This window comes from Streptomyces sp. BE303 (assembly GCF_036290945.1).
Taxonomy (GTDB): Bacteria; Actinomycetota; Actinomycetes; order Streptomycetales; family Streptomycetaceae; genus Kitasatospora.
In genome coordinates, this window is sequence record NZ_JAQYWZ010000880.1 from 1 (window position 1) to 57,671 (window position 57,671).

Here is a 57,671-nt window from a genome sequence, read left to right on the forward strand (position 1 = left end):
ACATTCCGAACCCGGAAGCTAAGCCTCACAGCGCCGATGGTACTGCAGGGGGGACCCTGTGGGAGAGTAGGACGCCGCCGAACAATCATTGTGGAGAACCCCCGTCCGGGATACGGACGGGGGTTCTTTGCGTTTCCGGGGAATTCCGGGGACTTCCGGGCCGGCGTAACCGGACCGCTCCTCCGGGCCTCCGGCCCGGGGCCCCCGGACGGCTCCGGGACCGTCAAAAAGCCGCTAAAACTGCCCGCGCAGGGACTCGATCAGCGGAAATCCGCAGCTCGCGCCGTAGTCTCGAAGGTGAGGGGAACAGGTGTCCGGGGTGGTCCCCGGGCCGGGCCGGATCAAGAATGGTGCACATGGGACGCGGCAGGCTACGGATCTACCTCGGGGCGGCGCCCGGGGTCGGCAAGACGTACGCCATGCTCGCCGAGGCGCATCGGCGGTCCGAGCGTGGGACGGACGTCGTGGTGGCGTTCGTCGAGGACCACGGGCGGCAGCACACGGCACGGCAGGCCGTCGGCCTCGAGGTGGTGCCCCGGCGGGACCTCGCGCACCGCGGGGCCGCGTTCACGGAGATGGACCTGGACGCGGTCCTGGCACGCCGGCCGCAGGTGGCGCTGGTGGACGAGCTCGCGCACACCAACGTGCCGGGCTGCCGCAACGCGAAGCGCTGGCAGGACGTCGAGGAACTGCTCGCGGCCGGCATCGACGTCGTCTCGACCGTCAACATCCAGCACCTGGAATCGCTCGGCGACGTCGTCGAGGGCATCACCGGGGTGCGGCAGCGCGAGACCCTGCCGGACGAGGTGGTCCGCCGGGCCGACCAGATCGAGCTGGTCGACATGTCGCCGCAGGCCCTGCGCCGCCGCCTCGCACACGGCAACGTGTACGCGCCGGAGAAGATCGACGCCTCGCTGGCCAACTACTTCCGGCCCGGCAATCTGACCGCGCTGCGCGAGCTGGCGCTGTTGTGGACGGCCGACCGGGTGGACGAGTACCTCCAGAAGTACCGGGCCGAGCAGGGCATCGAGGGCACCTGGCAGGCCCGCGAGCGAATCGTGGTCGGCCTGACCGGCGGACCGGAGGGGGCGACCCTGATCCGCCGGGCGGCCCGGATCGCCGCCCGCGGTTCGGGCGGGGAGCTGCTGGCCGTCCACCTCTCCCGCTCGGACGGCCTGGCCGGCTCGGGCTCGGGGTCGTCTCAGGCGCTGATCGAACAGCGGGCACTGGTGGAGAGCCTCGGCGGCTCGTACCACGCGGTGCTCGGCGACGACCCCGCCGCCGGGCTGCTCGACTTCGCACGCGGGGTGAACGCCACCCAGATCGTGCTCGGCACCAGCCGCCGGCCGGCCTGGCAGTACCTCTACGGTCCGGGCGTGGGGACCACGGTGACCCGCGCCGCGGGGGACATCGACGTCCACATCGTCACGCACGAGCAGGCCGCGAAGGGCCGCGGGCGGATCCCGATCCGCAGGGTCACGGACCTGGGCAGGACCCGCGCGGTCGCGGGCTGGCTGATCGGTGTGGCCGGGCCGCCGCTGCTGGCGCTGGTGCTGACGAACGTCGAGGGTCCGGGCCTCTCCACCGACATGCTGCTCTTCCTGTCGCTGACGGTCTGCGCGGCGCTGGTGGGCGGGTTGTACCCGGCGATCGCCTCGGCGCTGGTCGGCTCCTCGGCGCTCAACTACTACTTCGCACCGCCGATCCACACCTTCACCATCTCCGAGCCGCAGAACATCATGGCGGTGGCGATATTCACCGCCGTCGGCATCGCGGTGGCCTCGGTGGTCGACCTGGCGGCCCGGCGCACCCATCAGGCGGCCCGCAGCCAGACCGAGGCACAGACGCTCGGGGCACTGGCCGGCACGGTCCTGCGCGGCGCGCCGAGCGGGGACGGGGTGCTGACCGCGTTGCTGGAGCAGGTCCGGGAGACCTTCCAGCAGGAGTCGGCGGCGTTCCTGGAACGGGTGGACCCGGTCGGACCGTGGCAGCCTCTGGCGACGGCCGGCCCCCACCCGCCGGAGCGGCCGGAGTCCGCCGACGTGGACGTGCCGGTCGGCGACACGCTGGCGCTGGCCCTGTGCGGCCGGGTCCTGCCTGCCGAGGACCGGCGACTGCTCGGCGCGTTCGCCGCCCAGGCCGCCGTGGTCCTGGAGCGTCGCCGACTGGCCGGCGAGGCCGCCGCCGCCCGTCGTGAGGCCGAGGGGAACCGGATCCGGACCGCACTGCTGGCCGCCGTCTCGCACGACCTCCGTACGCCGCTCGCCGGCATCAAGGCCTCGGTCAGCTCCCTCCGCTCGGCGGACGTCGAGTGGGACGAGGAGGACGAGGCCGAGCTGCTGGCCGGTATCGAGGCCGGGGCCGACCGGCTCGACCATCTGATCAACAACCTGCTCGACATGAGCCGGCTGCAGACCGGAACGGTCACCCCGCTGATCCAGGACACCGACCTGGACGAGGTGGTGCCGTTCGCGCTCGGCGGCGTGCCGCCGGGGGCCGTCCGACTGGACGTCCCGGAGACCCTGCCGATGATCCGGGCCGACGGGGGGCTGCTGGAGCGCTCGCTCGCCAACCTGATCGAGAACGCCGTCAAGTACAGCCCGGCCGGGACGAAGGTGCTGGTCAAGGCCGATGCGCTGCACCCTGCAGGCGGCCGGGGCCGGGTCGAGCTGCGGATCGTCGACCGGGGACCGGGGGTGCCGGAGGACGCCAAGGAGCGGATCTTCGCACCGTTCCAGCGGTACGGGGACGCGCCGCGCGGCGCCGGAGTGGGCCTCGGGCTGGCCGTGGCGCGGGGCTTCGTCGAGGCGATGGACGGCACCGTGACCGCCGAGGACACCCCGGGGGGCGGACTGACCATGGTCGTCACGCTGCCCGCCGTCGACCGCCTGTCCGAACCGTCCGTGCCGTCCGAACTCGCCGAACCGCCCGTGCCGCCCCGGCCCTCCGCGTCGGACGAGCCGCCCGGGTCGGACGGACCGGCCGAGCCGGCCGTCAACCCGGCCCCCGCGTGATCACTCCTGCCACACATGACCACTTCCGATCCGACTGCCCCGAAAGGCGGAGCCCGCATGACCCGGGTCCTCGTCGTGGACGACGAACCGCAGATCGTCCGCGCGCTGGTGATCAACCTCAAGGCCCGCAAGTACGAGGTCGACGCGGCACATGACGGCGCGAGCGCCCTGGAACTGGCCGCCGCCCGTCACCCCGACGTCGTCGTCCTCGACCTCGGCCTGCCCGACATGGACGGCGTCGAGGTGATCAGGGGGCTGCGGGGCTGGACCCGTGTGCCGATCATCGTGCTCTCCGCCCGGCACGCCTCCGACGAGAAGGTCGAGGCCCTGGACGCGGGCGCCGACGACTACGTCACCAAGCCCTTCGGCATGGACGAGCTCCTCGCCCGGATGCGCGCGGCCGTCCGCCGGGCCGAGCCGGTCGCCGGGGAGGACGACTCCCTGGTGGTCACCGACAGCTTCACCGTCGACCTCGCGGCGAAGAAGGTGAACCGGGACGGCGCAGACGTCCGCCTCACCCCGACCGAGTGGCATCTGCTGGAGGTGCTGGTCCGCCATGCCGGCCGGCTGGTCAGCCAGACCCAGCTGCTCCAGGAGGTCTGGGGACCCGCCTACCGCACCGAGACCAACTACCTGCGGGTCTACCTCGCCCAGCTGCGGCGGAAGCTGGAGCGTGATCCCTCGCACCCGCGCCACTTCATCACCGAGCCGGGCATGGGCTACCGCTTCGAGAGCTGACCGGTGAGGTCGTGGCCCGAGCCCGGTCCCGAGCCGGGTCCGGACCGGGAGCCGGGGCCCGGCGGGCCCTCCCGGCCGTCAGGGCAGCCCCCGGGCAGGCCCGGGCGGGCCCCGGGCCGGCTCCGGCGGCTTGCGCGACCTGCCGCCGAGGGCACGGAAACCGGTACCCTTCCGGCATGAGTGGTGACAACAGCAGCGGCCAGCCACAGGGGCGCTTCCGCCGCATGCTCAGTCGGCTGACCTCCTCCGCGGAGGAGCTGGAGGCCGAGGAGTTGCGCCAGGAGAGCGCCGCGGAGTCGGGCTGCACTCCGATCGCCAGCTGCGGGGACCGCCAACTGGTCACCGTGGCCGGCACCCTGCGTACCGTGACGCTCCGCCCGCGGGCCGGTGTGCCCGCCCTGGAGGCGGAGCTCTTCGACGGCACCGAGGCACTGGACGTGGTCTGGCTCGGGCGCCGCTCCATCACGGGTATCGAACCCGGTCGCCGGCTCGTCGCCAGCGGTCGGATCAGTCACGCGCGCGGGCGCCGGGTGCTCTTCAACCCCCGCTACGAGCTGCGTCCGGTCGGACACGGGAGCGAATGAGCGTGAGCAACCAGCCCGGCGGCGAGCCCGCCGCCCAGCTCGGCCTGGCCAAGATCGCGCCGGACGGCGACGACGAGGCGGCCCGCCAGGCGGCGGCCTCCCGGGAGGCCGCCGACACCGTGATGAAGGCGTTCGGCGGGGTCCGGGGCATGGTCGACATGACCCTGCCCGGCCTGGTCTTCATCATCACGTACAACATCACCCACAAGGTCCCGTCGGCCGCCTGGGCCGCGCTCGCCCTGAGCGGGCTCTTCGTGGTGGTCCGGCTGGCCAAGCGGGAGACCGTCCAGCACGCCTTCAGCGGGGTGTTCGGGGTCGCCATCGGCGCCTGGATCTCGATGAAGACCGGCAAGGCGGAGAACTTCTACCTGCCCGGCCTGCTCTGGAACGTCGGCTACTGCGTGGGCCTGGCGATCTCGGCGCTGGTCCGCTGGCCGCTGATCGGCCTGATGCTGGGCCCCGTCACCGGCGAGATGTTCACCTGGCGCAAGGAGAACCCGGGCCGGCTGGCCGCCTACGTCAAGGCCACCTGGGCGTGGGTGGTGATCATGGGCATCAAGCCGTTGATCCTCTTCCCGCTGTACTTCACGCACAACGTCAACCTGCTGGGCTGGCTCAAGGTCGCCCTGGGCATCCCGCCCCTGCTGCTGGCGATGTACGTGACCTGGCAGATCCTGCTGAAGGCGCCGCCGCCCATCAAGGCGCAACTGGACGACGAGGAGCCGGCCGCGCCGGCTGACCCGGTCGCCCGGGCGCACGACGCCCGGCCGCACGAGCCGTCGTCGCCGGGGCAGTAGCGCGCGGCGGCTGCCAGGACACCGCACGAACGTCGAGGGACCCGTACTCACCGAGTACGGGTCCCTCGACGTTCGTGCGCGGGTGCTACTGGGCGCCGGAGGAGGCGGAGAGCAGGTTCTCCAGCTCCTCCTCCCGCTCCTGGGCCGCGACGAAGAGCAGCTCGTCGCCGCCCTCCAGGGTGTCGTCCTTGCGCGGCACCAGGACCCGGCCCTCGCGGATGATCGTCACCAGCGCGGTGTCCGGCGGCCACGGCACGTCGCCGACGCGGGTGCCGACCAGCTCGGTGTCGGCGGCGAGGGTCAGCTCGACGAGGTTGGCGTTGCCCTGGCTGAAGCGCATCAGCCGGACCAGGTCGCCGACGCTCACGGCCTCCTCGACCAGGGCGGACATCAGGCGCGGGGTGGAGACGGCGACGTCCACGCCCCAGGACTCGTTGAAGAGCCATTCGTTCTTGGGGTTGTTCACCCGGGCGACCACCCGGGGCACCCCGTACTCGGTCTTCGCGAGCAGCGACACGACCAGGTTGACCTTGTCGTCACCGGTCGCGGCGATCACCACGTGGCAGCGCTGCAGGGCGGCCTCGTCCAGGGAGGTGATCTCGCAGGCGTCGGCCAGCAGCCACTCCGCCATGGGCACCCGCTCCACGGAGATGGAGTTCGGGTTCTTGTCGATCAGCAGGACCTCGTGGCCGTTCTCCAGCAGCTCGCCCGCGATCGAGCGGCCGACGGCACCGGCTCCGGCAATGGCGACTCGCATCAGTGACCCTCCTTCTCCGGGCCCTGCGCGAACGCGGCCTCGACCGCGGTCAGGTCGGCCCGGCGCAGCATCACGTGCACCAGGTCGCCTTCCTGCACCACCATGTGGGGCGCGGGCAGGATGCCCTCGCCGAGCCGGGTGACGAACGACACCCGGGTGCCGGAGGCCTCTTCGAGTTCGCTCATCCGGTGGCCGACCCAGTCCGGGGCGTAGGCGACCTCGGCGAGCTGGACGGCGCCGCTCGGGTCCTGCCAGAGCGGCTCGGCGCCGCTCGGCAGCAGCCGGCGCAGCATCTGGTCGGCCGTCCAGCGGACGGTGGCGACGGTCGGGATGCCCAGGCGCTGGTAGACCTCGGCGCGCCGCGGGTCGTAGATGCGGGCCGCGACGTTCTCCACGCCGAAGTTCTCCCGGGCGACCCGGGCCGCGATGATGTTGGAGTTGTCACCGCTGGAGACGGCGGCGAAGGCGCCCGCCTCCTCGATGCCGGCTTCCCGCAGGGTGTCCTGGTCGAAGCCGACGCCGGTGACCCGGCGACCGTTGAACCCGGCGCCCAGGCGGCGGAACGCCGTCGGGTCCTGGTCCACCACGGCCACCGAGTGGCCCTGTTTCTCCAACGCTCGGGCGAGCGCGGAGCCCACCCGGCCGCAGCCCATGATGACGATGTGCACCGGCGCTACCTCACCCGTCCCGTTTGGGCCTTGACCTGCGCAAACACCGCTGTTCTCCGTTTCCCCGCCCCGGTCTCCGGGGTGGGCGTCCTCGTGTGGCTCGGTACGACAACCTGAGTGTTGCCCGCCTGCTCGTATCCGACACGCTAGCCGGTCCACCGAACACAGTCGCGACGAAGGGGGGGATGTCCGTCTGACCCGACGGCCGACTACCCCTACGATTCCTTAACGTGCCTATGCCGACTGACCTACCGAAACGCATCCTGATCGGGCGTGCGCTGCGCAGCGACAAGCTCGGGGAGACGCTGCTCCCCAAGCGCATCGCGCTGCCCGTCTTCGCCTCGGACGCGCTCTCCTCGGTCGCGTACGCGCCCGAGGAGATCCTGCTGACCCTGTCCCTGGCGGGTGTCTCGGCCATCCACTTCTCGTGGCAGATCGGCGTCGTCGTCGCCATCGTGATGCTCGCCGTGGTGGCCTCGTACCGGCAGAACGTGCACGCGTACCCGAGCGGTGGCGGTGACTACGAGGTCGCCACCGTGAACCACGGCCCGAACTCGGGCCTGGTGGTCGCGAGCGCGCTGATGGTCGACTACATCCTGACGGTGGCGGTCTCCACCACCTCGGGTGTCGCCAACGTGGTCTCGGCGGTGCCCGCGCTGCGCGGCCACGAGCTGACCCTGTCCGTCGTCCTGGTGATCGTGCTGATGGGCATGAACCTGCGCGGGGTGCGGGAGTCCGGCTCGGCCTTCGCCGTCCCGACGTACGCCTTCATGGTGGGCGTCCTCGGCATGGTGGTGTACGGCGTGGTCCGGCACTTCGGCCTGGGGCAGGACATCCCCGCCGAGAGCGCCGGCTTCCAGCTGGAGGCGACCCCCGGGAACGAGTCGCTGGCCGGTTTCGCGATGGTGTTCCTGCTGCTCAAGGCGTTCTCCTCGGGCTGTGCCGCGCTCACCGGTGTCGAGGCGATCTCCAACGGCGTGCCGGCGTTCCGCAAGCCGAAGAGCAAGAACGCCGCGACCACCCTGCTGATGATGGCGAGCATCGCCGTGGTGATGTTCATGGGCATCATCTGGCTGGCCCGGCTCACCGGCGTCCAGATGGCCGAGGAGCCCGAGCACCAGCTGGGCGGCGCCCCCGCCGACTACCACCAGAAGACCGCGCTGGCCCAGATCAGCGAGGCCGTCTTCTCGAACTTCACGCCCGGCTTCTACTTCGTCGCGGCCGTCACCGGCCTGATCCTGGTGCTGGCCGCCAACACCGCGTTCAACGGCTTCCCGGTGCTCGGCTCGATCCTCGCCCAGGACCGGTACCTGCCGCGCCAGCTGCACACCCGCGGTGACCGGCTGGCCTTCTCCAACGGCATCATCCTGCTGGCGCTGGCCGCGATCCTGTTCATCATCGCCTTCGACGCGGACCCGACCCGGCTGATCCAGCTGTACATCGTCGGCGTCTTCGTCTCCTTCAACATGAGCCAGTCCGGCATGATCCGGCACTGGACCAGGCTGCTGCGCACCGAGACCGACCCGGCCAAGCGGCGGCACATGCAGCGCAGCCGGGCGATCAACAGCTTCGGTCTGGTGATGACCATGGCGGTGCTGATCGTCGTGCTCGCGACCAAGATCAGCCACGCCTGGATCGCGATCGCCGCGATGGTCGTCCTGTTCGTGGTGATGAAGGCGATCCGCCGGCACTACGACCGGGTCTCCGCGGAGCTGGTCGCGGCCGAGGAACCGGACGACGTGGTGCTGCCCACCCGGGTGCACGCCATCGTCCTGGTCTCCAAGCTGCACAAGCCGGCGCTGCGGGCCCTGGCCTACGCGCGGCTGGCCCGCGCGCACACGCTGGAGGCGGTGACCGTCAACGTCGACCCGGCGGACACCGCGGCGCTGCGCGCCGAGTGGGACGAGCGGGGCATCGAGGTGCCGCTCAAGGTGCTGGACTCGCCGTTCCGGGAGATCACCGGCCCGGTGCTGGACTACGTGAAGAACCTTCGCCGCAGCAGCCCGCGCGACGTGGTGTCGGTCTACATCCCCGAGTACGTGGTCGGCCACTGGTACGAGCACCTGCTGCACAACCAGAGCGCGCTGCGGCTCAAGGGGCGGCTGCTGTTCAAGCCGGGAGTGATGGTGACCTCGGTACCGTGGCAGTTGGAGTCGTCCGAACGGCGCAAGCCGCAGAAGGCCTGGTCGGCGCCGGGTGCCGTCCGTCGTGGTGAGCCCCGGGCGCCGAAGGCCGTAAAGTCGGAGGTCTCCGCAAAGCCCGAAGGCACGACCGCCGCCCCCGCTGACAGCAGCAAGGACTCCTCCCAGTGACCCGCAATACCCCGCCCCGTTCGTCCGGCTCGTCCGGTGGTTCCCGTTCCGGTGCCTCCGGCAAGGGCTCCCGCAAGGGTGGCGCCGGCAAGCCCGGCCAGGTCGCCCGGCCGCGCTGGGGCAAGCCGTTCCGGCCTGCGGCCACCGACCGCGAGGGCTTCACCGCGCAGACGGCGCCGCTCGCGCCGGAGGAGCGTGCCCCGGAGCGTCCGGAGCAGTCCGAGCGCCCGCAGCGTTCCGAGCGCTCCGACCGGCCGCAGCGGTCCGACCGCCGGGAGGCGCGTGCGGATCAGCCGAAGGACGGTGCCCGCCCGCGCAAGCAGGCGGTGCGACCGCCGCGCGCGCTGCGGTCCACGACCCGCGCCCCGCGGGCCGAGGCTGCGCCCCGGGGCCCCGGCGGCGACCCGCTCGTCGGCGAGCGCTACGAGGTCGAGGTCGGCCCGGTGGCGCACGGCGGCGGGCACTGCGTGGCCCGGCACGAGGGCCGGGTGCTGTTCGTCCGGCACACGCTGCCGGGTGAGAGGGTGATCGTCCAGGTCACCGACGGGACCACCAAGTCCCGGTTCCTGCGCGCCGACGCGGTCGAGGTGCTGGAGCCCGCCAAGGAGCGCATCGCCCCGCCGTGTCCCTTCTCCGGGCCCGGCAAGTGCGGCGGCTGCGACTGGCAGCACGTGTCCCCCGGCGGGCAGCGCAAGCTCAAGGTGCAGGTGCTCACCGAGCAGCTGGCCAAGCTCGCCGGCCTGACCCCGGTCGAGGCCGGCTGGGACGGCAGCGTCGAACCGGTCGGCGGGAAGCTGCCGCCCGGCGAGGTGCCCGCCTGGCGGACCCGGGTGCAGTACGCCGTGGACCCGGCCACCGGCAAGGTCGGGCTGCGCAAGCACCGCTCGCACGACATCCAGCCGGTCGACCGCTGCCTGATCGCCGCCGCGGGCGTCACCGAGCTGGGCATCGAGGCCCGGGACTGGCCGGGCATCGTCTCGGTCGAGGCGATCGCCGCGTCCGGCTCCTCCGACCGCCAGGTGGTCCTCACCCCGGCGCCGGGCGCCCAGCTGCCGCTGGTCGAGCTGGACCAGCCGGTCTCGATCACCCGGATCGACGAGCAGGGCGACCCCCACCGCGTGCACGGCCGCAACTTCGTCCGCGAGCGCGCGGCCGGGCGGACCTGGCGGGTCAGCGACGGCGGCTTCTGGCAGATCCACCCGGAGGCCCCGGAGACCCTGGTCGACGCGGTGCTGGACGGCCTGGACCCGCAGTGGGGCGAGAACGCGCTCGACCTGTACTGCGGCGTGGGCCTGTTCGCGGGCGCGCTGGCCGACCGGGTCGGCGAGGAGGGCGCGGTGCTCGGCATCGAGTCCTCCAAGCAGGCGGTGGCCGACGCCAGGCACAACCTGGCGGCGCTGGAGAACGTCCGGATCGAGTGCGACCGGGTGGAGAAGCTCCTGCCGCGCACCGGCATCACCGCCACCGACCTGATCGTGCTCGACCCGCCGCGCGCGGGTGCCGGGCGGGAGACCGTCGCGCACCTGGCCGGGCTCGGCGCCCGCCGGATCGCGTACGTGGCCTGCGACCCGGCGGCGCTCGCCCGGGACCTGGCGTTCTTCCGGGAGGGCGGCTACCGGCCGGTCTCGCTGCGGGCCTTCGACCTGTTCCCGATGACGCACCACTTCGAGTGCGTGGCGATCCTGGAGCCGGTCGGCGGCGAGTAGCGGTCCGCCGGTGCCGGGCGGGGACGGACAGCCGCCCCGCGGGGCCGGTCGGACGGAGCGGATGTGACGGAGGCGGTACCCGGGTTCCCGGGTACCGCCTCCGTCGTCGGTCGGGGAGCCCGTGCTGTCGGGCGCGCGGCGGGGTCAGCGCAGGTTCTGCTCCTCTTCGTCGACACCGTGCGGGAGCGTGATGCCGTGCTGGGCGGCGAGCCGGATCAGCCCGGCGATCCGGCCTTCGTACGCCTGGACGCCGTCGGCGTCCCCTTCGGCGCGGGCGGCCGCGAGTTCCTTGCGGGCCTGGGTGAGCTGCTCGCGCAGCTCCTGGTCGAACATGGCTGTCATTGCCGGCCTCCACACCGGTCGGTGCCGCTCCAGGGAATGCTCAGGGCACTTCAGGTTCTCCGAAGGTGAAGAACTCTTCAAGTCTCACTCTCCGTGGGCGCCCGCGCGTCGCCGCCCGCGTGCGGGGTGCGTGCGCGCGCCCTTGTTGTGCTAGCACTTCGGCGCTAGCTTGGGATTCATGGGTAAGAAACAGCTGAACGTCCGGGTGGACGCCACCACCGCGGAGATGGCCCGGGAACGGGCGGAGCAGCAGGGGATCAGCATGAACCAGTACATCGAACGCCTCGTCCAGCAGGACATGGGCGAGGCCGGGCGGGTGTTCGTCGACGCGGCCGCGCAGTTCATGAAGGAGTACGAGACGGCCTTCCTGGCCGAGTTCGGCGGGGCCGACCTCCAGGACGTGCGTCGTTGAACCTGGAGGTCGACCTCTCGTGGCTGCTCATGACCGCCGAGCAGTACACACCCGGTGACCCGCAGGTCACCGACTACGGATCGCTGCTCGCGGCGGTCTCCCGGCATCAGGCCGAGATCTTCGACATCGCCGTCTACCCCGAGCCGCAGGACCGGGCGGCCGCCCTGATGCACCAACTGATCCGGGTGCCGTCCCTGGAGAAGACCAACGAACTGTTCGCCACCGCCGTCGCCTACGCCTACCTGGTGGCCAGCGGCTGCACGGTGGCGACCACCGCCCGCGAGGTGCGCAGCCTCGCCCGGGCCATCCGCGAGGGGCGGCTGGGCGTCTCCGGGGTGGCGGACCGGCTGGCCGCGTGGGTGGTGGACGAGGCCGAGGGCGAGGGTGTCAGCGGTGAGGAGGACGAGGACTCGGACTGAGGATCACGCGGGGGAGGGCCCGGCTGTGTCGGAGGCGGCTTCGGCGGCTCCGGTGGCTTCGGCGGCGGGTGCGCCGGGCTCGGCGGGCTCGGCGATCAGCGCGGTGGCGAAGGGGCGGAAGCCCGCCCGGCGGTAGATCCGGGCGACGTTCTCGTCGGCGGCGGACAGGAACACCGTCCGCACCCCGTTGGCCCGCGCGTGCGCGACCAGCGCCGCGGTGACCGCGAGACCGAGGCCGCGCCGGCGTGCCGTCGGAAGGGTTCCGACGCCGGCCACCTCGGTGACCGGGCCCACCGGGTTGTGCTGGCCCGCGCAGAGCGCCGCCCCGTCCTGCACGGCGGCGGCGACCACGGTGCGCCCCGAGGAGATCTGCCCGGCGGTCCGCTCCACCGTGCCGTTGGACGCCAACTCCATGGCCAGCGCGGTCAGTTCCTCCGGCCCGGCGTTCCCCACGCCGGTACCCGGCTCGCCGAACGCCAGATGCGGGACGGCCACCGCAGCCGCCAGCGCCGGGTCGCCGGCGGCCAGCACCCGGACGGTCACGCCGTCGGCCGGTCCGCCGTCCGAATTCGGCTCGTCCTCCGGGCCGAGGACCAGCAGCGGGTGCTCGTGCACCACCAGCCCCGCCTCCTCGACCGCCGCGCGCAGCAGCGGATCGTGCTCGGCCACCCACTCGAAGGCCTCCGGCAGCCCCAGCTCGCGCTGACGGTCGAGCACCCGGCGGACGTCCCCGGCGGTGGCGGCCGGGCCGTCGTGGCCCAGCGCGGGACGGGCGTAGTACGGCCAGCCCTCGCCCTCGCGGACGAAGAGGCTGAGCGGTCCGAAGTCCTCGACGCGGGCGGCGGCGCGCGGGACCGCGTCGTAGTAGCGCTCGATCTCGTCGAGGAGGGCGCCGGGGGCGTGGGCGGCGTGGGTGGCGGGGGCATGATCGGCAGAAGTCACGCCGTGCATCCAAGCAGGACCGCCGGGTTCCCGCCACGGTATTTGCCGGGGCGGCGAAGCTCCCGCCGGCGGCCGGTGCGCATGCGGACGGGCCGGGGGCGGCAAGGTCCGGGGGCAGCCGGGTGCGGCCCTGCCCGGGCATTTCGGCGCGATTGTTGCCGAACGCTTACAGGCCGGGCGATCTTGCGTACGGGCCGCGTGGCATCCTGGGGCCTTTACAGCTCTGCCGGACGGGAACGGCGGACGTCCGCGCTGGGTGAAGCGAGGGGGATGGACAGGCTCATGAAGCTCTGCTTTCTGGTGGAGGAGCACTACCGGTACGACGGCATGCCGCTCGACGTCGTGCGCCAACTCACCGCGTGGGGGCACCGGGTGGACGTGCTGCGCCCCGGTGACTCGTTGATGGCCGTCTCCGAGGCGGTCCGGGCCGGCAGCCACGACGCCTGGGTGCTCAAGACCGTCTCCGGCGGCCCCGGCCTCACCCTGCTGGAGGCGGCCGCCGCCGTCGGCCTCACGACCGTCAACGACGCCCGCTCCATCCGCGGCGTCCGGGACAAGGCGCTCGCCTCGGTGATCGCCCGCACCCGGGGGCTGCCCGTCCCCGTCACCTACGCCGCCGCCCGCTGGGAGCGGCTCGCCGAGATCCCGGCCGCCGAGTACCCGTTGGTCGTCAAGCCGGCCGACGGCAGCTCCGGGCGGGCGGTGCGGCTCGTCCGGGACCCCGGACACCTCGTCGAACTCGGCCCCCTGCTGGCCGGCGAGGGCCTGCTGATCGCGCAGCCGTACGTTCCCAACTCCGGCACGGACCTCAAGGTCTACTGCGTCGACGGCGAGCTGTACGCCACCGAGCGGCGCTCCCCGCTCAACCCCGACCAGGGGGTGCGGGAGCGGCAGGTGCCGCTCGCCCCCGAGGTCGCGCGGATCGCGGGGCAGGTCGGGGAGGTGTTCGGGCTCGACCTCTACGGCGTCGACGTGCTGCTCGGGCCGGACGGGCCGGTGGTCGTCGACGTCAATGACTTCCCCAGCTTCCGGCAGGTGCCCGACGCGGTCGCGCGGGTCGCGCGGGCGGTGCTGCGGCTCGCCCGGACCGGCACGGCGGTCACCGCCCCGGCCGCGCTGGGAGCGGCGGGCCTGGGCGTGCCCGGCCTCGCGGCGGCGGATCTGGCGACCATGCGCCTGGGCGTGTCGGGCGTGGGGGCGCCCGGCCCGGGCGGCGGGCCGCCGGCGGCCGAGCCCGGGGTGCCGGTCGGGAACGGGCCGGAACCGGTCCGGCTGCCCGCGCAGGGCGGCGGGGCCGTGGGGGCGGGCGTCGGCGCCGGGGGAGCCGGCGGCGCGATATGAGGATCGGCCTGCTCGCCTCGAACCCGGACCACCCCGTGCTCGCCGCCACCGCGGCGCTGCTGACCGCCCGGGGCCACCTGGTCGAGGACCTCGACCCGACCACCGGCCCCGGCGAGCCGTCCGAGCGGATCGGCCCCGGCGAACTCGCCGACGTCTACCTGCTCAAGGCCCACACGCCGCGGGCCCTGGCGCTCGCCCGGCACCTGGAGGAGCGCGGCGCACCCGTCGTCAACTCGGCTGCGGCCACCGAGCTCTGCCAGGACCGCACCGCCATGGCCGACCTCGCGGTCCGGGCCGGGCTGCCCTTCGCCGCCACCCGCACCGTCGCCGATCTGGCCGATCTGGTGGCGCAGCCCGACCACCCGGCCCCCGGCTTCCCGTTCGTCGTCAAGAGTCGTCACAGCCGCCGCCACGACCTCGTGGCCCGGGTGGACGACGCGGCCCGGCTGCGCGCCCTCGCCGGGGAGTGGCCCGGCGAAACCGTCGTCGTCCAGCCCTATCTGGCGAGCACCGGGTGGGACCAGAAGCTCTGGGTCGTCGCCGGGCAGGTGTTCTGTGCCCGCCGGCGCTCCGAGCTCACCGACCCGGGCGTCAGTGAACTCCACCACCCCGGAGGGGCGTTCGGCCCTGCGGAGCTGCCCGCCGACCGCGCCCGGCTCGCGCTCCGGGTCGGCGAGGTCTTCGGCCTCGACGTGTACGGCGTCGACCTGCTGGACGGACCCGCCGAACCGGTCGTGGTCGACGTCAACGCCTTCCCCGGCATCCGGGGCCAGGCCGGCGCCCCCGAGGCGCTGGCCGCGCTCGCGCTGCGGGTCGGCGGCGCGGGCCCGCGATCCGTCCCGGCGCAGCGACCGGCCGGAACCGGGCCGGGGGCCGTCGACCCGCGGGCGTCCGACACCCGGGCCGAGTCCGGTGCCGAGTCCGGTGCCGAGTCCGGTGCCGACTCCCGGCCGGACTCCCGTGGCGGCCTTCGTGCCGGCCCGTGGGCGGACAGCTCCTCGCCGGTGGGCCGCCGGACGGCCGGTCCGGCGGATGCGGGCCCGGGCGGCGCCGGTCGTTAGGCTGGCCCTCCGGCCGGACGACGCGACCGGATGGCGAGAGAAGACGGACCGTTGCTGCAGGACATCGAGCCCTACCTGGCCTGCCCGCACTGCGCGCAGGCGCTCACCCTCGACGGGCGCACCCTGCGCTGCCCCGGCGGGCACAGCCACGACCTCGCCAAGCAGGGCTACGTCAGCCTGCTCGCCGGTGACGCCCACACCGGTACCGGCGACACCGCCGGGATGGTCGCCGCCCGCAGCGACTTCCTCGCCGCCGGCCACTACCGGCCGATCGCCGACGCCCTCGCCGAGTCGGCGGTCGCGGCGGATCCCGAAGGGCTCGTCGCCGACCTCGGGGCAGGCACCGGCCACTACCTCGCCCACGTCCTCGACGCCCTCCCCGGACGGCCCGGTGCGGCCCTCGACATCTCCAAGTACGCGCTGCGCCGCGCCGCGCGGGCCCACCCCCGGATCGGCGCCGTGGTCTGTGACGCCTGGCGGCCGCTGCCGCTCCTGGACGCCTCCGCCGGGCTCGTGCTCAACGTCTTCGCGCCGCGCAACGGCCCCGAGATCCGCCGGGTGCTGCGCCCCGGCGGCACCCTGCTGCTGGTCTCACCCACCCCGCGCCACCTGCGGGAGCTCGTCACCGCCCTCGGTCTGCTCTCGGTCGACGAGGACAAGCAGCGGCGGATCGACGAGAAGCTCGGTCCCCACCTGACGCCCGCCGGGCGGCGGGAGGTCGAGTGCGCGCTGCGGCTCTCGGCCGAGGACGTGCGAACCGTGGTGGGCATGGGTCCGAGCGCCTGGCACACCGACCCGGAGGTGCTGGCGGCACGGCTCGCGGAGCTGCCCGACCCCGTCGAGGTGACCGCTTCCGTCACCGTCGCCGCCTACCGGCGCTGAGGCCCCGGTCGGGGCCCGTGCGGCTGTCCGGGTGCCGGCGGACGGTGCCCGAGTGGCCGTCCGTGCGGCGGCGGACGATGCCCGGGTGGCGGATCCGCCGGTGCCGCGGGTGCCCGGGTCCCGCGGTTCGACCCCGATGGGATGAATCTGCCGGGCAGGCACGTTTCTGCCGCTCGACCGGAGGCTAACGTCCGACGGGTGAACCGCGACGCCACCCGGACCGCCGTGCCGGCCCACCCACAGCAGCGCACCTCGGAACCCGGCCCACCGGCCGCCCGGCGCCCGACCGTCGAGGAGGTCCGGCTCACCTCGTTCAAGTCCTACCGGCGCGCGGTGCTGCCCCTCGCGCCCCTCACCGTGCTGCACGGGCCCGCCGGGGTCGGCAAGTCCAACGCGCTCGACGCCCTCGCCGTGCTCTCCCGGCTCGCCCTCGGGGAGGAGATCACCGACTCCCTCGACGGGGTCCCCGGCGCCGCCGGCCCCCTGGCCACCCCCGTCCGTGGTGGTCTGGACGGCTGCGTCCCGCACGGCCGCAACGCCGTCATCCTCGGCTGCACCGTCCGGTCCGCCGACGGGCCCGTCGGCCTGGAGATCGTCGTCCGCACCGACGGGCCCGTCCGGATCGCCCGGGAACAGCTCACCCTGGACGGCCGGACCCTCGTCGAGACCGGCGAACAGGACCTCCGCAACCGGCGGATCAACGTCAGCTGGCACAACGACACCCGGCAGGGCGACATCCGCGCGCCCTTCCCGAGCGGCACCCTGATCACCGCGCAGATCCCGCTGCGCGTCGCCGGCTCCTCGCCCGGTGAGCGGAAGGTGCTGGCCGCCGCCGAACAGCTCCTCACCGCGCTCCGTGAGGTCTTCCCCGTCCACCCCGTGCCCGCCCTGATGCGCGGCTGGGCCCGCCCCGACCCGCGCGCCCGGCTGCTCGGCAACGCCGCCAACGTCTCTGCCGTCATCGCCCGGCTCAGCAACGAATGCGGGCGCCGCTACGGGCAGTTGCTGCGCGTGGTGCAGGACGCCGCGCCGCACCCGCTGCTCGGCCTCGACCTCGCGCACCGCGGCAGCGGCGCCGACCGGCGGGTGCTCGCCGTCTTCGACGAAGGCGTCCTCGGCCGCACCGGCGCCGACCAGGCCTCCGACGGCATGCTCCGCCACCTCGCCTTCTCGGCCGTGCTGCTCACCGGCGCCGGGGTGCTCGACCTCGACGTGGCCGCCGAGGTGCCGTGGGCGCACCGGCAGCTCACCGTGCTCGCCGAGGACCTCGGCGCCGGGCTCGGCACCGACCAGACCGCCTCGCTGCTGCGGCTCGCCCGCGACATGTCCGGACGCAACCAGCTGCGCGTGCTCACCACCCTCCAGGAACCGGCCGCCGCCCGCGAGGCGCTCGGCGGGCCCGGCGACCTGCCGCCCGGGGCCGCGCTGGTGGAGTGCCGACGGGACCCCGACTCCGGGCACACCGTGCTGCGTGCCGAGACGGCCCGGGTGCCGGCGCAGGCGGCGCGGTGCGCCGGGTCGGCCCACGCGACGGCCTTCCCCGGGGCGGCCGTGTCGGGGGCCGCTTCCCCGGGGACCGGCCGGTCCGGGGTGGCCGCCGGGGAGGTGGCGGACGCCGGTGCGGTAGACCTGGACGGGTGAACGAACGAGAGACGGAGTCCGCGGCCCCGACCCTGGAGGGGCTGCGGCAGCGATTGACGGAGTTCGCCGCGGCACGCCGCTGGGAGCCCTTCCACACGCCCAAGAACCTGGCGTCGGCGCTGACCGTGGAGGCCGGCGAGCTGCTGGAGATCTTCCAGTGGCTCACGCCCGAGCAGGCGTCGGCGGTGATGGCCGACCCGGACCGCGCGCACCGGGTGCGGGACGAGGTGGCGGACGTGCTCGCCTACCTGCTCCAGTTCTGCACCGCCGTCGGGGTCGATCCGCTGACGGCGCTGGCGGCCAAGATCGAGCGGAACGAGCTGCGCTTCCCGGTGCCCGGAGCCCCCTCCGAAGGCGGTGACGTCAACCCCGAGAGCGGATCATCGCCCGTGTGAGGGACAAAAGTTGTCCACAGCCCCCGGGTTGTCCACAGCTTTCCGGCCGTCCGGTGCGGACCCTCCTTCTCGGGCCGCACGCTGTCGCCGTGACCGTGCGGCAGGGCGCCGTACGGGCGAGGGAAGGGTGGTCGGACATGGAGGCGCTGCGACTGATCAAGACGGCCCGGCACGCCCTGGCGGAGACCAGGAACGTGCCGGACGTGCTCGCCGAGGCGCGACAGGCGGCGCTGCTCACCGAGGCGGTGGGTGCCCGGCTGGCCGAGTCGGACGAAGGTGAACTCGCCGGGCTGGGGCAACAGTTGGTCGAGTCGGCAGCCCACGCGGCGGGCTGTCTGGACCAGTCGGGAGGTGACGCGTCGGCGGTGACGGCGTTCGGCGTCGGCGGCAGGGCGGGGCGGCTCACCGACCTCGGTGACCTCGAACCGGCCCTCGGCGAACTCGGCGGGTTGCTGCGGGACGTCGGCGAGACGCTGGTGGTGCTGGCCTGCGGGGCCGACACCGAGAGCCTCTACTGGACGTGCATCGACGGGGTCGACGCCGGGGCGGAGTGCACCGATCTCGTCGGCCGACTGCTGCAGGCCGTCGGGAGGGCGACGGAGGAGGACGGCCCGCCCGGCGAGGACGGAAGCACACCGGAGAACCACAAGCAGGAGATCCGCGTGGGGGCGGACCGTACCGAGGAGGCTCGGGCCGAGGAGGTGTGTCCGGAGGAGAAGGACGTGCCGGTGCTGCTCGCACCGCCGGCCGGGCGGAGGGGGCCGCTGCTGGTGGTCCGGCTCGACCCGCCGGGCGCGGCGGCGAAGGTGGCGGTGCCGAGGGGCGGGGCGGCCGGGCTGCCCGGTCAGCGGGTGGCGGTCGGGTCGCCGGCGTCGTCGGTACGAGGGCCGGCGGCCCGGTTGTCGCCGGTGCCGGTCGGGCCGGCACCGCCCGGGGCGGGGGTACGGATGCCCGAGGACTGCAGTTCGGCGAGGTCCGCGGTGACCGAGGCGAGTAGTTCCTGCATCTGCTCCAGCAGGCTCCTCGGGGTGGCGGGCGCGGCCGACCCGTCGCCGGCGGAGTGCTGCGGGGCGGCGGACGCCTCGGACCGGAAGTCGGGCATGAGGGGACCTCTTCGGATCGGTGGTGCGGCGTGAAGCCGTCGGCGGCGGCCTGACGCGCCCCGCCGCTGCAACCAACGAACTCCCCGAACCGGAGTCACCGACGACCACCCGATGCGGTCCGACCGGCGCCGGCCGTCAGCCTCCCGGGTGACCTCGGCTTGCCGCCGCGCGGCCTCCTCGGTCAGACGCAGCCCGCCGCACGTGATCGCCCGCCGCACGTGATCGCTCGCCGCCCGGGACGGGAAGAGCCCCGGCGTCGCAGCGGCGGCGCCGGGGCCCTCGGACACCCTCCCCGCCGTGCCGCCCGCGTTCACGAGGCGGACGGCACGGCGGGAAAGGGGGAAGAGACCACACCCTCGAAGGAGACAGGTGTCAGTTGTGGGCGTGCAGGTCGGCGTTGAGGCCGCCCCACGAGCCGGAGCGGGCGATGACCTCGACCGCACCGGACTGGGAGTTGCGGCGGAAGAGGAGGTTGTCCTGGCCGGACAGCTCGACGGCCTTGGCCACGGTGCCGTCCGGGGTGGTCACCCGGGTGCCGGCGGTGACGTAGAGGCCGGCCTCGACGACGCAGTCGTTGCCGAGGGAGATGCCGATGCCCGCGTTGGCACCGAGCAGGCAGCGCTCGCCGACCGAGACGACCTGCTTGCCACCGCCCGACAGGGTGCCCATGATCGAGGAGCCGCCGCCGATGTCGCTGTGGTCGCCGACCACGACACCGGCGCTGATCCGGCCCTCGACCATGGAGGTGCCCAGCGTGCCGGCGTTGAAGTTGACGAAGCCCTCGTGCATCACGGTGGTGCCGACGGCCAGGTGCGCACCGAGCCGGACGCGGTCCGCGTGGGCGATGCGCACACCGGACGGGGCGACGAAGTCGGTCATCCGCGGGAACTTGTCGATCCCGTAGACGGCGAGCTGCCCGCCCTGGGCGCGCACGGCCAGCCGGGCCTGCTCGACCTTCTCCACCGGCACCGCGCCGATGCTGGTCCACGCCACGTTGGCGAGCAGACCGAAGATGCCGTCGAGGTTCTGGCCGTGGGGCTTCACCAGGCGGTGGCTGAGCAGGTGCAGGCGCAGGTAGGCGTCGTGCGCGTCGATCGGCTTCTCGTCCAGCGAGGCGATGGTGGTGCGCACGGCGACCACGTCGACGCCGCGGCGGGCGTCGGCCCGCAGCGCCTCGGCGGCGCCGGCGCCCAGCTCGGCCTCGGCCTGTTCGGTGGTCAGGAGGACGGTCCCGGCGGGGCCGGGGTCGGCAGCCAGCACGGGGGCCGGGTACCAGGTGTCGAGGATGGTGCCGTCGGCGGCGATGGTGGCCAGACCGGCGGCAACGGCGCCGCTCACGGGGGTGGTGGATTCTGCAGTCACATCGTGCACGTTAACGAATGCGGGCCCCCGGTGCCGAACACGCTCACCGTCCGGACAGGGCCGGGGGGCCGCCGCATCCGGACGAAAACCGGCTGTCCGAGGGCTCGGAGCTGGGCGATACTCGGACAGGTGTTCATGTCGATTTCAGCCACCGGCACCGCCGGGAGCCCGGCCACCGACCTGGCGCGCCTGTTGAACCGGCCGCCGGACGCGGTCCAGCGGGCCGCGACCGCGTACGGCGAGGCGCACGTCTTCTTCCCGGAGGTCGGCGACGAACGCTGCACGGCCGTCCTGCTGGTGGAGGCGGATCCGGCACCGTCCCGCAAGGGGCGGGGCGGCGGGCCGTCCGGCGCGTCGGACCTCGCGCGCGTCCGGGCCGGCGACGATCGCCCCTACGTCGTGTCGTCACGGTTCGCGGCGGCGCTGCGCACCGTCTTCCGGGCGGTGATCACGGCCGCCGACCCTGCCGATCGCGCTCTCCCGCTGCGCATCGAGCTGCCCGCCGTCCGCGTCGACGGTGAGCGCGGCCTCGGGGGCGGTGCGGGCGAGGGCGGCCGTGTGGCGCTGGTGCGGCGACTGTTCGAGCCGCTGGGCTGGCGGGTCGAGGCGGCGGCGATCCCGCTGGACGAGGAGTTCCCCGAGTGGGGGGAGTCGCCGTACGTCCGGCTCGGACTGGAAGCGGCGTCGGCCCGACCGGCCGACGCGCTCCGACAGCTGGCCGTACTGCTGCCGGCGCTGGAGGGCGTCACGGACCAGTGGGTCGCGCCGGAGGGGGTCGGCAATCTGTTCTCCGCCGACGCGGACTGGCTGGCCCGGCACCCCGAACGTGAACTGATCGCCCGTCGCCTGGACCACCACGGGCCGCCCGGGACCGACGGCGCCGGGTACGGCGACGGTGAACCGGACAGCCCGGTCGAGGGTGCTGACGGCGACGGCCGCACGGCCGCCGTCGAGGCGGGCCGGGCGGCGGTCCTGGCCGCGCTGCGCGAGGTCGGTGCCGCCCGGGTGGTGCACCTCGGCTGCGGCCGGGGCGAGTTGATCGAGGCACTGCTGACGGACGCCCGGTTCACCGAACTGCTGGGGGTGGACGTCTCGCTGCGTGCGCTGTCCACCGCCGCACACCGCCTCGGTCTGGAGCGCACGACGGAGCCGGCGCCGGAGTGGGCGGCCACCCGGCGGACGGTCCGGGTCGGGTTGGTGCAGGGCGCGCTGATGTACGCGGACGCCAGGCTGAAGGGTTTCGACGCGGCGGTGCTCGACGCCGACGTGGTCGGGCGGGCGGACCCGGACCGGCGTCCGGCCCTGGAGCACGCGGTGTTCGGGACGGTGCGCCCGGCGGCGGTCGTCGTCACGTCGCAGGCCGGTGATCCCGGGTTCGGCACCTGGGCGGAACGGGTGGCGGCCGAGCACGGCTACACCGTCACCATGGCCGCCCCGGCCGGGCCGGCCCTCTTCAGACGCGGTACCCCCACCCTCGGAGGAGGCGAGTCCCGATGACCGGCGACGAAACGAACCCCGGCGCCCCCGCTCCCGGGACCCCCGGGCCGAGCAGCCTCCCGGCGGCGGCGACAGCAGCGGCAGAGGTCGCGGTCGCCGCCGACGCCGAGGCGCCGCCGGCCGTGACGGTGACGGTGACCGAGGGCTCCCTCGTCGTGCTGGTCGGCACCAGCGGCGCGGGCAAGTCCACGTTCGCCCGACGCCACTTCCGCCCGACCGAGGTGGTCTCCTCCGACACCTGCCGCGCGTTGGTGGCCGACGACGAGAACGACCAGTCCGCCTCCGCCGACGCCTTCGACGTCCTGTACTACATCGTCGGCAAGCGCCTCGCCGCCGGCCGGCTGACCGTGGTGGACGCCACCAACGTCCAGGCCGCGGCCCGGAAGCGGCTGATCGCGATCGCCCACGAGCACGACGCGAGGCCGGCGGCGATCGTGCTGGACGTGCCGCCGGGCGTCTGCGCCGAGCGCACCCGTCTCCGGCAGGACCGCGACCTGCCCGCGTCCGTGATCCCGCGCCAGCACCGCGAGCTGCGCGCGTCCCTGGCCGGTCTGCAGAAGGAGGGCTTCCGCCGGGTGCACGTGCTGCACGGCGCGGACGAGGTGGCCGCCGCCGAGGTGGTACGGGAGAAGCGGCGCGTCGACCTGCGCCATCTGACCGGCCCGTTCGACCTGGTCGGCGACGTCCACGGCTGCCGCGCCGAGCTGGAGTCGTTGCTGCCCCGCCTCGGCTACCGGATCGTCCGGGACGAGGCGGGCCGGCCGGTCGACGCCGTCCCACCGGCCGGCCGGACGGCGGTCTTCGTCGGAGACCTGGTCGACCGCGGCCCGGACACGCCGGGCGTGCTGCGCCTGGTGATGGGCATGGTGGCGGCCGGTCACGCGCTCTGCGTGTCGGGCAACCACGAGCAGAAGCTCGCCCGGGCGCTGGACGGCGAGCGGGTGACCCTCTCCTACGGCCTGCGGGAGTCCCTCGAACAGCTGGAGTCCGAGCCGGAGGGCTTCCGGTCCGAGGCCCGGGAGTTCATCCGCGGCCTGGCCGACCACTACCTGCTGGACGGCGGCGACCTGGTGGTCTGCCACGCGGGCCTGCCGGAGCGCTACCACGGCCGCTCGTCCGGCCGGGTCCGCTCGCACGCGCTGTACGGGGAGACCACCGGCGAGACCGACGAGTACGGCCTGCCGGTGCGCCACCCCTGGGCGGAGGAGTACCGGGGGCGGGCGCTGGTGGTCTACGGGCACACGCCGCTTCCGGTGGCGAGCTTCCTGCACAACACCGTCTGCCTGGACACCGGCTGCGTCTTCGGCGGTGGGCTGACCGCGCTGCGCTACCCGGAGCGCGAACTGGTCACCGTCGAGGCGGAGCGGCAGTGGTACGCGCCGGTCCGCCCGCTGCTCAGCGACGCGCCGGGCGGGCGCGAGGGCCGTCCGCTGGACCTGGCCGACGTGGCGGGCCGCCGGGTGGTGGAGACGGCGCTGCACGGCCCGGTCGCCGTCCGGGCGGAGAGCGCGGCGGCGGCACTGGAGACGATGAGCCGCTCGGCGGTCGACCCACGGCTGCTGGTCCACCTGCCGCCGGCGGTGCCGCCGGGCCCCGCCTCGCACCGGCCCGGGTACCGGGAGCACCCGGACGAGGTCTTCGCCGCGTACCGCGCGGACGGGGTCCGGCACGTCCTGTGCGAGGAGTGGCATCCGGGCTCGCGCGCGGTGGTGCTGGTGTCCCGGGACGACGCGGCGCTGGCCCGGCGCTTCGGCCCGGCGGGCCCGGGGGCGGTCTGGTCACGGACGGGCGGGGCGCTGCTGGGCGACGAGGAGTGTGCCGCCCTGCTGCTCCGGTTGCGGGCGGCGGCCGAGCGGGCCGGGCTCTTCGAGGAGCTGGACACCGGCTGGCTGCTGCTGGACGCGACCCTGGCGGCGTGGCCGGTGACGGCCGACGGGCCCTCGCCGCACCGCGGGTACGCGGCGCTCGGCGCGGTGGCGGGCGCCGCGCTCCCGTCGGTTCTCGCCGCGCTGGAGCGGGCTGCCGACCGCGGGTTGGAGGTCGCGGCGCAGGCGGGCCGCCAGCGGCGCCGTGCGGCGGACGTCCGGGCGTTCACCGACGCGTACCGCCGGTTCGCGCGTCCCGGGGAGGGGCAGTCGGGTGTCCGGCTGGCGCCGTTCCAGGTGCTGGCCGGGGAGGGGGCGAACCTGGCGCTCCGCCCGCGGGAGGAGCAGCTGGCCCGGATCGACCGGCTGGTCGCGGCGGACCGTGCCGCAGGCCCCGTGGCCGGCGGCGCGGCCGGGCCCGGAGCACCGGTCGACCGGATGGGCGGTCCCGTCCTGTACCCGACCGCCCGGCTGGCGGTGGACACCGGGGACGAGGCGTCGACGGCCGCGGCCGTGGCGTGGTGGGAGGAGCTGACCGGGGCGGGCGGTGCGCCGGGCATGGTGGTCAAGCCGCCCGTGTCGCCGATGCGGGGCGCGGCGGGGGAGGGCCGTCCGGGCGGGCTGGTGCAGCCGGCGGTGAAGGTCCGCGGCCGGGAGTACCTGCGGCTGGTCCACGGTCCGGAGAGCCCGGACCACCCGGACCACCCGGAGCAGCGGGGGCAGCGGGGGCACCGGGAGCGTCCGCGTGGCGGCGCGCTCGGGCCGAAGCGCTCGCTGGCGCTGCGCGAGTACGCGCTCGGTCTGGAGGCACTGGACCGGCTGGCCGGCGGCGAGCCGCTCTGGCGGGTGCACGAGCCGGTCTTCGCCGTTCTGGCGTTGGAGGCCGAGCCGGTGGACCCCCGGCTGTAGGCGTCGACCGGTTCCGGTGGACCGGTCGCAGGCTCTTGCATAGAAATTCCGAGCATCGTATAGACTTGCTGCTTTCCGCCCGACCCGTCACCCCAGGAGCCTGGCATGGCGTTCAACCTCCGGAACCGGCACTTCCTCAAGGAGCTCGATTTCACGCCCCAGGAGTTCCGCTTCCTGGTGGACCTCGCCGCTCAGCTCAAGGCGGCGAAGTACGCGGGTACCGAGCGGCCCAGGCTGCGGGGCCGGAACATCGCGCTGATCTTCGAGAAGACCTCCACCCGGACCCGTTGTGCCTTCGAGGTCGCCGCCCACGACCAGGGCGCCACCACCACGTACCTGGACCCGGCCGGGTCCCAGATCGGCCACAAGGAGTCGATCAAGGACACCGCCCGGGTGCTCGGCCGGATGTTCGACGGCATCGAGTACCGCGGGCACGGCCAGGAGATCGTCGAGGAGCTCGCCGCCCACGCCGGGGTGCCGGTCTGGAACGGCCTGACCAACGAGTGGCACCCCACCCAGCTGCTCGCCGACGTGCTGACCATCACCGAGCACACCACCAAGCCGCTCACCGGGGTGACGCTCGCCTACCTCGGTGACGCCCGCTCCAACATGGGCAACTCGCTGCTGGTCACCGGCGCGCTGCTCGGCATGGACGTCCGGATCGTCGCGCCGCGCTCGCTCTGGCCGGCCGAGGACGTGCAGAAGGCAGCCCGGACGCTCGCCGAGGGCACCGGCGCCCGGATCACCCTCACCGAGGACGTGGCCGAGGGCGTGGCCGGCGCCGACTTCCTCTACACCGACGTCTGGGTCTCGATGGGGGAGCCCAAGGAGGTCTGGGCCGAGCGCGTCGCGCTGCTCAAGCCGTACCAGGTGTCGATGGGCACCGTGCGGGCCACGGGCAATCCGGCGGTGAAGTTCCTGCACTGCCTGCCCGCCTTCCACGACCTCGGCACGGTGGTCGGCCGGCAGCTGTTCGAGGAGACGGGGATGGCGGAGCTGGAGTGCACCGACGAGCTGTTCGAGTCGGAGCACTCCGTCGTCTTCGACCAGGCGGAGAACCGCCTGCACACGATCAAGGCCGTCCTGGTCGCGACCCTCGGGTCCTGACGGCGGACGGGCCCGGCCGGTGAGCGGCTAGAGCCCCTCCAGCTTCACGCAGGCGACCCGGTCGTTGGCGCCGTGCTGACCGCGCTGAGCGTGCGCACCGGCCGAACCGTGCGCACCGGCCGCATCCTGCGCGCCGTGCCGGCCGCGCGCGCCGGTCGGGTCGGTCGGGCCGCCCGCGTGCAGGACCAGCGAGCGGGCCTCCCCGGCCCGGGGCTGCCAGGCCACCACCGTCGCGGCGGTGCCGTCGCCGTGCCCGTCGGTGCGCAGGGTGAGCCGCAGCTCGTTGCGGTCGTTGGCGTAGGCGGGGTCGGTCGACGGGCGGACCGGGTCCACCGTGTCCTGGTAGTGCGGGCCGGACGCGGCCGGGTCGGCCCCGCACGGACCGGTGTGCAGGTGGACCGGGAACTCGCGGTCGGCGGCGACCCCGGTCACGCTCATGGTCAGTACCGTCCGGCCGGGCGCCGAGCGGTCGACCACCACCCGTACGTGCGAGCCGTACGGAACGAGGTCCGGCGCGTGGCTGATCGCGGTCGGCGGGACGAAGGCGGTGGCGGGGTCGAAGGCGGCGTCGGTGGTCGAGACCGGCACGGCGGCGGGTGCCAGCAGGGCGAGCGGGAGCAGGGCGGCGGCGAGCGGAGCGGACATCGGCGGACCTTCTCGGGCTGGGCGCGCTCCCGGAGGGCGCACGCAAGAGCGGACACCCTGCTCAACGCCGCCCGCCGCTCCCCGGACACGCCCCGCGGGCCCCGGACACGCGCCCCGGACACGGCCCCGGGCTCCGGCGCCGGCCCCGTCGACCCCGGGCTCCGCCGGACCCGCTCGCCCGCGGAGCTGCCGGGAGCTCCCGGCAGCTCACCGGGGGCCCCGGCCGACCCTGCTACCCGGCGTCCCCGCCCGGCCGGCCGATGCCGCGGATCTCGCACCGCGGCCCGCTGGCCCGCATCAGCCGCAGGTCCGCCGTGACCAGCGGCACCCCGTACTGCTCGGCCACCGCCACGTACGCGGCGTCGTCCGGCGTGAGGTTGTCCTTGAGTTCCCAGATCCGCCCGAGCAGCGGTTCGACCGGCACCTTGCGGATCGCGAGGCCGGGCAGTTCGGTGGCGAGCTCGCCCACCCGCTCGGCGGTGAGTTCGCGGGCCAGGTACAGGCCGCGCAGCGACTGCATCACCTCGATGACGAGGTGCTCGGGCGCCGCCCACTCGTCGTCCGCGGCCAGTTCGGCCCGGGCGGCTGCCCCGCGTTCACCCTCGTCGGCCAGCGCGAGCACCAGCGCGGACGCGTCCACCACGATCATCAGTCGGCCCCCGGCCTGCTCCGGTGTGTCACTCTCCGGTCACCGTACCGGGGGGTGTCGCTCCTTCGGCGAGCGGGCCGTCCGAACCGGGGGCAGCCTGGGGTGGTGCCGGTTCGGCGCCCGCGTGGTACTGAGGAGGTGCCGACGTGGCGGAGCCGACGCCATGCACTATGGTTTATCTCGACATCGAGATAACTGCCCTCTACGATATATCTCGACATCAAGATACTTGCCGAGAGGCGCTCACCGGCGGTGCGGGCAAGGCCAGCCTAAGTAAGGCTGACCTTACCACCGTGGCGGCCGGAATACCGCACGAAGCACCTAGAAGGAGTCAGTCGTGTCCGCGAACAGCTTCGACGCCCGCAGCTCGCTGCAGGTGGGCGACGAGTCGTACGAGATCTTCAAGCTCTCCGCCGTCGAGGGTTCCGAGCGGCTGCCGTACAGCCTCAAGGTGCTGCTGGAGAACCTGCTCCGCACCGAGGACGGCGCCAACATCACCGCCGACCACATCCGTGCCCTCGGCACCTGGGACGCCGACGCCCAGCCGAGCCAGGAGATCCAGTTCACGCCGGCCCGCGTGATCATGCAGGACTTCACCGGCGTGCCGTGCGTGGTCGACCTCGCCACCATGCGTGAGGCCGTCAAGGAGCTGGGCGGCGACCCGGCCAAGATCAACCCGCTGGCCCCGGCCGAGCTGGTCATCGACCACTCCGTCATCGCCGACAAGTTCGGTACGCCGGACGCCTTCGTCCAGAACGTCGAGATCGAGTACGGCCGCAACAGGGAGCGCTACCAGTTCCTGCGCTGGGGCCAGACCGCGTTCGACGAGTTCAAGGTCGTCCCGCCCGGCACCGGCATCGTCCACCAGGTGAACATCGAGCACCTGGCCCGCACCGTCATGGTCCGCAACGGCCAGGCCTACCCGGACACCTGTGTCGGCACCGACTCGCACACCACCATGGTCAACGGCCTGGGCGTGCTGGGCTGGGGCGTCGGCGGCATCGAGGCCGAGGCCGCGATGCTGGGCCAGCCGGTCTCCATGCTGATCCCGCGCGTGGTCGGCTTCAAGCTCAACGGCCAGCTGCCGGCCGGCACCACCGCCACCGACCTGGTGCTCACCATCACCGAGATGCTGCGCAAGCACGGTGTGGTCGGCAAGTTCGTGGAGTTCTACGGCGAGGGCGTCACCGCGATCCCGCTGGCCAACCGCGCCACCATCGGCAACATGTCGCCGGAGTTCGGTTCGACCTGCGCGATCTTCCCGATCGACGCCGAGACCATCAGCTACCTGAAGCTCACCGGCCGTGACGAGCAGCAGCTCGCCCTGGTCGAGGCGTACGCCAAGGAGCAGGGCCTCTGGCACGACCCGTCGGTCGAGCCGGTCTACTCCGAGTACCTGGAGCTGGACGTCTCCACCGTCGTCCCGTCGATCTCCGGCCCGAAGCGCCCGCAGGACCGCGTGATCCTGGCCGAGGCCGCCGAGAGGTTCGCCGAGGCGCTGCCGACCTACTCGGCCGAGGCCTCGAAGCCGACCACCGTCACCGCCCCCGACGGCTCGTCCTACGAGATCGACAACGGCGCGGTCGTGATCGCCTCGATCACCTCCTGCACCAACACCTCCAACCCCTCCGTCATGCTGGGCGCCGCCCTGCTGGCGAAGAAGGCCGTGGAGAAGGGCCTGCGCGTCCAGCCCTGGGTCAAGACCACCCTGGCGCCCGGCTCCAAGGTCGTCATGGACTACTACGAGAAGGCCGGCCTCCTCCCGTACATGGAGAAGCTGGGCTTCAACCTGGTCGGCTACGGCTGCGTCACCTGCATCGGCAACTCGGGCCCGCTGCCCGAGGAGGTCTCGGCCGCGGTGAACGAGGCCGACCTCGCGGTCGTCTCGGTGCTCTCCGGCAACCGCAACTTCGAGGGCCGGATCAACCCGGACGTCAAGATGAACTACCTGGCCTCCCCGCCGCTGGTGGTCGCCTACGCCCTCGCCGGCAACATGAACATCGACATCACCCGTGACGCCCTGGGCCAGGACGCCGACGGCAACGACGTGTTCCTCGCCGACATCTGGCCGTCGGAGAAGGAGGTCGCCGACACCGTCGCCGGCTCCATCGACGAGGCCATGTTCGACAAGGGCTACCAGGACGTCTTCGCCGGCGACCACCGCTGGCAGTCGCTCCCGGTCCCGACCGGCAACACCTTCGAGTGGGACGCCGAGTCCACCTACGTCCGCAAGCCCCCGTACTTCGAGGGCATGGCCAAGACCCCGAGCCCGGTGAACGACATCGCCGGCGCCCGCGTCCTGGCCAAGCTGGGCGACTCGGTCACCACCGACCACATCTCCCCGGCCGGCAACATCAAGCCGGGCACCCCGGCCGCGCAGTACCTCACCGAGCACGGTGTGGAGAAGCGCGACTTCAACTCGTACGGCTCGCGTCGCGGCAACCACGAGGTGATGATCCGCGGCACCTTCGCCAACATCCGCCTGCGCAACCAGATCGCGCCGGGCACCGAGGGCGGCTACACCCGCGACTTCACCCAGGCCGACGCGCCGGTGTCGTTCATCTACGACGCCTCGCAGAACTACCAGAACGCCGGCACCCCGCTGGTCGTCCTGGCCGGCAAGGAGTACGGCTCCGGCTCGTCCCGCGACTGGGCCGCCAAGGGCACCGCGCTGCTCGGCGTGAAGGCCGTCATCGCCGAGTCCTACGAGCGCATCCACCGCTCGAACCTGATCGGCATGGGCGTCCTCCCGCTGCAGTACCCCGAGGGCCAGAACGCCGACTCCCTCGGTCTGACCGGCGAGGAGACCTTCTCCTTCACCGGTGTGACCGAGCTCAACGAGGGCCGCACCCCGAAGACCGTCAAGGTCGTCGCGGCCGGCACGGACGGCGCCACCAAGGAGTTCGACGCGGTCGTCCGCATCGACACCCCCGGTGAGGCGGACTACTACCGCAACGGCGGCATCCTGCAGTACGTGCTGCGCTCGCTGATCGGCTGATCCTCCGACAGCTGCCGAGAGGCCGGACCGCGTTCCCGCGGTCCGGCCTCTTCTGCATGCTGCCCCGTCCGGGCACGTCCTCTTGTGCGCCGTGGCGCGATGGACTAAATCTCTATGCCAGCTGGTCCAGACCAATTGACGCTGCTTCAGAGAATAGGTCCGGTATGCCCACTCGCTCCTCCGCCCTGCTCGCCGCCGCCACCGTCGCCGCGCTGCTCGTCGCCCCCGCCACCGCCAACGCCGCCGGGACAAAGCACGGTCCCCAGCTCAAGGGTCAGCGCGTCGGCTACTTCACCCAGTGGGGCGCCGACAGCTCCGCAAGGCGGGTGCAGGAGTCCGGCCAGGCCGGGAAGCTCACCGTCATCAACTACGCCTTCGGCAACGTCTCGGCGGACGGCACCTGTTTCGAGACCAACGACGCCGGCCAGGGCGACGCCTACAACGACTACCAGCGCGCCTTCTCCGCCGCCGACTCGGTGGACGGCGTGGCCGACGCCCCCGACCAGAAGCTCAAGGGCCACTTCAACCAGCTGCGCAAGCTGAAGGCCGTCAACCCGCAGCTCAGGGCCGTGATCTCGCTGGGCGGCTGGAGCTGGTCCAAGTACTTCTCGGACGCGGCCGCCACCGACGAGGCGCGCAGGAAGTTCGTCTCCTCCTGCATCGACCTCTACCTCAAGGGCGACGTGCCGCAGCTCGCCGGCTCCCCGGAGGGCGGCAAGGGCGTGGCCGCCGGGGTGTTCGACGGCATCGACGTCGACTGGGAGTACCCGGGCGGCGGCGGTGACGCCGGCAACGTCGTCCGCCCCGAGGACGGCCGCAACTTCACCCTGCTGATGGCCGAGTTCCGCAAGCAGCTGGACGAACTCGGCGGCAAGCGCGGCCCGCACGCCACGAGCGACGGCACGAGCGACGGCAAGGGCAGGGGCAAGGGCAAGCACTACCTGCTGACCGCCGCCGTCGCCGCCAACGAGACCGTGGCGGACCGGCTGGAGCTGCCCGAGCTCGCGCGGACCGTCGACTGGCTCAACCTGATGACCTACGACCTGCACGGTCCGTGGGAGGGCAAGGGCCCGGCCAACCACCACGCCAACCTCTACTCCGACCCGACCGACTCGGACGCACGGCAGCGCAGCGCGGACAAGGCCGTCGACCACTACGCCCAGCGCGGCCTGCCCTCCCGGCAGACCGTCCTCGGCACCCCGTTCTACGGCCACGGCTGGACGGGCGTGCCGGCCGGCACCCGCCACGGCCTCTACCAGAAGGCCACCGGCACCGTGCCGGACCGCTCCTACAAGGAGATCAACGCCCTGCCCGGCACCACCTACGTGGACCGCGACCACGGCGCGTCCTGGCGGTACGACGGCTCCACCTTCTACAGCTACGACTCGGCCGAGGTGCTCACCGCGAAGGCCCGGTACGCGCGATGGAACGACCTGGCCGGTGTGATGGTCTGGTCGCTGGACGGCGACGACGCCCGGGGCAGCGCGATCGCCGCCCTGGACCGCGGACTGCGCGGCAACTGACCGCCGGAACGCGAACGGGCAGGGCCCGCCCCGACGGATGTCGGGGCGGGCCCTGCCCGTTCAGCACGTCCGGCCCCTCGGGTGCCGGTGCGGGAGCGGCCCTCAGACCCGGTCGCAGGCCTGCGCCCGCAGCGCCCGGGCCAGGTCGTCCCGGCGCTCCAGCACCAGCCGCCGCAGCGCGGGCGCCGCGTCCGGGTGGCCGGCGAGCCAGCCGTCCGCCTCGGCCAGCGTCGCCTCGCTCACCTGGGCCTGGGGGAAGAAGCCGCCGACGATCCGCATGGCGATCTCGATGGTCCGGTCGGCCCAGATCCGCTCCAGCAGCTTGAAGTAGGGCGCCGCGTAGAGCGAGGTCAGGTCGCGGTGCCCGGGCAGCGCGAAGCCGGCGATGTTGGCCTCGACCAGGGCGTTGGGCAGCTCGTCCGAGTCGATCACGGCGGACCAGGCGGCGGCCTTGGCCTCCGGGGTCGGCCGGGCGGCCAGGCACTGGGTGTGCTGGCGCCGGCCGCTGGCGGTGTTGTCGGTGGCGAGCTCCTCGGCGAGTTCCTCGTCGGAGGCCTGGCCGGCCGCCGCGAGCGCCAGCCAGAGCGCCCAGCGCAGCTCCTGGTCGACCTCCAGCCCGTCGATCCGGGCGGTGCCGGCCAGCAGGCCGCGGACCAGGCCCAGGTGCTCGGAGCCGTTGGCGGTCTGGGCCAGGAACCGGGCCCAGGCCAGCTGGTGGTCGCTGCCGGGGGCGGCGGCGCGCAGTTCGCGGAGCGCGCCGTCGGCGAGGAGGCGGCCGCCCTCGCCGCGCCAGGCCGGGTCGGCGTACAGGTCGACGGCGCTCTTGGCCTGGCTGTGCAGCGACTGCAGGACGCCGATGTTGGCCTCCTGGCCGGCGAACCGCAGGACGAGCGCGATGTAGTCGCGGGCCGGCATCAGGGCGTCGCGGGTGAGGTTCCAGACGGCGGACCAGGCGAGCGCTCGGGCCAGGTCGTCCTCGATGTCGCCGAGGCCGGCGCGCAGCGTCTCCAGCGATTCGGCGTCGAAGCGGATCTTGCAGTACGTGAGGTCGTCGTCGTTGAGCAGGACGAGCGCGGGCCGGGCCAGGCCGGTGGCCTCGGCCACGACGGTGCGGGCCTCGGTGACGTCGAGCTCGATCCGCCGGGTGCGGACGAGGGCGCCGTCGGCGTCCCGGTCGTAGAGGCCGACCGCGATGCGGTGCGGGCGGAGCACCTCGCCGTCCTGGTGGATGGCGAGTTCGGTGATCCGGCCCTCGGCGTCGACGGTGACCTCGGGGGTGAGCGCGTTGACGCCCGCGGTCTGCAGCCAGGCGGCGGCCCAGGACTTGAGGTCGCGGCCGCTGGTCTCCTCCAGGATGTCCAGCAGGTCGCCGAGTTCGGTGTTGCCGAAGGCGTGCCGCTTGAAGTAGCGCCGGGCGCCCTCGAAGAACGCCTCCGAACCGGCGTACGCCACCAGCTGCTTGAGCACCGAGGCGCCCTTCGCGTAGGTGATGCCGTCGAAGTTGAGCTTGGCGTCCTCCAGGTCGCGGATGTCCGCGGTGATCGGGTGGGTGGTGGGGAACTGGTCCTGTCGGTAGGCCCACGCCTTGCGCTGGTTGGCGAAGGTGACCCACGCACCCGAGTAGCGGGTCCGCGCGCCGACCAGGCCGTACGAGCCCATGAAGTCGGCGAAGGACTCCTTCAGCCAGAGGTCGTCCCACCAGCGCATGGTGACCAGGTCGCCGAACCACATGTGGGCCATCTCGTGCAGGATCACGTTGGCCCGGCCCTCGTAGGCGGCGTCGGTGACCCTCGAACGGAAGACGAACTCCTCGCGGAAGGTGACGCAGCCGGGGTTCTCCATCGCGCCGATGTTGTACTCGGGGACGAAGGCCTGGTCGTACTTGCCGAAGGGGTACGGGTAGTCGAACTGCTCGTGGAAGAAGTCGAGGCCGAGCTTGGTGACGCCGAGGATCTCGTCGGCGTCGAAGGAGGGGGCGAGCGAGCGGCGGCACATCGCCGAGAGCGGGATCTCCAGCACGGTGCCGTCGGCGAGGGTGCGGCTGTAGTGGTCGCGGGCGACGTGGTACGGACCGGCGACCACGGCGGTGAGGTAGGTGGAGATCGGCCGGGTCGGCGCGAACTCCCAGGTGCGCGCGGCACCGTCCTCGGCGACGTTCTCGTGCGGCGCGTTGGACCAGACGTTCCAGGCGGCCGGCGCGGTCACGGTGAAGGTGAACGGCGCCTTCAGGTCGGGCTGCTCGAAGGTCGCGAAGACCCGGCGGGCGTCGGCCGGCTCGTAGTGGGTGTAGAGGTAGGTCTCGCCGTCGACCGGGTCGGTGAACCGGTGCAGGCCCTCGCCGGTGCGGCTGTAGGCGCAGTCGGCGTCGACGACGAGGACGTTCTCCGCGGCGAGGCCGTCGAGGTGCACCCGGGCGCCGTCGAAGGCGGTGGCGGGGTCGAGGGCGCGGCCGTTGAGGGTGACGGCGCGGACGCCTGCGGCGAGCAGGTCGAGGAAGGTCGACGCCCCCGGCTCGGTGCAGCGGAAGGCGACGGTGGTGGTGGACCGGAAGGTCGCGGCCGCGGGGTCGGTGGCCGAGGTCACGTCCAGCCGGACCCGGTACGCGTCCACGCCCAGGATGCTGGCCCGCTGCTGGGCTTCGTCGCGGCTCAGGTTCTTGCCCGGCACGGCGGTACTCCTTTGTCCGGCTCGCACGGTGGTGCGGTCTTCGGCGGTGCGGTTGGTGCGGCGCTGTGGTGTCGCGGGGGCATCCTTTCACGCCCCTCACGTCGGTACCATTGCACAACTCGGGTCGGCGGCCCGGAATCAGCGGTGTCGGGCGGGCGTTGGCGCTGGGTGGGATGCCCCGTGCGGGCCCGCACCACCGACTTCCGGATCTCTCTCGAAGGACGACAGCCGTGACGACTGCCGCTGAGCGCAAGACCGCCGACTTCTGGTTCGACCCGGCCTGTCCGTGGGCCTGGATGACGTCCCGCTGGCTGATCGAGGTGCAGCAGCTCCGCCCGGTGGACGTGAACTGGCACGTGATGAGCCTGTCCGTGCTGAACGAGCACCGCGACCTGCCGGAGAAGTACCGGGAGCTGCTGGACAACGCGTGGGGCGCGGTGCGGGTCTGCATCGCCGCCGCGCAGCAGCACGGCGACGAGGTGCTGGGCCGGCTCTACACCGAGCTGGGCACCCGTTTCCACAACCAGGGCCTGCCGCAGAACCGGGAGACCGTCGAGGCGGCGCTGGTCGCGGCGGGTCTGCCGGTCGAGCTGGCGGACGCGGCGGACACCGACGCGTACGACGAGGCCCTGCGCGCCTCGCACAAGGAGGGCATCACCCTGGTCGGCGAGGACGTCGGCACCCCGGTGATCGCGGTCGAGGGCGCCGACGGCGAGCGGGTGGCGTTCTTCGGCCCGGTGGTCACCCCGATACCGCGCGGCGAGGCGGCGGCGCGGCTCTGGGACGGCACCCTGCTGGTCGCCGGCACCCCGGGCTTCTACGAGATCAAGCGGACCCGTACGGCCAGCCCGTCCTTCGAGTAGGCCGCACCCGCGTACGACGAGGGCCCGGAACCCAAGGCGGTTCCGGGCCCTCTCCGTGTCCTGCGGCCGGGTCGGCCCCGCGGTCAGCCGCGGGCGGCGTCCCGGCGCTGCTTGAGCAGGCCCGCCCCGCTGAGCAGCGCGACCAGCACGCCGGCCGCGTACAGCTGCTGGCGGTTGCCCTCGGTGGTGGTCATCAGGGCGAGGATGCCGACCACGGCGGCCATCGCCACCCAGGTCAGGTACGGGAAGCCCCACATCTTCACGGTGAGCAGCTCGGGCGACTCGCGCTCCAGCCGGCGGCGCATCCGCAGCTGCACGAGGCAGATGAAGAGCCAGACCACCAGGATGGCGACGCCGGTGGTGTTCATCAGCCAGGTGAAGACGGTGTCCGGCCAGAACTTGGAGGCCAGTACGGCGCCGAAGCCGAACAGGCAGGAGGCGATCACGGCCAGGCGCGGCACTCCGCCGCTGACCTTGGCCAGCGCCTTCGGGCCCTGACCGCGGGCGACCAGCGAGTAGGCCATCCGGGAGGAGCCGTAGATGTTGGCGTTCATCGCGGAGAGCAGGGCGATCAGCACCACGATCTCCATGATCGTCCCGGCGCCGGGCACGCTCAGGTGTTGCAGCACGGTGACGTAGGGGCCGTTCTCGACGACCGACGGGTCCTTCCACGAGACCAGGGTCACGACCAGCGCCATCGAGCCGATGTAGAAGATCGCGATCCGCCAGACCGCGGTGCGCACCGCGTTGGCGACGTTCTTCCGGGGGTCCTCGGACTCGGCCGCCGCGATGGTGACGGTCTCCAGACCGCCGTAGGCGAAGACGGAGGCGAGCAGGCCGACGATCAGGCCGTCGATCCCGTTGGGCAGGAAGCCGCCCTGGCCGGTGAGGTTGGCGGTGCCGGGGGCGCCGGGGCCGAGCACGCCGGCGATGCCGAGCCCGCCGAGCACCAGGAAGGCGAGGATCGCGGCGACCTTGACGGCGGCGAACCAGAACTCGAACTCGCCGAAGTTCTTCACCGCGGTGAGGTTGCTGGCGCAGAAGAAGACCATGAACAGGGCGACCCAGACCCAGGCGGAGACACCGGGGATCCAGCCGTTGACGATGCGCCCGGCGGCGGTGGCCTCGGCGGCGACGCCGCAGCAGAGCATCACCCAGTACATCCAGCCGGCGGTGATCCCGGCCCAGGGGCCGATCTCCTTCTCGGCGTGCACCGAGAAGGAGCCGGAGGCCGGGCGGGCGGCCGACATCTCGCCGAGCATCCGCATGATCAGCATGACCAGCAGGCCGGAGAGGACGAAGGCCAGGATGATCGCCGGCCCGGCCGCCGCGATTCCCGCGCCGGAGCCGACGAAGAGGCCGGCGCCGATGACCCCGCCGAGCGCGATCATCGAGAGGTGGCGCTGCTTGAGCCCGTGGGAGAGCTGCTGGCCGCCGGCCGGGGGAGCGGGCGTGGTCCCGGGCGCCGGGGGCGCGGAGGTACGGGCCATGGGGAAGGGATCCAGACTGTTCGACATGCGGTGCGAGTTGCCCAATATCCGGTGACAAGGCTGTCCATGCCAAGGATGCCCCGATCCGGACCAGTATGCGGACCGGATCGTGACGCAGACCTTCGCCGTCCGTCACGTTCCGTCGCTCCCGGAGGCCGGACCCGACAAGGCGGGTGGCCGGGGCTTTGTCCGGATCCCTGACGGTGCCCGGCGTGATCGACGCGTAGGTTCACAGGTGTTCACTCACCTGAACGGACGAACCGAGGAGACAAGCCCGATGGCCACCGCCAGCACCCCGACCGCCGGTACCCCCACCCTGAACCGTGCCGTCCTCGCCGATCTGCTGCCCGCCGCGGGCACCCGGCTCGGCACCCAGGCGCGCGACCTGGCCCTGGTGGCCGGCGGCGCCGCGCTCACCGGACTGGCCGCCCAGCTGTCGGTGAACGTCGCAGGCTCCCCCGTGCCGGTCACCGGCCAGACCTTCGCCGCCCTGCTGGTCGGCACCGCGCTCGGGGCCCGGCGCGGCATCGCCTCGCTCGCCCTCTACCTGCTCGCCGGCATGGCGGGCCTGCCGTGGTTCGCGCAGACCGCCTCCGGCTGGTCGATCCCCTCGCTCGGCTACCCGATCGGCTTCGTGCTGGCCGCGGGCCTCGTCGGCGCGCTGGCCCGCCGCGGCGCCGACCGCTCCCCGCTGCGCACCGCGGCGGCGATGGTCCTCGGCAGCCTCGCGATCTACGCCGTCGGCGTCCCGTACCTGGCCTTCGCACTGGACGTGTCGCTGGGCCGCGCCGCCGAGCTCGGCCTCTACCCCTACCTGGTCGGGGACGCCCTGAAGGCCGCGCTGGCGGCCGGCGCCCTCCCGCTGGCCTGGAAGCTGCTCGGCCGCCGGTAGGGGAACCGGGACGCCGGTCGGCGACCGCGTCGCCGGCGGGGAACCGACCGCCACCGGGAACCGACCTGCCGGTTCCGTCCGGCTCGTCCGGCCCCCTGCGGAGCCCGGGTCCACCCGCATGCCACACTCATGGGCATGCGCGTGTACCTGGGCTCCGACCATGCCGGATACGAACTCAAGAACCACCTCGTGGAGTGGCTGAAGGAGGCCGGCCACGAGCCGGTCGACTGCGGGCCGCACATCTACGACGCCCTTGACGACTACCCGCCGTTCTGCCTGCGCGCCGCCGAGCGCACGGCCTCCGACAAGGAGGCGCTGGGCATCGTGATCGGCGGCTCGGGCAACGGCGAGGCGATCGCCGCCAACAAGGTCAAGGGCGTCCGTGCGGCGCTGGCCTGGAGCGAGCAGACCGCCGCTCTCGGCCGCGAGCACAACAACGCCAACGTGATCTCCATCGGTGGCCGTATGCACACCCAGGAGGAGGCCACCCGGTTCGTCGAGGTCTTCCTCGGCACCCCGTACAGCGGCGACGAGCGGCACACCCGCCGGATCGACATGCTGAGCGTCTACGAGATCACCGGGGAGCTCCCGCCGATCCCGGCCCACCACCCGCAGCAGGAGGGCTGACCCCTCCCGCCCGTCCCCCCGCAACCCTCCCGGCGACCGGCCGCGCCCCGCAGGCGCGGCCGGTCGCCGTACGTTCGGGACCCGCGAGCCCCTGTGTGATCGGCCACAGCACCCGCCCCGGTGCACAGCGCGCCACAGTGCCCGCACGCGGGGCGCGTGCGCCGCGCGGGCGGTTCGTACGCCCAACCGGCGCACGCCTCCTGACGCACCGGTCGCCGCCCGCCGCAATCGGCCGAAACCCGCTGACGGGCCCGCGCCACGGCGAAGCCGCCCGTGTCCTGGCCGTCGACGCCGACCGCGACCGCTGGATATGGTCGGTCCCCATGGCTGGCAGACCGCCGGGCTCACCGCCCCAGACGACTGCGACGAGGCCCGGCGCCGCCACGGCGTCCGACCCCGTGACGGCCCGGTTGCGCAAGAGGCTCCGCCGGGTCCGCCGAAGGCTGCGCACAGCCGGGGTCGACTACTTCCGCGGCGGCGCCGCCGACTGGCCGGTGCTCTGCGCGCTCGCCCTGCTGGTGCCGCTGCTGATCCTGCTCAACATCTGGTGGCCCGCCTGGGCCCCGCCCACCGCCCTGGTGCTGCCGATCCTGGCCGCCGCCCTGCTGCTGCGCCCCGGCTCCCTGGTGGTGCTCTACGCGCTGGCCGCCCTGGGCCTCTCCGCCGAGTCGGTGATCCACACCGGGCAGCGGGTGGCCAGTGACAACCCCGAGGCCTACACCTACGGGGTCACCCCCGGCGCCGCCCTGGTGGTCGGCGCGGCCGGGGTCGGCGGTCTGCTGCTGGCCCAGTTCCGCAGCCGGGTCGGCGTGCCCTGGTGGGGCGGCTCGACCATGCTCTTCGACCTGCGCGAGCGGCTTCGGGTGCAGAGCCGGGTGCCCCGGCTGCCGGACGGCTGGCACGCCGACATGGCGCTGCGCCCGGCCGGCGGGCAGTCCTTCTCGGGCGACTTCGTGGTCGCCGACCGGACCGGCCCGGGCCGGCGGGTCCTGGAGGTCGTCCTCGCGGACGTCTCCGGCAAGGGCATGGACGCCGGCTCCCGGGCGCTGCTGCTCTCCGGCGCCTTCGGCGGGCTGCTCGGCTCCCTGCCCGCGCACGACTTCCTGCCCGCCGCCAACGGCTACCTGCTCCGGCAGTCCTGGGAGGAGGGCTTCGCCACCGCCGTCCACCTGGTGCTGGACCTGGACACCGGGGAGTACGAGCTGCTCTCGGCCGGACACCTGCCGGGGATGCAGCGGCTGGCCGGCGCCGGCCGCTGGGACCTCAAGGAGGCCGCGGACGGCCCGGCGCTCGGCATCTACGACGGCGCGAAGTTCGAGGGCGTGCGCGGGCGGCTGAACCGCGGCGACGTCCTGATGCTCTGCACCGACGGCATGGTCGAGGCGCCCGGTCGGGACCTCTCCGAGGGCATGGACCGGCTGATGGGCGAGGCGGACCGGCTGGTGCCGGGCAGCGGTCCGGGCACGGGCGGCGGAGCGGCCGCCCGGCTGATCGAGACGGTCGCCCGGGACATCAACGACGACCGTGCGGTGCTGCTGCTCTGGCGCGACTGACGGCCCGTCGTCCGGCCCCGGGCGAGGTCGCGGGCGCCGTCGCGCGGAGGCACATGCCAACGGCAGCTGCTGTCAAGCCTGGGAGCTGATCTTCGGCCAATTCCGGTGCCCCGGCGGCAGAGCGGACCAGCGGGTTCCGGTCCGGCCCCCCGGACGTTTCCCGGCCGCTCAGCGGTGCCCCGCCGATGATTCGTCAGAACGTCTCGACTATCGTCTCGGTCGGCGGAAACTCGTCTCGCATCGCAGGATATCGGCGTTCGGCTGACAGTCAGACCTTTACGCAATCGGCACGGTCGACCACACTGAGTCCGGGCGGGACTGTTCAGGATTCGGGGGATGGGGGGCGTCACATGCGGCACGACGGGCACCGTGCGGCCGTACCGGGCTCCTCCTCCGGCCTCGACGTGCCGGGCGATCTGCCGTTCCGCCTCGGGACCGTCGGACAGGCCGGGGTCCGGCTTCGCAGGGGCTGTCAGCCGGTGGCACCCCGATACGAATCGAGGAAGTGAGTCCGGGTGGCACTCTCCGTCTCCGCTCTGGTCCTGTTCGGCATCGTCTGCTTCATCTTCATCCGCAACAAGCAGCTGAAGACTGGGCACTTCATCCTGGCCGCGCTGTTCGGGTTCATGCTCAACCAGAGCACGGCCGCCAAGCCGATCCAGGACTTCCTGGCGCAGGTCGCCAAGTCCATCTCCAACATCGCCAGCTGACCCGGGTCGGCCGACGCAGGCCGATCCGACGCGGCCGGTCCGACGCATGCCCCTGGCCGCGTCCGGGCCCGGACGCGAGCCGGTGGGCCGAGGAGCGGCCGTCCGTCAGCGGCCGGCGCGTCTCGCCTGCCGCCATCGGGCGAACAGGCCCTGCGGGCGCGCCGCCGCCACGGCCGCCGGCCGGGCCGCCGCGACCTCGCCGGCGCCGGCCGGCGCGGCCGTCGGCACCGCCGTGCCCTGGGCCGTCAGCACCGCGAACAGTCGCGCCCAGCACAGCCGTTCGCCGCGCGGCCAGTCCAGCGCGCGCAGCGCCGCCGATGCCGCCTCGGAGACCTCTCCGTCGACCCGGACCTCGGCGACGTCGTCCCCCGCCTTGCCGCCCAGGAACAGCTTGACCCCGTGCGGCCTCCGTCCGCCCCGCCCGTCCGGTCCGCCCAGCGCGGGCAGCAGGGCGGGCGCCAGCGCCGGCAGGACCCGGTGCTCGGCCAGCCAGCCGGCCAGCCGCTCGTTGCCGAACCCGAACACCGCCGCCGGTCCCTGGACGGCGTGCCAGCCGGGCAGCTCGGGATGGTCGGCGTGGTCGCCGTGCCTGCCGCCGCCCTCCCGCAGCTCGACCAGGGCCGAGGCGGTCGTGGTCGCCCACATCCGCACCGCGCTGTCGAGCTTCTCCTCCTCGGTCTTGCCGAGACCTGCCGTGCAGTCCCAGACCACCGGCGCGTCGGCCCGGCCGAGTTCCAGCACGTAGCCGAGGTCGACATGGCCGGCGCCCTCGCCGCCCGGGTGCTCGCGGACGGCGACCGCGGTCGTCCCCGGGCCGCGCACCACCTCGCCGTCGACGGCGAACTGCTGCCCGAGGCGCCCCATCTCCCGGACCACGGATCGCTGTATGACGGCCAGTCGGTCCTGAGGGCGCACGGGGACTCCTCCACTCTCGGGCTCCGAACGTCGCGAACCTCCGTCGAACTGCTTTCGAACGCCGCCGAGGCTATCGGCCCGGAGGCTCCCCGGGAAACCGCACCGCGGCCGCCGCCGGCCCGGGGCCGAGCCCCCACGAGGCGCGCTCCGGTCGCAGAAATGCCCCCTATGCACCATTTTGGGTAGCGGAAACCATCGGCCCCGCCGGGAGAACCCGCATGCCCCGCACCGAACTGACGCCGCCTCCTGTCCTGTTCGCCCCGGACCGGCCGACCCCGGGCGGCTCCGGCCTGGTCGCCGAGATCGAGGCGTACCTGGCCACGCTGCCCGCCCCCGCGCGCACGCCGGTCCCGTACGTCTGCCCGCTCGGCTCCGCGCTCCGCCCCTGGTACGCGGGGCACCGGGTGCCCCGGGCCACCCTGCTGGACCGGGCGCTCCGCCGCCCGCCCCGCCCCGCGCCGGTGACCGCCGCCGAGCACCTCGGCCTGGCCTCCCGGTACATCGCCGCCCACGGCTGGCTCCAGGGCGCGATGTGGGACGCGGACGGCCGGGTCTGCCTGCTCGGCGCGCAGGCCGCCGTCCTGGCCCACGGCTTCGGCACCCCGGCGACGGTCCGCACCGCCCGGGTCCAGTTGATGGAGGTCCTGCACGCCACCGGTCGTCCGGTGAACTCCCCGGACGAGTACAACGACCGGCCCGCCACCCGGCAGTCCGACGTCCACCGGCTGCTCGACCGGGCCGCCGCCCGGGCGGCCCGGCTGGGCCTCTGACCCGCGGTCGGGAGGGGGGAGGGCCCGCGCGCGGGGCCCGCCGGGGTACGCGAACGGCCCCGGAGCGATGCGGGGCATCACTCCGGGGCCGGACTTCTGAGCGGGCGACGAGAATCGAACTCGCGTGACTAGTTTGGAAGACTAGGGCTCTACCATTGAGCTACGCCCGCGCGATCCCCCGGCCGTTGCCGGACGGAAGGTCGGGAACAGCGTACCTGGTTCGGTCGGCTGCGTGCACACCACATTCGTTTCGGGGGCTCGGAATATCTCGCCGAACCGGCAGGGCACGGCGTGTACGCTTCCTCTCGGCACCACGGGGTGTGGCGCAGTTTGGTAGCGCGTCCGCTTTGGGAGCGGAAGGCCGTCGGTTCGAATCCGGTCACCCCGACAGTGCGCAGGGTCTCGTCGTCGACGAGGCCCTGTTGTCGTTTCCGGGTCCCGTCCGGCATCGTGGGTGGTTGATTTTTCATTTATCCAGGAGCCCTCGATGCGCAGCCCGACACGGACGAACCCGGCGCGGATGAATCCCAAGATCGCGGTCGGCGTCGTCTTCGTCGCCGCGCTGTTCATGTCGATCATGGACACCACGATCGTCAACGTGGCCCTGCCCGCGATCGGCCGCGAGTTCGGCACCGATCCGGCCGGAGTCGGCGTGATCAACGTCGGCTACCTGGTCAGCCTGGCCGTCTTCGTCCCGCTCTCCGGCTGGCTCGGCGACCGGTACGGCACCCGCCGGGTCTTCCTCCTCTCGCTGGCCCTGTTCACCGTCGCCTCGCTGCTCTGCGGTGCGGCCGGCTCGATGACCTCGCTCACCCTGTACCGGGTCCTCCAGGGCGCGGCCGGCGGCCTGCTCACCCCGGTCGGGATGACCATGCTCTTCCGGGCCTTCCCCCAGGAGGAGCGCATGCGCGCCACCCGGGTGCTGATGCTGCCGACCGCCGTCGCCCCCGCCGCCGGGCCGGTGCTCGGCGGCTGGCTGGTGGACGGCTGGTCCTGGCACTGGGTCTTCATCGTCAACGTGCCGGTCGGCCTCGCCGCCCTCGTCTTCGGCGTGCTCTTCCTGCCCGACTACCGCGCCGAGCGGGTCGGCCGGTTCGACGCGGCCGGTTTCCTGCTCTCCGCCGTCGGCTTCGGCGCCACGATGTACGCGCTCTCCGAGGGCGCGTCGGAGGGCTGGGGGAGCGCACGGATCCTCGTCTCGGCGCTCGGCGGGCTGTTCGCGCTCGTCGCCCTGGTCGTGGTCGAGCTGCGCCGCCCCGAGCCGATGCTCGACCTGCGGCTCTTCCGGGACCGGATCTTCCGCACCACCAACCTGCTCTCGCTCTTCTCCGGCGCGGCCTTCCTCGGCATGCTCTACCTCTTCCCGCTGCTCATGCAGGACGCGCTCGGCATGGACGCCCTGCACAGCGGTCTGATGGTGTTCCCGGAAGCGCTCGGTGTGATGCTCGCCTCCCAGGTGGCGGGCCGGCTCTACCCGCGGTTCGGCCCGCGCCGGCTCCTCGTCGCGGGCGCCGCCGTGGTGTCCGGCTGCCTCGCCCTGATGGCCGCGATCGGGCCGGAGAGCAACCTCTGGGCCGTCCGCGTGCTGCTCTTCGTCACCGGTTTCGCGATGGCGCACGTCTTCATGCCCTCGCAGACCGCCGCGTTCTCCACCGTCGCCCCGGCCGACACCGGCGCCGCCTCCACCCTCTACAACGCCCAGCGGCAGCTGGGATCGGCGCTCGGTGTCGCCGTCCTCGGCACCGTCCTCACCGCCGTCGGACCGTTCGCCGTGAACGCCTCGGGTACGCCCGTGGCGAACCTCGTCGCCTACCGCGCGGCCTTCCTCACCGCCGCCGGGCTGGCCCTGCTGGCAGCCCTGATCGCCTTGCTGGTGCGGGACTCCGACGCTGCGGCGACCATGCGTCCGGCCCCCGGCCGGGAGGGTGCGGGTCCCGCCCGGGAACCCGCCCCGGAGCCCGTCGGCAGGGCCTGAGCGGCCCCCGGCGGCGTCGCCCTGGCGTCCGCCTTTCGTGGTACCGGTAGGATGGGGCGCTGGCGGTAGTCCCTGCGGCGTCCACCCAGGTCAACCGCATGAGGGCGAGGAGTCACGCTCACCGTCCACCCCCCACGGGAGATGCAGCTCCAACCGCCCATCGCCCGTCTCGCCCGATCCGTCCGCTTACCGGCCCCAGGCCGGTGGCCGGGGAGGGCGGAGACAACCTGACCGCAAGCCCATAGGAGACCCAACCGTGAAGAGCGCCGTCGAGACTCTGAACCCGACCCGGGTTCGACTCACCGTCGAGGTGCCCTTCGAGGAGCTCAAGCCCAGCCTCGACGCGGCGTACAAGAAGATCAACCAGCAGGTCTCGGTCCCGGGCTTCCGCAAGGGCAAGATCCCGAACCGTGTCATCGACCAGCGCTTCGGCCGTGGTGCCGTGCTGGAGGAGGCCGTCAACGACGCCCTGCCGCGCTTCTACACGCAGGCCGTCGACGAGGGCAAGATCGAGGTCCTCGGCCAGCCCGACATCACCAACATCGAGGGTGTCGAGAAGATCGCCGACGGCGGTGACCTGAAGTTCACCGCAGAGGTGGACATCCGCCCGGAGATCACCCTTCCGGACTTCTCGACCATCGAGGTCACCGTCGACCCGATCGCGGTCACCGACGAGGACATCGACAAGTCCCTGGAGCAGCTGCGCGAGCGCTTCTCCTCGGTCAAGGACGTCGAGCGCGCCGCGGCCGACGGCGACACCGTGGTCGTCGACCTGGAGGCCAAGGTCGACGGCGAGGTGCCCGATGACGGCACCGCCGCCGGCGTGAGCTACGAGATCGGCTCGGGCCGTCTGATCGACGGCATCGACGAGGCCGTCATCGGCCTGGAGGCCGGTGGCACCGCCACCTTCTCCACCGAGCTCAAGGGTGGCACCCAGGCGGGCAAGACCTCCGAGGTCACCGTCACCGTCACCGCCGTCCAGGAGAAGGAGCTGCCGGAGCTGGACGACGAGTTCGCCCAGCTGGCCAGCGAGTTCGACACCCTGGAGGACCTGCGTGGCGACTCCCGCAAGCGCCTGGAGCGCATGAAGGAGTACGACCAGGCCACCCAGGCCCAGGAGAAGGTGCTGGACGCGCTGCTCGGCCTGGTCGAGATCGAGTTCCCGGAGAAGCTCCTCAAGGACGAGATCGAGACCCGCAAGCACAACCTGGAGCACCACCAGCTGGAGCCGATGGGCCTCGACCTCAAGACCTACCTGGAGACCCAGGGCAAGTCGGAGGAGGAGTACCTCGGTGAGCTGGAGGAGCAGGCGAAGAAGGGCATCAAGACCCAGTTCGTCCTGGACCAGATCGTCGCCGACGAGGAGCTCAACGTCTCCCAGGAGGAGCTGACCGAGCACCTCATCCGCCGTGCCGCCGGTTCGGGCCTGACCCCGGACCAGTTCGCGCAGCAGGTCGTCCAGGGTGGCCAGGTGCCGCTGCTGGTCGGCGAGGTCGCCCGCGGCAAGGCGCTGGCCACGGTGGTCGAGGCCGCCAAGGTCGTCGACACCGAGGGCAACGAGATCAACTTCGACGACGACGAGACCGACGAGTCGGCTCAGACCGTCGAGGCCCCGGCCGCCGAGGCCGAGGCCGAGGAGAAGACCGAGGCCTGACCTCCCCGGTCGCCCTGAGGCGCGACAGCGGGCCCGGACGCCGTACGGCGTCCGGGCCCGCTGTGTTCCCGGCCGCGCCCGCGGCGTTCCGTGCCGCGTTCCCGGTGCCGCCGGGCCCGTCGGGCGTGAACCCTGCGCTCACAGCGAACAGTTCTGCGTGAGGGATTCAGTGGCCCGGCCTGCGCGTTAGGGTCCATGGACAGCAACAATCACGACGTGATACCCGGAAGCTGTGCGACACCGTGACGGTCGCGGAGCGACCGTCCAAATCGACTGAGCAGGTGGCTAAGTGACGTACCCGCAGATGCAGATGCCCGGCCCGATGGCGCCGCACGCCGCCTCTGGTGACGTGCTGGGCGGCCTCGGCGACCAGGTCTACAACCGGCTGCTCAACGAGCGGATCATCTTCCTCGGCCAGCAGGTCGACGACGACATCGCCAACAAGATCACCGCCCAGCTCCTGCTGCTGGCCGCGGACCCGGACAAGGACATCTTCCTCTACATCAACTCCCCGGGCGGCTCGATCTCGGCCGGCATGGCGATCTACGACACCATGCAGTACATCAAGAACGACGTCGTCACCATCGCGATGGGCATGGCCGCCTCGATGGGCCAGTTCCTGCTGACCGCGGGTGCCAAGGGCAAGCGCTTCTCGCTGCCCAACGCCAACATCCTGATGCACCAGCCCTCCGCCGGCCTCGGCGGTTCGGCCACCGACATCCGCATCCAGGCCGAGCAGCTGCTCCGCACCAAGAAGCGGATGTCCGAGCTGATCGCCTTCCACAGCGGCCAGTCCTTCGAGCAGATCACCTCGGACTCCGACCGTGACCGCTGGTTCACCCCGGAGGAGGCCCTGGAGTACGGGCTGATCGACGCGATCATGCACAGCGCCGCGGACGTCCCCGGCGGCGGCGGCACGGGCGCCTGAGCCTGGCCCACGAGACCACAGCCACAACGCTCCGGAGGACAAGAACCCCCATGAACATCCCCAGCCTCTCCAGTGCCAAGGCGCGCGTCGAGGACATGCGAGCCGAGGGTCGCTACATCGTCCCGCGGTTCGTCGAGCGCACCTCGCAGGGCATCCGCGAGTACGACCCGTACGCCAAGCTGTTCGAGGAGCGCATCATCTTCCTCGGCTCGCAGGTGGACGACGTGTCGGCCAACGACATCATGGCGCAGCTGCTCTGCCTGGAGTCGATGGACCCGGACCGCGAGATCCAGATGTACATCAACTCGCCCGGCGGCTCGTTCACGGCCCTGACGGCCATCTACGACACCATGCAGTACGTCAAGCCGGACATCACCACCGTCTGCATGGGCCAGGCGGCCTCGGCGGCGGCCGTGCTGCTGGCGGCCGGCACCCCCGGCAAGCGCATGGCGCTCCCGAACGCCCGCATCCTGATCCACCAGCCGTACACGGAGACCGGCCGCGGCCAGGTGTCCGACCTGGAGATCCAGGCCCGGGAGATCTTCCGGATGCGCGAGCAGCTGGAGGAGATGCTGTCGAAGCACTCCAACAAGTCGGTGGAGCAGGTCCGCGACGACATCGAGCGCGACAAGATCCTGACCGCCGAGGAGGCCGTCGAGTACGGTCTGATCGACCTGGTCATCTCCACCCGCAAGGCCTCGCTGACCTCCTGAGGCCGGCAAGGGTCCCGCTCACCCGGCACCGGGCGGGCGGGACCGCGAGGACGGAGCTCCTGGGCGGGGCGTGCGGCAGGTCCGCGCGCCCCGCCCCGGCACACCGGCGGCTCCCGCAACGGCATCTGTTCGGTATCAATTCGCCCAGGGCGTAGGGCAGACCCGGCGAAGAGGACGGAATCAGCGGCTCGGCAGAGTACCGTCGGATAGCGAGACCGATTCGCCGTCGGCGTCGACGGTCCACAGCACCAGGCCCCGGAACCCCCGCGGGGCCCCTGGCGAAGGGGAAGCACCTCGTGGCACGCATCGGAGACGGTGGCGACCTGCTCAAGTGCTCGTTCTGCGGCAAGTCGCAGAAGCAGGTGAAGAAGCTGATCGCCGGCCCAGGCGTGTACATCTGCGACGAGTGCATCGACTTGTGCAACGAGATCATCGAGGAGGAGCTCGCCGAGACCTCCGAGGTGCGCTTCGAGGAACTGCCGAAGCCACGCGAGATCTACGAGTTCCTGGACCAGTACGTGGTCGGCCAGGACCTCGCCAAGAAGGCGCTGTCGGTGGCCGTCTACAACCACTACAAGCGGGTCCAGGCGGGTGAGGCCGGCCGCAGCGGCGGCAACGGCCGCGAGGACGCCATCGAGCTGGCCAAGTCCAACATCCTGCTGCTCGGGCCGACCGGCTCCGGCAAGACGCTGCTGGCGCAGACCCTGGCCCGGATGCTGAACGTGCCGTTCGCGATCGCCGACGCCACCGCGCTGACCGAGGCCGGGTACGTCGGCGAGGACGTCGAGAACATCCTGCTGAAGCTGATCCAGGCGGCGGACTACGACGTCAAGAAGGCCGAGACCGGGATCATCTACATCGACGAGATCGACAAGGTCGCCCGAAAGAGCGAGAACCCGTCGATCACCCGTGACGTCTCCGGCGAGGGCGTGCAGCAGGCGCTGCTGAAGATCCTGGAGGGCACCACCGCCTCGGTGCCGCCGCAGGGGGGCCGCAAGCACCCGCACCAGGAGTTCATCCAGATCGACACCACCAACGTGCTGTTCATCGTGGGTGGCGCGTTCGCCGGCCTGGAGCGGATCATCGAGGGCCGGGCGGGTGCCAAGGGCATCGGCTTCGGCGCCACCATCCGCTCCAAGCGCGAGGTGGACTCGAGCGACCACTTCCGTCAGGTGATGCCGGAGGACCTGGTCAAGTTCGGCATGATCCCCGAGTTCATCGGCCGCCTCCCGGTGATCACCAGCGTGCACAACCTGGACCGCGAGGCGCTCCTGCAGATCCTCACCGAGCCGAAGAACGCGCTGGTCAAGCAGTACCGGAAGCTCTTCGAACTGGACGGCGTGGAGCTGGAGTTCTCCCGGGACGCGCTGGAGGCGATCGCCGACCAGGCGATCCTGCGCGGCACCGGCGCGCGCGGTCTGCGGGCCATCATGGAGGAGGTGCTGATGTCCGTGATGTACGAGGTCCCCTCGCGTCAGGACGTCGCCCGCGTGGTGGTGACCGGGGACGTCGTCTCCAAGCACGCCATCCCCACCCTGGTGCCGCGCGACATGATCAAGCGGGAGCGGCGCGACAAGAGCGCCTGACCTGCCGCACGTCGTCGGCCGGGGGCCCGGAACCGTTCACGGTTCCGGGGCCCCCGCCGTGCGGTCCGGGCCGCTCCGGGGGCCCGTCCCGGCGCCCCCGGGGGAAAGCGGTTCGTAACCCGGTTCCCGGACTACGTAAACTGTCCGTCGTGACCGACACCACGAACCAGCGCCCCGCGAGTACGCCCGCCGGGGACGAAGCAGCCACCCTCCCGACGACCTACGCTCCGGCGGACGTAGAGGGCGAGCTGTACGAGCGCTGGGTAGAGCGCGGTTACTTCACCGCCGACGCCAAGAGCGACAAGCCCCCGTACACGATCGTCATCCCCCCGCCGAACGTCACCGGTGCGCTGCACCTGGGCCACGCGTTCCAGCACACGCTGATGGACACGCTGACCCGGCGCAAGCGCATGCAGGGTTTCGAGGTCCTCTGGCTGCCCGGCATGGACCACGCCGGCATCGCCACCCAGAACAAGGTGGAGCAGCAGCTCGCCGAGTCCGGCCTCTCCCGGCACGACCTGGGCCGCGAGGCCTTCGTCGAGAAGGTCTGGGAGTGGAAGGAGAACTACGGCGGCCGGATCCTCGGCCAGATGCGCCGTCTCGGTGACGGCGTGGACTGGTCGCGCGAGCGGTTCACCATGGACGAGGGTCTGTCGCAGGCCGTCCAGACCATCTTCAAGCGGCTGTTCGACGACGGCCTGATCTACCGCGCCGAGCGCATCATCAACTGGTGCCCGCGCTGTCTCACCGCGCTCTCCGACATCGAGGTCGAGCACGAGGAGGTCCCCGGCGAGCTGGTCTCGATCCGCTACGGGGACGGCGCGGACTCGATCGTCGTCGCCACCACGCGGGCCGAGACGATGCTGGGTGACACCGCCGTCGCGGTCCACCCGGAGGACGAGCGGTACAGGCACCTGGTGGGCCGCACCATCAAGCTGCCGCTCACCGACCGGGAGATCCCGGTCGTCGCCGACGAGCACGTCGACCCGGAGTTCGGCACCGGTGCGGTCAAGGTGACCCCGGCGCACGACCCGAACGACTTCGCCATCGGCCAGCGCCACGACCTGCCGAACCTGAGCATCATGGACGAGCGCGGCGCGATCACCGTGCACGGCCCCTTCCTCGGTCTGGACCGTCTGGAGGCCCGCTCGGCGGTCGTCGGCGCGCTGCGCGAGCAGGGCCGGATCGTCGCCGAGAAGCGCCCGTACATGCACGCCGTCGGCCACTGCTCGCGCTGCCACACCGTGGTCGAGCCGCGGCTGTCGCTGCAGTGGTGGGTCAAGGTCGCCCCGCTGGCCCAGGCCGCCGGCGACGCGGTCCGTGACGGCAAGGTGGAGATCCACCCGAAGGAGCTGGAGCGCCGCTACTTCGACTGGGTCGACAACATGTACGACTGGTGCATCTCGCGCCAGCTCTGGTGGGGCCACCGGATCCCGGTCTGGTACGGCCCGGACGGCGAGGTCGTCTGCGTCGGACCGGACGAGGAGCCGCCGACCGGCGAGGGCTGGCACCAGGACCCGGACGTCCTGGACACCTGGTTCTCCTCCGGTCTCTGGCCGTTCTCGACGCTCGGCTGGCCGGAGCAGACCCCGGACCTGGAGAAGTTCTACTCCACCGACGTCCTGGTCACCGGCCACGACATCATCTTCTTCTGGGTCGCCCGGATGATGATGTTCGGCCTGTACGCGATGGACGGCCAGGCGCCGTTCAAGACGGTCGCCCTGACCGGCCTGGTCCGTGACGAGTTCGGCAAGAAGATGTCGAAGTCCTCCGGCACCGCCGTCGACCCGCTGGACTGGATGGACGCCTACGGCGCCGATGCCGTCCGCTTCACCCTCGCGCGCGGCGCCAACCCGGGCGCCGACGTGCCGATCGGCGAGGACTGGGTCAAGGGCTCGCGGAACTTCTGCAACAAGATCTGGAACGCGACCCGCTTCGCGCTGATGAACGGCGCCACCGTCGAGGGCCCGCTGCCCGCGCCGGAGGAGCTGACCTCGGTCGACCGCTGGATCCTCTCGCGGCTCAACGCGACCGTGGCCGAGGTCGACGCGCTCTACGACGACTACGAGTTCGCGAAGGCCTCGGACGCGCTCTACCACTTCGCCTGGGACGAGGTCTTCGACTGGTACGTCGAGCTCTCGAAGACCACCCTGGCCAAGGGCGGCGCGCAGGCCGACGCCTCGCGCCGGGTGCTCGGCGAGGTCCTGGACGTCACGCTGCGGCTGCTCCACCCGATCGTCCCGTTCGTCACCGAGGCGCTCTGGACGACGCTCACCGGGGCCGAGTCGCTGGTCGTCACCGAGTGGCCGAAGGACGCCGGTTTCCGTGACGCCGGGGCCGAGGCCGAGGTCGCCACGCTCCAGCAGGTGGTCACCGAGGTCCGTCGCTTCCGTTCGGACCAGGGCCTCCAGCCGGCGCAGCGGGTCCCGGCCCGGCTGGACCTGGAGGGCACCGTGCTCGCCGTCCACGAGGACGCGATCCGGGCGCTGCTGCGGCTGACCGTCCCGGAGGAGGGCTTCGCGGCCACCGCCTCGCTCCCGGTCGCCGGCGCCACCGTGGCGCTCGACCTGTCCGGCACCATCGACGTCGCGGCGGAGCGCAAGCGCCTCGCCAAGGACCTCGCGGCCGCCGAGAAGGAGAAGGCCCAGACGGGCGCCAAGCTCGGCAACGAGGCGTTCCTCGCCAAGGCGCCGGACGACGTCGTCGCCAAGATCCGGGTCCGGCAGGAGGCCGCCGGGGCCGACATCGCCCGGATCACCGCCCAGCTCGCGGCGCTGCCGCAGGGCTGATCCGGACGCGGATCCCGAGGAGCCGTGCCCCGCCGACGCGGGGTGCGGCTCCTCCGTTTTTCCGGACGTCGGGTAATCGTGCGTCCCAATAGCCCAATCCCCTTGCTCCCTTCCGGCGAATATTCATCCTGGACCGGGTGAGGTCCCTTTCCGCCCGAATTCATTCCGCTCTTGCCCGCGCGCGTTCGCGGAAGTTGGCAGGTGGGATGTGTACGGTGTGCTTCGAGTTCCGCAGAGCCGAGGAGCGACGGGAGGGTGTGGCGTGGTGGTGACCGAGGAGTTGGTCGACGAACTGCCTGCCGAGGTGGTCGAGGAGGCCAAGGCGAGGGCGGCGGTGCTGCTCCTCGCGTTCCGGCACGGGAACCAGCTCGCGTTCGACCACGCGCTGGACCGGCTGTTCGAGCAGCAGGCCGAGCGCGAGGTGACCACCCTGCTCGCCTGGATCGCCGCCGAGGCCGTCCGCAAGGCCTACGCGCCCGAGGTCGGTGACCGGGTGCTGCGCGCGATGGCCCGGCGGGCGCCGCGGGACACCGGCGCGGTGGAGGTCGACGAGGAGAGCGTGGACGCGGCCCGGCTGATCGAGGCGGTCGCGGCCGGTGAGGTGGCCGAGGTCCGCGGCCTGGTCGCGGCGACCCCGGACACCACGTTCCTGCTCGGCGGCCTGCTCCAGGGCGTCGCGATGATGCTGCCGCTGCTGCCGGAGGGCGAGCTGGCCGAGATCACCGCCGAGCTGCGGCGCCGGCACGGCGGCGCCGAGATCCCGGAGGCCCGGGCCGGGGGCTGAACCCCGGCCCGGGCCCGCCGGACGGGGCAGGTTACGGCATCGCGTGCAGGTGCGAGCCGACGGTGGAGGCGATTCCGCCGCCCGCCTTGGCGTCCCAGTTGGTCGACCAGGTCATGGCCCCGCCGATCCCGGGCCACTTGGTGTCGGGCTTGAAGGTGCCGCAGCCGGTGCCGGCGGCCAGGCAGTCCAGCGCGTTGTTGACCACGCTCGGGCTGACGTACCCGCCGCCGGCCGCGCTGGTGGACGCGGGGACGCCGAGCCCCACCTGGTCGGGCCGCAGCCCGCCCTTGAGCTGGATGCAGGCCAGTGCGGTGAGGAAGTTGACGCTCCCCTGCGAGTAGACCTGGCCGTCGCAGCCGAGCATGGCGCCGGAGTTGTAGTACTGCATGTTGACGATGGTGAGGATGTCCTTCACGTTCAGCGCCAGCTTGAAGTACTCCATCCCGGTCGACTGCATGTCGATGGTCTGCGGCGCCATGGTGAGCACGAAGCCCTTGCCGGCCTTCGCCGCCAGGCTGTGCAGGGCCTGGCCCATGTAGGTGGCGCTGACGCCGTTCTCCAGGTCGATGTCGACGCCGTCGAAGCCGTAGGTCTGCATCAGCGACCAGGCGGTGTTGGAGAAGTTGGTCGCGGACGCGGCGCTGTTGACCGAGACCGTGCCCTTCTCGCCGCCGACCGAGAGGATCACCTTCTTGCCGGCCGCCTTCTTGGCCGCGATGTCGGCCTTGAACTGGGCCTCGGTGTAGCCCCCGAGCCTGGAGGAGAGGACCGGGTCCAGGGTGAAGCTGAGCCCGCCGGGCGTGCTGGTGGCGTCGGCGAAGGAGACCGCGATGATGTCGTACGCGGCCGGGACGTCACTGATCCGCTGCACGGTGGCGTTGTTGTCGAAGTTCTGCCAGTAGCCGGTCAGCAGGTGCTTGGGCCCGGGCCGGGTGGGTGTGACGGTGGGCGTCGGCGTCTCGGTCGGTGTCGGCGAGTCGGTCGGCGTCGGGGTCGGGCTCGCGGTGGTGGGGGTGGGAGTGGGCTTGGGGTCGCCGGGGCCGAGCAGTGAGACGTCGTCGGCCAGGAACGCCGGCTGCCCGTACCAGCCGTGCAGGTAGACGGTGACGCTGGTGGTGCCGGCCCCGGTGGTGAAGGTGGTGCTGAGCTTGGACCAGCCGGTGCCGCCGGGGGTCCAGGTGCTCGGGTCGGTGCCGCCGGTGCCGCGGGCGCCCAGGTAGATGTACGAGCCCTGGACCCAGCTGCTCAGGGTGTACGTCGAGGAGGGCTTCACGGTGACGGTCTGGCTGCACTCGCCGGTGGCGCTGTTGCCCGGGGTGGAGCGCAGTGCGGCCGAGCCGGAGTGCACGGTGGCGGTCTCCGTCGCGCCGGAGGAACAGGTCCAGCCACCGAGGTGGTTGGCGTCCTCGAAGCCGCCGTTGGTGATCAGTTCGGCGGCGTCGGCGGCGGCGTGCGCACCGGTGCCGCCAGCGAGGACCAGTCCGCTCAGGCCCACCGCGATCGCGCTGGCGCCGGCGAGCAGGGAATACACGGCGCGTGGGCGCCGGTGTCGGGCAAGTGGCATGACTCCATCTCCTGTGGGGGAGGCCGTCGGCTCCTGTGGGGGAGAGCCGTCCGGGTGTCGATGGTGCGCGTGTGGGAGCTACCGACAACTCAAGTCCCTGTCGGGGAAGGAGACTTGCCTCACAAGGTGGAGTAGACCAATCCGCCTGTCAAGAGGACGGTCAGGCGGCGGCCGCGACCTGCGGCGATGCCAGCCGCGCGGTCAGCCCGGCGATCCGGGCCGAGGCGAGTCCGTCGCCGTAGGGGCTGGGAGTGGCCGCCAGCCGGGCGAGCCGCTCGGGGGTGTCGGCCAGCCAGGCGCGGGCCGCGTCGCCGAGCTCCTCGTCCGGCCGCACCAGCGCGGCGAAGCCGGCGTCGACCGCCTCCGGCCGTTCGGTGGAGCGGCGGACGACCAGCAGCGGGCGGCCGAGCACGGTGCACTCCTCCTGCACCCCGCCGGAGTCGGAGACCAGCAGCGCGGCGTGCCGGGCCAGCCCCAGGAAGTCGCCGTAGCCGACCGGTCCGGTGACGGCCAGTCGCTCCAGCAGGGCGTCCAGCCCGAACCGCTCGACGGCGGCGCGGGTGCGCGGGTGCATCGGGAACAGCACCGGGGTCCCGGCCCGGGCGATCCGGTCCAGCTCCCCGAGGACGGCGCCGAGCGCCCCGGCGGTGTCGGTGTTCTCCGGCCGGTGCACGGTGGCCAGCACGTACCCGTCCTCCTCGACCCCGTGCCTGGCGAGCAGCGCGGCCCGGGTCCCGGCGTCGGGCAGCTGACGGCGGACCACCTCGACGACGGTGTTGCCGGTGAGGGCGATTCGCTCCTCGGCCAGTGACTCGGCGCGCAGGTTGGCGGCGTTGTCGGTGGTGGCGGCGCAGAGCAGGTCGGAGACGTGGTCGACCATCACCCGGTTGTGCTCCTCGGGCATCGCCCGGTCGAAGCTGCGCAGCCCGGCCTCGACGTGGACCAGCGGGATCTCCCGGGCGTTGGCGGCGAGCGCGCCGGCCAGGGTGGCGTTGGTGTCGCCCTGGACGACGACGGCGGCCGGACGGTCCTCGGCGAAGGCGGCGTCGAGCTGGCCGAGGGACTGGGCGATCTGCCCGGCGCGCGGACGGCCGCCGACCCCGGTGAGCAGTTCGGGGCGGGGCAGGCCGAGGTCGCGCAGGAAGCGGCCGGACATCGCCTCGTCCCAGTGCTGGCCGGTGTGGACCAGCCGGGTCGCCGGCCCGAGCTCGTGGATCAGCGGGGCGAGCTTGACCAGCTCGGGGCGGGTGCCGAGGACGACGGCGACGCTGCCGGGGGCGAGCGGGCGGGCGGCGGGATTCGGCGGGAGGCACGAGGACATGACGGGAACTCCGGGGTCGGGCCGGGCGGGCGGTCGGGCCGGGCGAGCGGTCGGGTCGGCGGCCGGGGTCAGGATTCGAGGGCGGTGGGCGCGCCGAGCGCGACCTTCTCGGCGTTGCGCCTGGTCTTGGCCCAGCCGTTGCGGCCGAGCAGCACCCGGACGGCGGCCCGGGCCGCGACCGCGAACAGGTGGTAGGCGTAGAGCCAGACCAGGACGCCCCAGAGCAGACCGGTGAGCCGGCTGCGGTCGGGGTGGACGAGCCGGCGGTAGGCGAAGCCCCAGAAGAGCATCGGCAGGGTGGCCAGTACGAAGGCGAGCACCATCCAGGGGCCGAAGCGGAGCTGGAACTCGGCGGTCTCCTCGGGGAAGAGCACGAGGCCCGCCGTGGTGATCGCGATCGACACCGGGGTGAGCACGACCAGCAGCACGCAGACCACGGGCTGGAGGAAGGTGTAGAGCACCTCGGCCTTGCCGGCGGGCCGGTAGTGCGGGGAGCGCAGGACCCGGCCGGTGTAGCGCAGGCACTGCATGTTGCCCTGGGCCCAGCGGGTGCGCTGGGTGAGGAAGCGCCGGTAGGAGACCAGGGCCTCCTGGGAGACGGCGGCCTCGGTGACGTGGGTGAGCCGCCAGCCGGCCAGCCGCAGGTCCAGGCCGGACTCGTAGTCCTCCAGCAGGGCGCGCTCCGGCCACGGCCGGCCCGCGCGGCCCTCCTCGGCGGTCAGCGTGTCGAGGGCGGTGAGCCGGACGAACTGGCCGTTGCCGCCGAGGCCGACGCTTCCGGTGCGGCGGCGCAGCATCTGCATACCGGCGTTGTTGGCCTGGAACTCGACGTCCTGCATCCGGACCAGGGCGCGGGCGAACGCGTTGGCGAGCCGGCCGCGGCCGGGCAGCGGCAGCTCGTCGTCGGCGTTGCGCATCCGGACGCCGATCTGCACGGCGCCGGTGTCGGGGCGGCCGAGTGCGCGGTCGTTGCAGACCTGTTCGAGGGTGCCGTGGTCGAGCTGCCCGTCGGCGTCGACCACGCCGAGCACGACCCGGGAGCGGTCGGTGCCGGCCGGCAGGCGGTCGGAGATCTCCCGGTAGGCGGCGTTGAGGGCGGCGCCCTTGCCGATCCGGGCGTGCGGGCGGCGGCGCTGGACGAGGTGGATCCGGTCGTCGTGCGCGGCGGCGGCCAGCACCAGCTCGCGGGTGGCGTCCTCGCTGTCGTCGTCGATCACCCAGAGGTGGGCGGCCGGGGCGACGGCCCGCAGGCCGGCGAGGGTCTGGGCGATCACGGCCTCCTCGTCGCGGCACGGGACCATCAGGTGCCACTGGAAGGCGGAGGGGTCGCCGGGCTCGGCGGCGGAGTTGTGCCGGAAGGCGTGCCGGGAGCCGGCCCAGTAGAGGAGGAAGCGCCCGAAGACGAGGGCCATGTAGACCAGCAGGGCCAGCGAGATCAGTCCGGCGATCCAGACGATGCTGTCCCGGCGGAGCTCGACAAAACTGCGCAGGGTGTCGGGCAAGGCGCTGTGCTCCTCGTGATCAAAGGCGATATGTCTCCTTGACGCGCGAATCGCTGCTCCATTGCGGCCTGATGTCGCTAAATCGATAGTAAACGCGGGAAACGGCCAACCCGGGGCAAAGTGGTCGTTCTCACCCCGTCGGGAGCGCCCGGCGCAGCTCCGTAGACTGTGGACGTGAGCGACAAGGCCGACCCGAACCCGTACACCCTCCGTCCCGCCGACGGCGCCGCCGGCGACGCCCTGCACGACGTCGAGGTGGAACTCTCCGAGCGCTGGCCGGAGAACAAGCTGGAGCCATCGCTCGACCGGATCGAGGCGCTGATGGACATCCTGGGCCAGCCCCAGCGGTCCTTCCCCTCCATCCACATCACCGGCACCAACGGCAAGACCTCCACCGCCCGGATGGTCGAGCAGCTGCTCAACGCCTTCGAGCTGCGCACCGGCCGCTACACCAGCCCGCACGTGGAGAGCGTCACCGAGCGGATCACCCTGGACGGCGCCCCGATCACCCCCGAGCGGTTCGTCGAGGTCTACCGCGACATCGAGCCCTACGTGCGGATGGTCGACGAGCGCCAGCCGGTCGCGATGTCCTTCTTCGAGGTGCTGACCGGCATGGCCTACGCCGCCTTCGCCGACGCACCGGTGGACGTCGGCATCGTCGAGGTCGGCATGGGCGGCTCCTGGGACGCCACCAACGTC

General features: G+C 72.8%; 46 protein-coding genes, 2 tRNA genes and 1 rRNA gene (1 of these 49 running past the window's edge). 35 read left to right on the forward strand and 14 right to left on the reverse strand.

Annotated elements, in window-relative coordinates; genetic code table 11:
• The 5 genes from rrf to PUR56_RS31325 form a co-directional block, all read left to right on the forward strand.
• Positions 1-83 (forward strand): 5S ribosomal RNA (rrf, locus tag PUR56_RS31305); the annotation flags it as partial.
• 273 nt (positions 84-356) lie between these two features.
• Complete coding sequence (locus tag PUR56_RS31310) at positions 357-3,014, forward strand: sensor histidine kinase KdpD (protein ID WP_329951448.1); 2,658 nt, start codon at positions 357-359, stop codon at positions 3,012-3,014.
• Between the two features lie 57 nt (positions 3,015-3,071).
• Positions 3,072-3,752 (forward strand): response regulator, encoded by a 681-nt coding sequence (locus PUR56_RS31315; protein WP_329879912.1) that lies wholly within the window; start codon positions 3,072-3,074, stop codon positions 3,750-3,752.
• 176 nt (positions 3,753-3,928) lie between these two features.
• Positions 3,929-4,336 (forward strand): OB-fold nucleic acid binding domain-containing protein, encoded by a 408-nt coding sequence (locus tag PUR56_RS31320; RefSeq protein ID WP_329879913.1) that lies wholly within the window; start codon positions 3,929-3,931, stop codon positions 4,334-4,336.
• 2 nt (positions 4,337-4,338) lie between these two features.
• Entirely contained in the window at positions 4,339-5,133 is a 795-nt protein-coding gene (locus PUR56_RS31325) for a DUF3159 domain-containing protein (RefSeq protein ID WP_329951449.1), read from the forward strand.
• A gap of 85 nt (positions 5,134-5,218) precedes the next feature.
• Here PUR56_RS31325 and PUR56_RS31330 read toward each other — a convergent pair whose 3' ends face one another.
• Positions 5,219-5,890: a potassium channel family protein gene (locus tag PUR56_RS31330; RefSeq protein WP_329879916.1), complete on the reverse strand. Its 672-nt coding sequence runs from the start codon at positions 5,888-5,890 to the stop codon at positions 5,219-5,221.
• The gene (locus tag PUR56_RS31335) at positions 5,890-6,558 is read right to left on the reverse strand and encodes a potassium channel family protein (RefSeq protein ID WP_329879918.1); all 669 of its coding nucleotides are present in this window, start codon (positions 6,556-6,558) and stop codon (positions 5,890-5,892) included. Before PUR56_RS31335 ends, PUR56_RS31330 begins: the two co-directional genes overlap by 1 nt.
• Positions 6,559-6,788: 230 nt before the next feature.
• On the opposite strand from PUR56_RS31335, the gene PUR56_RS31340 reads away from it, so the two are divergent.
• On the forward strand, positions 6,789-8,870 hold the full coding sequence (locus PUR56_RS31340; RefSeq protein WP_329951450.1) for an APC family permease: 2,082 nt from the start codon (positions 6,789-6,791) through the stop codon (positions 8,868-8,870).
• Positions 8,871-9,214: 344 nt separating this feature from the next.
• On the forward strand, positions 9,215-10,576 hold the full coding sequence (locus tag PUR56_RS31345) for a class I SAM-dependent RNA methyltransferase (protein ID WP_329951647.1): 1,362 nt from the start codon (positions 9,215-9,217) through the stop codon (positions 10,574-10,576).
• A 144-nt stretch (positions 10,577-10,720) separates the two neighbouring features.
• Here PUR56_RS31345 and PUR56_RS31350 read toward each other — a convergent pair whose 3' ends face one another.
• Positions 10,721-10,918: a hypothetical protein gene (locus tag PUR56_RS31350; RefSeq protein WP_329879921.1), complete on the reverse strand. Its 198-nt coding sequence runs from the start codon at positions 10,916-10,918 to the stop codon at positions 10,721-10,723.
• Between the two features lie 178 nt (positions 10,919-11,096).
• Here PUR56_RS31350 and PUR56_RS31355 point away from each other — a divergent pair, with 178 nt between their 5' ends.
• Both PUR56_RS31355 and PUR56_RS31360 read left to right on the forward strand, forming a co-directional pair.
• Positions 11,097-11,330, forward strand: coding sequence for a toxin-antitoxin system HicB family antitoxin (locus tag PUR56_RS31355; protein ID WP_329879922.1), 234 nt, complete (start codon positions 11,097-11,099; stop codon positions 11,328-11,330).
• Entirely contained in the window at positions 11,327-11,749 is a 423-nt protein-coding gene (locus PUR56_RS31360) for a fic family toxin-antitoxin system, toxin component (RefSeq protein ID WP_329879923.1), read from the forward strand. Before PUR56_RS31355 ends, PUR56_RS31360 begins: the two co-directional genes overlap by 4 nt.
• A 3-nt stretch (positions 11,750-11,752) precedes the next feature.
• On the opposite strand, the gene PUR56_RS31365 is transcribed toward PUR56_RS31360, so the two are convergent.
• The gene (locus tag PUR56_RS31365; protein ID WP_443034599.1) at positions 11,753-12,700 is read right to left on the reverse strand and encodes a GNAT family N-acetyltransferase; all 948 of its coding nucleotides are present in this window, start codon (positions 12,698-12,700) and stop codon (positions 11,753-11,755) included.
• Between the two features lie 273 nt (positions 12,701-12,973).
• On the opposite strand from PUR56_RS31365, the gene PUR56_RS31370 reads away from it, so the two are divergent.
• The 6 genes from PUR56_RS31370 to PUR56_RS31395 all read left to right on the forward strand — a co-directional run bounded on the left by PUR56_RS31370 (position 12,974) and on the right by PUR56_RS31395 (position 19,147).
• Positions 12,974-14,032, forward strand: coding sequence for an ATP-grasp domain-containing protein (locus tag PUR56_RS31370; protein ID WP_329951452.1), 1,059 nt, complete (start codon positions 12,974-12,976; stop codon positions 14,030-14,032).
• On the forward strand, positions 14,029-15,093 hold the full coding sequence (locus PUR56_RS31375; protein WP_329951453.1) for an ATP-grasp domain-containing protein: 1,065 nt from the start codon (positions 14,029-14,031) through the stop codon (positions 15,091-15,093). Before PUR56_RS31370 ends, PUR56_RS31375 begins: the two co-directional genes overlap by 4 nt.
• A gap of 51 nt (positions 15,094-15,144) precedes the next feature.
• On the forward strand, positions 15,145-15,975 hold the full coding sequence (locus PUR56_RS31380; protein ID WP_329951648.1) for a putative RNA methyltransferase: 831 nt from the start codon (positions 15,145-15,147) through the stop codon (positions 15,973-15,975).
• 198 nt (positions 15,976-16,173) lie between these two features.
• A complete protein-coding gene (locus tag PUR56_RS31385) occupies positions 16,174-17,616 on the forward strand; it encodes an AAA family ATPase (protein ID WP_329951454.1) in 1,443 nt (480 codons plus the stop codon).
• Positions 17,613-18,011: a nucleotide pyrophosphohydrolase gene (locus PUR56_RS31390; protein WP_380361314.1), complete on the forward strand. Its 399-nt coding sequence runs from the start codon at positions 17,613-17,615 to the stop codon at positions 18,009-18,011. The genes PUR56_RS31385 and PUR56_RS31390 overlap by 4 nt, the downstream gene beginning before the upstream one ends.
• A gap of 89 nt (positions 18,012-18,100) precedes the next feature.
• The gene (locus PUR56_RS31395) at positions 18,101-19,147 is read left to right on the forward strand and encodes a DUF6099 family protein (protein ID WP_329951455.1); all 1,047 of its coding nucleotides are present in this window, start codon (positions 18,101-18,103) and stop codon (positions 19,145-19,147) included.
• Between the two features lie 339 nt (positions 19,148-19,486).
• Here the strand turns inward: PUR56_RS31395 and dapD are convergent, their stop codons facing one another.
• Positions 19,487-20,476 carry a 2,3,4,5-tetrahydropyridine-2,6-dicarboxylate N-succinyltransferase gene (dapD, locus tag PUR56_RS31400; protein ID WP_380361316.1) on the reverse strand — a complete coding sequence of 330 codons (990 nt, stop codon included), beginning with the start codon at positions 20,474-20,476 and terminating at the stop codon, positions 19,487-19,489.
• A gap of 135 nt (positions 20,477-20,611) precedes the next feature.
• On the opposite strand from dapD, the gene PUR56_RS31405 reads away from it, so the two are divergent.
• The 3 genes from PUR56_RS31405 to argF all read left to right on the forward strand — a co-directional run bounded on the left by PUR56_RS31405 (position 20,612) and on the right by argF (position 25,854).
• Positions 20,612-21,973 (forward strand): 3' terminal RNA ribose 2'-O-methyltransferase Hen1, encoded by a 1,362-nt coding sequence (locus PUR56_RS31405; protein ID WP_329951457.1) that lies wholly within the window; start codon positions 20,612-20,614, stop codon positions 21,971-21,973.
• The gene (locus PUR56_RS31410) at positions 21,970-24,747 is read left to right on the forward strand and encodes a polynucleotide kinase-phosphatase (protein WP_329951458.1); all 2,778 of its coding nucleotides are present in this window, start codon (positions 21,970-21,972) and stop codon (positions 24,745-24,747) included. Before PUR56_RS31405 ends, PUR56_RS31410 begins: the two co-directional genes overlap by 4 nt.
• Before the next feature lie 105 nt (positions 24,748-24,852).
• On the forward strand, positions 24,853-25,854 hold the full coding sequence (argF, locus tag PUR56_RS31415; RefSeq protein WP_329951459.1) for an ornithine carbamoyltransferase: 1,002 nt from the start codon (positions 24,853-24,855) through the stop codon (positions 25,852-25,854).
• Positions 25,855-25,881: 27 nt separating this feature from the next.
• Here the strand turns inward: argF and PUR56_RS31420 are convergent, their stop codons facing one another.
• Together PUR56_RS31420 and PUR56_RS31425 are read right to left on the reverse strand one after the other, a co-directional pair.
• Positions 25,882-26,499, reverse strand: a complete 618-nt coding sequence (locus PUR56_RS31420) for a superoxide dismutase family protein (protein ID WP_329951460.1) — start codon at positions 26,497-26,499, stop codon at positions 25,882-25,884.
• Between the two features lie 232 nt (positions 26,500-26,731).
• Positions 26,732-27,148 (reverse strand): type II toxin-antitoxin system VapC family toxin, encoded by a 417-nt coding sequence (locus PUR56_RS31425; protein WP_329951461.1) that lies wholly within the window; start codon positions 27,146-27,148, stop codon positions 26,732-26,734.
• 337 nt (positions 27,149-27,485) lie between these two features.
• Here PUR56_RS31425 and acnA point away from each other — a divergent pair, with 337 nt between their 5' ends.
• Positions 27,486-30,146: an aconitate hydratase AcnA gene (gene acnA / locus PUR56_RS31430; protein WP_329951462.1), complete on the forward strand. Its 2,661-nt coding sequence runs from the start codon at positions 27,486-27,488 to the stop codon at positions 30,144-30,146.
• Positions 30,147-30,310: 164 nt separating this feature from the next.
• Positions 30,311-31,669: a glycoside hydrolase family 18 protein gene (locus PUR56_RS31435; protein WP_329951463.1), complete on the forward strand. Its 1,359-nt coding sequence runs from the start codon at positions 30,311-30,313 to the stop codon at positions 31,667-31,669.
• 102 nt (positions 31,670-31,771) lie between these two features.
• Here PUR56_RS31435 and pepN read toward each other — a convergent pair whose 3' ends face one another.
• Positions 31,772-34,336 (reverse strand): aminopeptidase N, encoded by a 2,565-nt coding sequence (gene pepN, locus PUR56_RS31440; RefSeq protein ID WP_329951464.1) that lies wholly within the window; start codon positions 34,334-34,336, stop codon positions 31,772-31,774.
• A 230-nt stretch (positions 34,337-34,566) separates the two neighbouring features.
• Between pepN and PUR56_RS31445 the strand changes: the two genes are divergently transcribed.
• Positions 34,567-35,199 carry a DsbA family protein gene (locus PUR56_RS31445; RefSeq protein WP_329883936.1) on the forward strand — a complete coding sequence of 211 codons (633 nt, stop codon included), beginning with the start codon at positions 34,567-34,569 and terminating at the stop codon, positions 35,197-35,199.
• An 83-nt stretch (positions 35,200-35,282) separates the two neighbouring features.
• Here the strand turns inward: PUR56_RS31445 and PUR56_RS31450 are convergent, their stop codons facing one another.
• Positions 35,283-36,689 carry an amino acid permease gene (locus tag PUR56_RS31450; RefSeq protein WP_443034600.1) on the reverse strand — a complete coding sequence of 469 codons (1,407 nt, stop codon included), beginning with the start codon at positions 36,687-36,689 and terminating at the stop codon, positions 35,283-35,285.
• Positions 36,690-36,966: 277 nt separating this feature from the next.
• Here PUR56_RS31450 and PUR56_RS31455 point away from each other — a divergent pair, with 277 nt between their 5' ends.
• The 4 genes from PUR56_RS31455 to PUR56_RS31470 all read left to right on the forward strand — a co-directional run bounded on the left by PUR56_RS31455 (position 36,967) and on the right by PUR56_RS31470 (position 40,471).
• Positions 36,967-37,581, forward strand: a complete 615-nt coding sequence (locus PUR56_RS31455) for a biotin transporter BioY (RefSeq protein ID WP_329951465.1) — start codon at positions 36,967-36,969, stop codon at positions 37,579-37,581.
• Positions 37,582-37,716: 135 nt separating this feature from the next.
• A complete protein-coding gene (locus PUR56_RS31460) occupies positions 37,717-38,208 on the forward strand; it encodes a ribose-5-phosphate isomerase (protein ID WP_329885115.1) in 492 nt (163 codons plus the stop codon).
• A 323-nt stretch (positions 38,209-38,531) separates the two neighbouring features.
• Complete coding sequence (locus tag PUR56_RS31465) at positions 38,532-39,761, forward strand: PP2C family protein-serine/threonine phosphatase (protein WP_329885116.1); 1,230 nt, start codon at positions 38,532-38,534, stop codon at positions 39,759-39,761.
• A 515-nt stretch (positions 39,762-40,276) separates the two neighbouring features.
• Complete coding sequence (locus PUR56_RS31470; protein WP_329885117.1) at positions 40,277-40,471, forward strand: hypothetical protein; 195 nt, start codon at positions 40,277-40,279, stop codon at positions 40,469-40,471.
• A 105-nt stretch (positions 40,472-40,576) separates the two neighbouring features.
• On the opposite strand, the gene PUR56_RS31475 is transcribed toward PUR56_RS31470, so the two are convergent.
• On the reverse strand, positions 40,577-41,386 hold the full coding sequence (locus tag PUR56_RS31475) for a DUF6348 family protein (RefSeq protein WP_329951466.1): 810 nt from the start codon (positions 41,384-41,386) through the stop codon (positions 40,577-40,579).
• Positions 41,387-41,604: 218 nt separating this feature from the next.
• Here PUR56_RS31475 and PUR56_RS31480 point away from each other — a divergent pair, with 218 nt between their 5' ends.
• Positions 41,605-42,156 carry a DUF6197 family protein gene (locus tag PUR56_RS31480; RefSeq protein WP_329951467.1) on the forward strand — a complete coding sequence of 184 codons (552 nt, stop codon included), beginning with the start codon at positions 41,605-41,607 and terminating at the stop codon, positions 42,154-42,156.
• A 99-nt stretch (positions 42,157-42,255) separates the two neighbouring features.
• On the opposite strand, the gene PUR56_RS31485 is transcribed toward PUR56_RS31480, so the two are convergent.
• Positions 42,256-42,326, reverse strand: a tRNA-Gly gene (locus PUR56_RS31485).
• A 144-nt stretch (positions 42,327-42,470) separates the two neighbouring features.
• Between PUR56_RS31485 and PUR56_RS31490 the strand changes: the two genes are divergently transcribed.
• The 8 genes from PUR56_RS31490 to PUR56_RS31525 all read left to right on the forward strand — a co-directional run bounded on the left by PUR56_RS31490 (position 42,471) and on the right by PUR56_RS31525 (position 52,585).
• Positions 42,471-42,544, forward strand: a tRNA-Pro gene (locus PUR56_RS31490).
• 99 nt (positions 42,545-42,643) lie between these two features.
• Positions 42,644-44,131, forward strand: coding sequence for an MDR family MFS transporter (locus PUR56_RS31495; protein WP_329951468.1), 1,488 nt, complete (start codon positions 42,644-42,646; stop codon positions 44,129-44,131).
• A gap of 256 nt (positions 44,132-44,387) precedes the next feature.
• Positions 44,388-45,785 carry a trigger factor gene (gene tig / locus PUR56_RS31500; protein ID WP_329885121.1) on the forward strand — a complete coding sequence of 466 codons (1,398 nt, stop codon included), beginning with the start codon at positions 44,388-44,390 and terminating at the stop codon, positions 45,783-45,785.
• A gap of 310 nt (positions 45,786-46,095) precedes the next feature.
• On the forward strand, positions 46,096-46,713 hold the full coding sequence (locus PUR56_RS31505) for an ATP-dependent Clp protease proteolytic subunit (protein WP_380360698.1): 618 nt from the start codon (positions 46,096-46,098) through the stop codon (positions 46,711-46,713).
• Positions 46,714-46,763: 50 nt separating this feature from the next.
• Positions 46,764-47,426, forward strand: coding sequence for an ATP-dependent Clp protease proteolytic subunit (locus PUR56_RS31510; RefSeq protein WP_329885122.1), 663 nt, complete (start codon positions 46,764-46,766; stop codon positions 47,424-47,426).
• A gap of 296 nt (positions 47,427-47,722) precedes the next feature.
• Positions 47,723-49,012 (forward strand): ATP-dependent Clp protease ATP-binding subunit ClpX, encoded by a 1,290-nt coding sequence (gene clpX, locus PUR56_RS31515; RefSeq protein WP_329885123.1) that lies wholly within the window; start codon positions 47,723-47,725, stop codon positions 49,010-49,012.
• Positions 49,013-49,161: 149 nt separating this feature from the next.
• A complete protein-coding gene (locus PUR56_RS31520; RefSeq protein ID WP_329951469.1) occupies positions 49,162-51,801 on the forward strand; it encodes a valine--tRNA ligase in 2,640 nt (879 codons plus the stop codon).
• 262 nt (positions 51,802-52,063) lie between these two features.
• Entirely contained in the window at positions 52,064-52,585 is a 522-nt protein-coding gene (locus PUR56_RS31525; protein ID WP_329951470.1) for a hypothetical protein, read from the forward strand.
• A 31-nt stretch (positions 52,586-52,616) separates the two neighbouring features.
• On the opposite strand, the gene PUR56_RS31530 is transcribed toward PUR56_RS31525, so the two are convergent.
• The 3 genes from PUR56_RS31530 to PUR56_RS31540 all read right to left on the reverse strand — a co-directional run bounded on the left by PUR56_RS31530 (position 52,617) and on the right by PUR56_RS31540 (position 56,972).
• A complete protein-coding gene (locus tag PUR56_RS31530; RefSeq protein WP_329885126.1) occupies positions 52,617-54,149 on the reverse strand; it encodes a chitinase in 1,533 nt (510 codons plus the stop codon).
• A 160-nt stretch (positions 54,150-54,309) separates the two neighbouring features.
• On the reverse strand, positions 54,310-55,470 hold the full coding sequence (gene wecB / locus PUR56_RS31535) for a non-hydrolyzing UDP-N-acetylglucosamine 2-epimerase (protein ID WP_329951471.1): 1,161 nt from the start codon (positions 55,468-55,470) through the stop codon (positions 54,310-54,312).
• A gap of 68 nt (positions 55,471-55,538) precedes the next feature.
• On the reverse strand, positions 55,539-56,972 hold the full coding sequence (locus PUR56_RS31540) for a glycosyltransferase family 2 protein (RefSeq protein WP_329951472.1): 1,434 nt from the start codon (positions 56,970-56,972) through the stop codon (positions 55,539-55,541).
• Positions 56,973-57,146: 174 nt separating this feature from the next.
• On the opposite strand from PUR56_RS31540, the gene folC reads away from it, so the two are divergent.
• Positions 57,147-57,671: the start of a bifunctional tetrahydrofolate synthase/dihydrofolate synthase gene (gene folC, locus PUR56_RS31545; protein ID WP_329951473.1), read on the forward strand. It continues 867 nt past the right edge of the window; the window shows 525 of its 1,392 coding nt (coding positions 1-525); it begins with the start codon at positions 57,147-57,149; its stop codon lies beyond the right edge, outside the window.

What these genes read in the sequence shown, in the direction of transcription:
- PUR56_RS31510 (WP_329885122.1), top strand. Translation starts at nt 46,764, where the DNA reads ATGAACATCCCCAGCCTCTCCAGTGCCAAGGCGCGCGTCGAGGACATG.
- PUR56_RS31410 (WP_329951458.1), top strand. Translation starts at nt 21,970, where the DNA reads ATGACCGGCGACGAAACGAACCCCGGCGCCCCCGCTCCCGGGACCCCC.
- PUR56_RS31480 (WP_329951467.1), top strand. Translation starts at nt 41,605, where the DNA reads ATGCCCCGCACCGAACTGACGCCGCCTCCTGTCCTGTTCGCCCCGGAC.
- PUR56_RS31370 (WP_329951452.1), top strand. Translation starts at nt 12,974, where the DNA reads ATGAAGCTCTGCTTTCTGGTGGAGGAGCACTACCGGTACGACGGCATG.
- PUR56_RS31460 (WP_329885115.1), top strand. Translation starts at nt 37,717, where the DNA reads ATGCGCGTGTACCTGGGCTCCGACCATGCCGGATACGAACTCAAGAAC.
- PUR56_RS31450 (WP_443034600.1), bottom strand. Translation starts at nt 36,689, where the DNA reads ATGGCCCGTACCTCCGCGCCCCCGGCGCCCGGGACCACGCCCGCTCCC.
- PUR56_RS31425 (WP_329951461.1), bottom strand. Translation starts at nt 27,148, where the DNA reads ATGATCGTGGTGGACGCGTCCGCGCTGGTGCTCGCGCTGGCCGACGAG.
- PUR56_RS31420 (WP_329951460.1), bottom strand. Translation starts at nt 26,499, where the DNA reads ATGTCCGCTCCGCTCGCCGCCGCCCTGCTCCCGCTCGCCCTGCTGGCA.
- PUR56_RS31355 (WP_329879922.1), top strand. Translation starts at nt 11,097, where the DNA reads ATGGGTAAGAAACAGCTGAACGTCCGGGTGGACGCCACCACCGCGGAG.
- argF (WP_329951459.1), top strand. Translation starts at nt 24,853, where the DNA reads ATGGCGTTCAACCTCCGGAACCGGCACTTCCTCAAGGAGCTCGATTTC.
- PUR56_RS31315 (WP_329879912.1), top strand. Translation starts at nt 3,072, where the DNA reads ATGACCCGGGTCCTCGTCGTGGACGACGAACCGCAGATCGTCCGCGCG.
- PUR56_RS31405 (WP_329951457.1), top strand. Translation starts at nt 20,612, where the DNA reads ATGTCGATTTCAGCCACCGGCACCGCCGGGAGCCCGGCCACCGACCTG.
- PUR56_RS31350 (WP_329879921.1), bottom strand. Translation starts at nt 10,918, where the DNA reads ATGACAGCCATGTTCGACCAGGAGCTGCGCGAGCAGCTCACCCAGGCC.
- PUR56_RS31310 (WP_329951448.1), top strand. Translation starts at nt 357, where the DNA reads ATGGGACGCGGCAGGCTACGGATCTACCTCGGGGCGGCGCCCGGGGTC.
- PUR56_RS31375 (WP_329951453.1), top strand. Translation starts at nt 14,029, where the DNA reads ATGAGGATCGGCCTGCTCGCCTCGAACCCGGACCACCCCGTGCTCGCC.
- PUR56_RS31330 (WP_329879916.1), bottom strand. Translation starts at nt 5,890, where the DNA reads ATGCGAGTCGCCATTGCCGGAGCCGGTGCCGTCGGCCGCTCGATCGCG.
- PUR56_RS31530 (WP_329885126.1), bottom strand. Translation starts at nt 54,149, where the DNA reads ATGCCACTTGCCCGACACCGGCGCCCACGCGCCGTGTATTCCCTGCTC.
- PUR56_RS31455 (WP_329951465.1), top strand. Translation starts at nt 36,967, where the DNA reads ATGGCCACCGCCAGCACCCCGACCGCCGGTACCCCCACCCTGAACCGT.
- PUR56_RS31505 (WP_380360698.1), top strand. Translation starts at nt 46,096, where the DNA reads ATGCCCGGCCCGATGGCGCCGCACGCCGCCTCTGGTGACGTGCTGGGC.
- PUR56_RS31465 (WP_329885116.1), top strand. Translation starts at nt 38,532, where the DNA reads ATGGCTGGCAGACCGCCGGGCTCACCGCCCCAGACGACTGCGACGAGG.
- PUR56_RS31320 (WP_329879913.1), top strand. Translation starts at nt 3,929, where the DNA reads ATGAGTGGTGACAACAGCAGCGGCCAGCCACAGGGGCGCTTCCGCCGC.
- wecB (WP_329951471.1), bottom strand. Translation starts at nt 55,470, where the DNA reads ATGTCCTCGTGCCTCCCGCCGAATCCCGCCGCCCGCCCGCTCGCCCCC.
- PUR56_RS31365 (WP_443034599.1), bottom strand. Translation starts at nt 12,700, where the DNA reads ATGCACGGCGTGACTTCTGCCGATCATGCCCCCGCCACCCACGCCGCC.
- PUR56_RS31495 (WP_329951468.1), top strand. Translation starts at nt 42,644, where the DNA reads ATGCGCAGCCCGACACGGACGAACCCGGCGCGGATGAATCCCAAGATC.
- PUR56_RS31435 (WP_329951463.1), top strand. Translation starts at nt 30,311, where the DNA reads ATGCCCACTCGCTCCTCCGCCCTGCTCGCCGCCGCCACCGTCGCCGCG.